Annotated in this window: 51 protein-coding genes (2 of these 51 only partly in view); 19 read left to right on the top strand and 32 right to left on the bottom strand. The window is 68.1% G+C overall.

Annotation, left to right across the window (positions count from 1 at the left end):
* Positions 1 to 294, top strand: the 3' end of a protein-coding gene (locus CYFUS_RS20785) for a cytochrome P450 (protein WP_095986811.1). Its footprint begins 966 nt before the window's first position; the window shows 294 of its 1,260 coding nt (coding positions 967-1,260); its start codon lies off the left edge, out of view; it ends in the stop codon at positions 292 to 294.
* 2 nt (positions 295 to 296) lie between these two features.
* On the opposite strand, the gene CYFUS_RS20780 is transcribed toward CYFUS_RS20785, so the two are convergent.
* On the bottom strand, positions 297 to 1,451 hold the full coding sequence (locus CYFUS_RS20780; protein WP_095986810.1) for a glycosyltransferase: 1,155 nt from the start codon (positions 1,449 to 1,451) through the stop codon (positions 297 to 299).
* A 147-nt stretch (positions 1,452 to 1,598) separates the two neighbouring features.
* On the opposite strand from CYFUS_RS20780, the gene CYFUS_RS20775 reads away from it, so the two are divergent.
* Complete coding sequence (locus CYFUS_RS20775; protein ID WP_420042699.1) at positions 1,599 to 2,903, top strand: PQQ-dependent sugar dehydrogenase; 1,305 nt, start codon at positions 1,599 to 1,601, stop codon at positions 2,901 to 2,903.
* A gap of 40 nt (positions 2,904 to 2,943) precedes the next feature.
* Here CYFUS_RS20775 and CYFUS_RS20770 read toward each other — a convergent pair whose 3' ends face one another.
* Together CYFUS_RS20770 and CYFUS_RS20765 are read right to left on the bottom strand one after the other, a co-directional pair.
* Positions 2,944 to 4,122: a serine hydrolase domain-containing protein gene (locus tag CYFUS_RS20770; RefSeq protein WP_095986808.1), complete on the bottom strand. Its 1,179-nt coding sequence runs from the start codon at positions 4,120 to 4,122 to the stop codon at positions 2,944 to 2,946.
* Between the two features lie 47 nt (positions 4,123 to 4,169).
* Positions 4,170 to 6,209, bottom strand: a complete 2,040-nt coding sequence (locus tag CYFUS_RS20765) for a secreted glycosyl hydrolase (RefSeq protein ID WP_095986807.1) — start codon at positions 6,207 to 6,209, stop codon at positions 4,170 to 4,172.
* Between the two features lie 147 nt (positions 6,210 to 6,356).
* Here CYFUS_RS20765 and CYFUS_RS20760 point away from each other — a divergent pair, with 147 nt between their 5' ends.
* Positions 6,357 to 7,754 carry an FAD-dependent oxidoreductase gene (locus tag CYFUS_RS20760; protein WP_095986806.1) on the top strand — a complete coding sequence of 466 codons (1,398 nt, stop codon included), beginning with the start codon at positions 6,357 to 6,359 and terminating at the stop codon, positions 7,752 to 7,754.
* Positions 7,755 to 7,758: 4 nt separating this feature from the next.
* Here the strand turns inward: CYFUS_RS20760 and CYFUS_RS20755 are convergent, their stop codons facing one another.
* Entirely contained in the window at positions 7,759 to 8,415 is a 657-nt protein-coding gene (locus CYFUS_RS20755; RefSeq protein WP_095992138.1) for a 2-hydroxychromene-2-carboxylate isomerase, read from the bottom strand.
* Between the two features lie 123 nt (positions 8,416 to 8,538).
* Between CYFUS_RS20755 and CYFUS_RS20750 the strand changes: the two genes are divergently transcribed.
* The gene (locus CYFUS_RS20750) at positions 8,539 to 9,249 is read left to right on the top strand and encodes a siderophore-interacting protein (RefSeq protein ID WP_095986805.1); all 711 of its coding nucleotides are present in this window, start codon (positions 8,539 to 8,541) and stop codon (positions 9,247 to 9,249) included.
* Positions 9,250 to 9,258: 9 nt separating this feature from the next.
* Here CYFUS_RS20750 and CYFUS_RS20745 read toward each other — a convergent pair whose 3' ends face one another.
* From CYFUS_RS20745 to CYFUS_RS20730, 4 genes are read right to left on the bottom strand one after another with little or no spacing between them, the layout of a single operon-like run.
* The gene (locus tag CYFUS_RS20745) at positions 9,259 to 10,209 is read right to left on the bottom strand and encodes a hypothetical protein (protein WP_095986804.1); all 951 of its coding nucleotides are present in this window, start codon (positions 10,207 to 10,209) and stop codon (positions 9,259 to 9,261) included.
* A gap of 14 nt (positions 10,210 to 10,223) precedes the next feature.
* Positions 10,224 to 11,843, bottom strand: coding sequence for a caspase family protein (locus CYFUS_RS20740; protein ID WP_095986803.1), 1,620 nt, complete (start codon positions 11,841 to 11,843; stop codon positions 10,224 to 10,226).
* Positions 11,822 to 12,574 carry a zf-HC2 domain-containing protein gene (locus CYFUS_RS20735; protein ID WP_095986802.1) on the bottom strand — a complete coding sequence of 251 codons (753 nt, stop codon included), beginning with the start codon at positions 12,572 to 12,574 and terminating at the stop codon, positions 11,822 to 11,824. The genes CYFUS_RS20740 and CYFUS_RS20735 overlap by 22 nt, the downstream gene beginning before the upstream one ends.
* Positions 12,571 to 13,086 carry an RNA polymerase sigma factor gene (locus CYFUS_RS20730; RefSeq protein WP_095986801.1) on the bottom strand — a complete coding sequence of 172 codons (516 nt, stop codon included), beginning with the start codon at positions 13,084 to 13,086 and terminating at the stop codon, positions 12,571 to 12,573. The genes CYFUS_RS20735 and CYFUS_RS20730 overlap by 4 nt, the downstream gene beginning before the upstream one ends.
* A gap of 343 nt (positions 13,087 to 13,429) precedes the next feature.
* Between CYFUS_RS20730 and CYFUS_RS20725 the strand changes: the two genes are divergently transcribed.
* The 3 genes from CYFUS_RS20725 to CYFUS_RS20715 are packed head-to-tail and all read left to right on the top strand — an operon-like array spanning position 13,430 to position 17,075.
* On the top strand, positions 13,430 to 14,851 hold the full coding sequence (locus tag CYFUS_RS20725) for a hypothetical protein (protein ID WP_232537683.1): 1,422 nt from the start codon (positions 13,430 to 13,432) through the stop codon (positions 14,849 to 14,851).
* Complete coding sequence (locus tag CYFUS_RS20720; protein WP_095986799.1) at positions 14,841 to 15,515, top strand: hypothetical protein; 675 nt, start codon at positions 14,841 to 14,843, stop codon at positions 15,513 to 15,515. The genes CYFUS_RS20725 and CYFUS_RS20720 overlap by 11 nt, the downstream gene beginning before the upstream one ends.
* Before the next feature lie 9 nt (positions 15,516 to 15,524).
* Positions 15,525 to 17,075, top strand: a complete 1,551-nt coding sequence (locus CYFUS_RS20715) for a hypothetical protein (RefSeq protein ID WP_095986798.1) — start codon at positions 15,525 to 15,527, stop codon at positions 17,073 to 17,075.
* A gap of 33 nt (positions 17,076 to 17,108) precedes the next feature.
* On the opposite strand, the gene CYFUS_RS20710 is transcribed toward CYFUS_RS20715, so the two are convergent.
* From CYFUS_RS20710 to CYFUS_RS53980, 3 genes are all read right to left on the bottom strand, one after another.
* Complete coding sequence (locus tag CYFUS_RS20710; RefSeq protein ID WP_332468404.1) at positions 17,109 to 17,690, bottom strand: imm11 family protein; 582 nt, start codon at positions 17,688 to 17,690, stop codon at positions 17,109 to 17,111.
* A gap of 85 nt (positions 17,691 to 17,775) precedes the next feature.
* Complete coding sequence (locus tag CYFUS_RS20705) at positions 17,776 to 18,357, bottom strand: imm11 family protein (protein ID WP_332468403.1); 582 nt, start codon at positions 18,355 to 18,357, stop codon at positions 17,776 to 17,778.
* Positions 18,354 to 19,601, bottom strand: a complete 1,248-nt coding sequence (locus tag CYFUS_RS53980; RefSeq protein WP_269770252.1) for an AHH domain-containing protein — start codon at positions 19,599 to 19,601, stop codon at positions 18,354 to 18,356. Before CYFUS_RS53980 ends, CYFUS_RS20705 begins: the two co-directional genes overlap by 4 nt.
* A 328-nt stretch (positions 19,602 to 19,929) precedes the next feature.
* On the opposite strand from CYFUS_RS53980, the gene CYFUS_RS20695 reads away from it, so the two are divergent.
* Entirely contained in the window at positions 19,930 to 21,345 is a 1,416-nt protein-coding gene (locus tag CYFUS_RS20695; protein WP_095986796.1) for a serine/threonine protein kinase, read from the top strand.
* 127 nt (positions 21,346 to 21,472) lie between these two features.
* Positions 21,473 to 22,144 (top strand): hypothetical protein, encoded by a 672-nt coding sequence (locus CYFUS_RS52805; RefSeq protein WP_232537682.1) that lies wholly within the window; start codon positions 21,473 to 21,475, stop codon positions 22,142 to 22,144.
* 18 nt (positions 22,145 to 22,162) lie between these two features.
* On the opposite strand, the gene CYFUS_RS20685 is transcribed toward CYFUS_RS52805, so the two are convergent.
* The 4 genes from CYFUS_RS20685 to CYFUS_RS20670 form a co-directional block, all read right to left on the bottom strand.
* A complete protein-coding gene (locus tag CYFUS_RS20685) occupies positions 22,163 to 22,513 on the bottom strand; it encodes a hypothetical protein (RefSeq protein ID WP_332468402.1) in 351 nt (116 codons plus the stop codon).
* Positions 22,514 to 22,718: 205 nt separating this feature from the next.
* Positions 22,719 to 23,645, bottom strand: coding sequence for a DUF2381 family protein (locus tag CYFUS_RS20680; RefSeq protein WP_095986794.1), 927 nt, complete (start codon positions 23,643 to 23,645; stop codon positions 22,719 to 22,721).
* Between the two features lie 105 nt (positions 23,646 to 23,750).
* Positions 23,751 to 24,350, bottom strand: coding sequence for a DUF4276 family protein (locus CYFUS_RS20675; RefSeq protein ID WP_095986793.1), 600 nt, complete (start codon positions 24,348 to 24,350; stop codon positions 23,751 to 23,753).
* A complete protein-coding gene (locus CYFUS_RS20670) occupies positions 24,347 to 25,585 on the bottom strand; it encodes an AAA family ATPase (RefSeq protein ID WP_095986792.1) in 1,239 nt (412 codons plus the stop codon). Before CYFUS_RS20670 ends, CYFUS_RS20675 begins: the two co-directional genes overlap by 4 nt.
* A 156-nt stretch (positions 25,586 to 25,741) precedes the next feature.
* Between CYFUS_RS20670 and CYFUS_RS20665 the strand changes: the two genes are divergently transcribed.
* Entirely contained in the window at positions 25,742 to 26,500 is a 759-nt protein-coding gene (locus tag CYFUS_RS20665) for a zf-TFIIB domain-containing protein (protein ID WP_095986791.1), read from the top strand.
* A gap of 10 nt (positions 26,501 to 26,510) precedes the next feature.
* Here the strand turns inward: CYFUS_RS20665 and cglE are convergent, their stop codons facing one another.
* The 14 genes from cglE to CYFUS_RS50725 form a co-directional block, all read right to left on the bottom strand.
* Entirely contained in the window at positions 26,511 to 27,107 is a 597-nt protein-coding gene (cglE, locus tag CYFUS_RS20660; RefSeq protein WP_095986790.1) for an adventurous gliding motility protein CglE, read from the bottom strand.
* 86 nt (positions 27,108 to 27,193) lie between these two features.
* Positions 27,194 to 29,095 carry an AgmX/PglI C-terminal domain-containing protein gene (locus CYFUS_RS20655; RefSeq protein WP_095986789.1) on the bottom strand — a complete coding sequence of 634 codons (1,902 nt, stop codon included), beginning with the start codon at positions 29,093 to 29,095 and terminating at the stop codon, positions 27,194 to 27,196.
* Between the two features lie 40 nt (positions 29,096 to 29,135).
* A complete protein-coding gene (locus CYFUS_RS20650; protein WP_095986788.1) occupies positions 29,136 to 29,417 on the bottom strand; it encodes a hypothetical protein in 282 nt (93 codons plus the stop codon).
* A gap of 181 nt (positions 29,418 to 29,598) precedes the next feature.
* Positions 29,599 to 31,017 carry a tetratricopeptide repeat protein gene (locus tag CYFUS_RS20645; protein ID WP_232537681.1) on the bottom strand — a complete coding sequence of 473 codons (1,419 nt, stop codon included), beginning with the start codon at positions 31,015 to 31,017 and terminating at the stop codon, positions 29,599 to 29,601.
* Positions 31,018 to 31,028: 11 nt separating this feature from the next.
* On the bottom strand, positions 31,029 to 34,691 hold the full coding sequence (locus CYFUS_RS20640; protein ID WP_095986786.1) for a tetratricopeptide repeat protein: 3,663 nt from the start codon (positions 34,689 to 34,691) through the stop codon (positions 31,029 to 31,031).
* 272 nt (positions 34,692 to 34,963) lie between these two features.
* Complete coding sequence (locus CYFUS_RS20635) at positions 34,964 to 36,436, bottom strand: tetratricopeptide repeat protein (RefSeq protein WP_095986785.1); 1,473 nt, start codon at positions 36,434 to 36,436, stop codon at positions 34,964 to 34,966.
* Between the two features lie 10 nt (positions 36,437 to 36,446).
* Positions 36,447 to 37,460, bottom strand: a complete 1,014-nt coding sequence (locus CYFUS_RS20630; RefSeq protein WP_095986784.1) for an outer membrane beta-barrel domain-containing protein — start codon at positions 37,458 to 37,460, stop codon at positions 36,447 to 36,449.
* 13 nt (positions 37,461 to 37,473) lie between these two features.
* Positions 37,474 to 38,289 (bottom strand): outer membrane beta-barrel domain-containing protein, encoded by an 816-nt coding sequence (locus tag CYFUS_RS20625; RefSeq protein ID WP_095986783.1) that lies wholly within the window; start codon positions 38,287 to 38,289, stop codon positions 37,474 to 37,476.
* A 279-nt stretch (positions 38,290 to 38,568) separates the two neighbouring features.
* Positions 38,569 to 39,216, bottom strand: coding sequence for a 50S ribosomal protein L3 (gene rplC / locus CYFUS_RS20620; protein WP_420042710.1), 648 nt, complete (start codon positions 39,214 to 39,216; stop codon positions 38,569 to 38,571).
* Between the two features lie 188 nt (positions 39,217 to 39,404).
* The gene (locus CYFUS_RS20615) at positions 39,405 to 40,178 is read right to left on the bottom strand and encodes a hypothetical protein (RefSeq protein ID WP_095986781.1); all 774 of its coding nucleotides are present in this window, start codon (positions 40,176 to 40,178) and stop codon (positions 39,405 to 39,407) included.
* A 46-nt stretch (positions 40,179 to 40,224) separates the two neighbouring features.
* On the bottom strand, positions 40,225 to 40,620 hold the full coding sequence (locus CYFUS_RS20610; protein ID WP_002627491.1) for a hypothetical protein: 396 nt from the start codon (positions 40,618 to 40,620) through the stop codon (positions 40,225 to 40,227).
* Between the two features lie 137 nt (positions 40,621 to 40,757).
* Positions 40,758 to 41,837, bottom strand: coding sequence for a HupE/UreJ family protein (locus CYFUS_RS20605; RefSeq protein WP_095986780.1), 1,080 nt, complete (start codon positions 41,835 to 41,837; stop codon positions 40,758 to 40,760).
* Between the two features lie 36 nt (positions 41,838 to 41,873).
* Positions 41,874 to 42,434, bottom strand: a complete 561-nt coding sequence (locus tag CYFUS_RS20600; RefSeq protein WP_095986779.1) for a hypothetical protein — start codon at positions 42,432 to 42,434, stop codon at positions 41,874 to 41,876.
* Between the two features lie 10 nt (positions 42,435 to 42,444).
* Positions 42,445 to 42,600, bottom strand: coding sequence for a lmo0937 family membrane protein (locus CYFUS_RS50725; RefSeq protein WP_002627494.1), 156 nt, complete (start codon positions 42,598 to 42,600; stop codon positions 42,445 to 42,447).
* A gap of 269 nt (positions 42,601 to 42,869) precedes the next feature.
* Between CYFUS_RS50725 and CYFUS_RS20595 the strand changes: the two genes are divergently transcribed.
* From CYFUS_RS20595 to CYFUS_RS20555, 9 genes are all read left to right on the top strand, one after another.
* Complete coding sequence (locus CYFUS_RS20595; RefSeq protein WP_095986778.1) at positions 42,870 to 43,583, top strand: lytic transglycosylase domain-containing protein; 714 nt, start codon at positions 42,870 to 42,872, stop codon at positions 43,581 to 43,583.
* 202 nt (positions 43,584 to 43,785) lie between these two features.
* Positions 43,786 to 44,112 (top strand): STAS domain-containing protein, encoded by a 327-nt coding sequence (locus CYFUS_RS20590; RefSeq protein ID WP_095986777.1) that lies wholly within the window; start codon positions 43,786 to 43,788, stop codon positions 44,110 to 44,112.
* 226 nt (positions 44,113 to 44,338) lie between these two features.
* Entirely contained in the window at positions 44,339 to 45,322 is a 984-nt protein-coding gene (locus tag CYFUS_RS20585) for an AAA family ATPase (protein ID WP_095986776.1), read from the top strand.
* Between the two features lie 32 nt (positions 45,323 to 45,354).
* Positions 45,355 to 46,284, top strand: coding sequence for a DUF58 domain-containing protein (locus CYFUS_RS20580; RefSeq protein WP_198316918.1), 930 nt, complete (start codon positions 45,355 to 45,357; stop codon positions 46,282 to 46,284).
* Positions 46,281 to 48,311 (top strand): transglutaminase TgpA family protein, encoded by a 2,031-nt coding sequence (locus CYFUS_RS20575; protein WP_095986774.1) that lies wholly within the window; start codon positions 46,281 to 46,283, stop codon positions 48,309 to 48,311. Before CYFUS_RS20580 ends, CYFUS_RS20575 begins: the two co-directional genes overlap by 4 nt.
* A 350-nt stretch (positions 48,312 to 48,661) precedes the next feature.
* The gene (locus tag CYFUS_RS20570) at positions 48,662 to 49,561 is read left to right on the top strand and encodes an RNA polymerase factor sigma-32 (protein ID WP_095986773.1); all 900 of its coding nucleotides are present in this window, start codon (positions 48,662 to 48,664) and stop codon (positions 49,559 to 49,561) included.
* A 173-nt stretch (positions 49,562 to 49,734) separates the two neighbouring features.
* Complete coding sequence (locus tag CYFUS_RS20565) at positions 49,735 to 51,498, top strand: HEAT repeat domain-containing protein (RefSeq protein ID WP_095986772.1); 1,764 nt, start codon at positions 49,735 to 49,737, stop codon at positions 51,496 to 51,498.
* A gap of 1 nt (position 51,499) precedes the next feature.
* Positions 51,500 to 52,819, top strand: coding sequence for an HD-GYP domain-containing protein (locus CYFUS_RS20560; protein ID WP_095986771.1), 1,320 nt, complete (start codon positions 51,500 to 51,502; stop codon positions 52,817 to 52,819).
* A gap of 92 nt (positions 52,820 to 52,911) precedes the next feature.
* A complete protein-coding gene (locus CYFUS_RS20555; RefSeq protein WP_095986770.1) occupies positions 52,912 to 54,762 on the top strand; it encodes a DUF885 domain-containing protein in 1,851 nt (616 codons plus the stop codon).
* Between the two features lie 3 nt (positions 54,763 to 54,765).
* Here CYFUS_RS20555 and CYFUS_RS20550 read toward each other — a convergent pair whose 3' ends face one another.
* The 3 genes in view from CYFUS_RS20550 to CYFUS_RS20540 are tightly spaced (at most 18 nt apart) and all read right to left on the bottom strand, a layout consistent with a single transcriptional unit that may run on beyond the window.
* Entirely contained in the window at positions 54,766 to 55,782 is a 1,017-nt protein-coding gene (locus CYFUS_RS20550; RefSeq protein WP_095986769.1) for an NAD(P)/FAD-dependent oxidoreductase, read from the bottom strand.
* A 10-nt stretch (positions 55,783 to 55,792) separates the two neighbouring features.
* On the bottom strand, positions 55,793 to 56,119 hold the full coding sequence (gene sugE / locus CYFUS_RS20545; protein ID WP_095986768.1) for a quaternary ammonium compound efflux SMR transporter SugE: 327 nt from the start codon (positions 56,117 to 56,119) through the stop codon (positions 55,793 to 55,795).
* Positions 56,120 to 56,137: 18 nt separating this feature from the next.
* Positions 56,138 to 56,695 carry the 3' portion of an RluA family pseudouridine synthase gene (locus CYFUS_RS20540; RefSeq protein ID WP_095986767.1) on the bottom strand. It continues 390 nt past the right edge of the window, so only the last 558 of its 948 coding nucleotides appear in the window; its start codon lies off the right edge, out of view; its stop codon occupies positions 56,138 to 56,140.

The raw sequence follows: 56,695 nt of genomic DNA, 5'->3' as shown, positions 1-56,695 counted from the left end.
AAGGGGCAGATGCTGGTGGTCCTGGTCGGCAGCGCGCTGCGCGACGAACGTGCGTTCGACAAGGCCGATGTCTTCGACGTCCAGCGCAACGCGAGCGCGGGCATCGCGTTCGGACACGGGGCGCACTACTGCCTCGGGGCGAACCTGGCTCGGCTCATGGGGCAGATCGCCATGGGGACCCTGGTGCGCCGGTTCCCGGAGCTTCGGCTCGTGAAGCAGCCCTCGTTCGGGCCGCACTCCCTCATGCGCAAGATGGAAGTGCTCGAGGTCGATCTGGGCTCGCCCTCGGCGTGAGGTCAGCGCCCCAGGCGCTGTCCGGCACGCACCACGGACGTCGGGTAGAACGTCCCTCGCCAGAAGACCCCCCCTCGCACGAGCGCCAGCACGGCCGAGCGGAGCGAGACCCAGGCGGTCGGCAGGACGCCCAGGAAGAGCAGGGGCGCGGGCCCTCGGGAAAAGCCCGCCCAGCCACTGAAAGCCCAGGCCATCCCGACGCCCAGTGCCCAGGTCGCTCCTCCCAGGAGCACGAGCGCCGGGCGTCCCGAGAGCACTCCCGCGAGGAACCCGCACTCGAGCACCACCAGCAGCAGGTTGCCCAGGATGAGCGCGGCGAAGGGAGAGGACGCGCCGCTCTTCTCCATGGCTCGGGAGAAGGCGCCGAGAGAGGGGTAGAACTCGAGGCTCACGCTGTTGCGGCCGTTGAGCACGGCCTGCTTCGCGCCAGAGCGCTTGAGCATCGTTCCGAACATGACGTCGTCGGCGATCTCCATCTTCAGCCACTCCAGCCCGGGGGTGCGCTCCAGGGCCGAGCGGCGCACGAGGTTGAAGGCTCCAATTCCCATGCTGGCCGACGAGCGCGGATCGGACACCTCCCACATCCGGGTTCTCACGCACACGAGCCGGAACAGGGCGCTGAACGTCAGCTGGAGCAGGAATCCGGAGCAGGTAATCTGGGGCAACACGGTGACATGGTCGAGCCCCTCGTGCTCCGCGTGGGCGATGATCTTCTCCAGGGCTCCCGGGGCCAGGTGGACATCCGCGTCGCTGAAGAGGACCCACTCGCCGCTCGCGCGTTCCAGCCCCCGTTGCAGGGCGTGCACCTTCCCGAGCCAGCCCTCCGGCAGGTGCTCGACGTGCACCACCTGGAGCCGGGGCTCGGTCCGGGCGAACTGGTCGGCGATGGCGCCCGTCGCATCCGTCGAGCGGTCATCCACCAGCACCATCTCGAGCTCCGGATAGGTGTTCCCCAGCTTGGAGCGCATGGCGGACTCCAACGTGCGCTCCTCGTCGCGCGCGGGCATGACCAGCGACACCCGAGGCCACCGCGCGGGCGGCGGCGCCTTCAACCGCTCGATCTGGGGCATGGCTCGCATGACCCGGCGCAGCTGAACGGCCATGTTGAGCGAATAGAGGGCACTGACCGCGGTGAGGAGGAGGAGAAGGAGGAACATGGTGTTTTCCCTGAGCCTGCCCCAGCACGGACCGGGCCCTCGCCGGGTAGTAACGCATGAACCCACGCTGCGTCGACTGTCCGTTTCTCAAAGCCCCGACGCACGTCACACGCCCCAGGCGCCTCTTCCAGGGAATGCTCCGCGCCCATGAATGCAATGCGTGTATTGGGAGTGGCGGGGCTGCTGGGCAGTGGACTCCTGGGATGCACCCACGCGGAGACCGCGCCCGCGACCCGGGTGACGACGGCCACGGGGACGGTGGAGTTGCCAGCACCGTACACCACGGACTCGGTGCGCCAGTTCAGCAAGGTCGTGGGCTGGCCCGAGGGTAAGGCTCCGGTGGCCGAGGGCTTCACGGTGAGCCGCTACGCCACCGGGCTGATCAGCCCGCGCAACCTCTACGTCACACCCAACGGGGACGTGCTGGTGGCCGAGGCCAACACCGAGCTGCGCGGCTTGATGAAGCTCGGCGCGAAGCTGGTGGGCTATTCCGCCTCCCAGCGGACCGGGCCCAGCGCCAATCGCATCACGCTGCTGCGCGACGCGGACCATGACGGCGTACCGGAGACGCGCACGGTGTTCCTGTCCGGCCTGAACCAGCCCTTCGGCATGTGGGTGCTGGGCGACTCCTTCTACGTGGCCAACACGGATGCGATCTGGCGCTACCCCTACCAGCCCGGGGACACCACCATCACCGGCGAGGGAAAGAAGATCCTCGACCTGCCCGCGGGCGGCTACAACAACCACTGGACGCGCAACCTCCTGGGCAACCCGGAGGGCACGAAGCTCTACGTGTCGGTGGGCTCGGGCAGCAACGTGGGGGAGCACGGCCTCGCCAACGAGGTCCGCCGCGCCAACGTGCTGGAGATCAATCCGGATGGCTCGGGCGAGCGCATCTACGCCAGTGGCCTGCGCAACCCCGTGGGCCTGAGCTTCGCACCGGGCACGCGCGTGCTGTGGACCGCGGTGAACGAGCGCGACGAGCTGGGCGACGAGCTGGTGCCCGACTACCTCACCCACGTGGAGGACGGGGGCTTCTACGGCTGGCCCTTCAGCTACTTCGGTGCCCACCCCGACCCGCGCGTGAAGGAGCAGGACCCAGAACTCGTGAAGCGCACGCTCGTGCCGGACGTGCCGATGGGCTCGCACACCGCCAGCCTGGGGCTCGCCTTCAACGAGGGAACGATGTTCCCCGAGCGCTTCCGCGGCGGAGCCTTCATCGGCCAGCACGGCTCGTGGAACCGCTCGAAGCTCTCCGGCTACCAGGTGGTCTTCGTCCCGTTCGCCAACGGCCAGCCCACCGGAGCGCCCGAGCCGTTCCTCACGGGCTTCATCCAGGACGTGGACAAGCGCGAGGTCCACGGCCGGCCCGTGGGCGTGACCTTCCTTCCGGATGGCTCGCTCCTGGTGGCGGACGATGCCGGCGACACCGTGTGGCGGGTGAGCCGGTAGCCAGCGCCTGCTGATAGGCGTGGAGGGCTCGCCGGAGGACTCACTCCACGGGCGGTGGATTGTAATCCCAGCGCCAGGGCATCCCCGTCTCGCCCAGGATGATGTCCACCAGCGACGGAAACACGGCGGGGCCCTTCACGCTGTTGGCCAACAACAGCACGCAGCGCCTCTCTCGTTCGAGGCAGAGGGCGAAGTTATCCGTCCAGTCGTCATGACCTCCCTTGAAGAAGGCGGGGCCGGCGCGCCCGTTGAACAACACCACGCCGAGCCCGGCCGACAAGGCAATGGCCTCGTTTCGCGCATCGGTCTCCGTCAGCAGCGTTGGAAACTGGTGGGCGGAGGAAATGGCGATCTGCGGCCGCAGCATCTCGGCCCGTGCCCTGGCGGACAGGCCCTCGCCCCGCATGAAGCCCGCCAGGAACTTCGCATAGTCCTCGACCGTCGTGTCCATGGAGCCCGCGGCACGCACGCTCTCGCGCTGGTCATGGGGCTCGACCTTGCCCGCCTCATCGTAGCCCTGGGAGACGTTGGCCGCGAAGTCGTCGCGCCAGACCATGCTGGTGCGCTTCATGTCGAAGCGGTCGAAGACGCGGCGCTGCATCTCCTGGCCGACCTCCAGTCCCAGGCCGGCTTCGAGCACGAACTGCAACAGGTTGATGCCCTCGCCGGAGTACGCGTAGCGCGTGCCGGGGTCGAACTTGAAGTCGAGCTTCCCGTCCGGATTGAGGAAGCGGAAGTTCGGAAAGCCGGGCGTGTGGCTCAGCAACATGCGTGGGGTCAGCCGCTTCCAGCGCGCGTCGGAGGCGAGATCGGCGTACTTCGAGTACTCCGGTAGGGGCTTGCGCAGGTAGCGCTCGATGGGGGTATCCAGGTCGACACGTCCTTCGTCGACCAGTTGCATGACCATGTACGCGAAGGCGGCCTTGGTCAGCGACGCGCCGTACATCACCGTGTCGGTCCGCAGCGGAGCCGCCTTCTCCACATCCCGGAGGCCGTAGGCCTTCACGTAGCTCACCTGCCCGTTCTCGATGATCGCCAGGGCCAGGCCCGGGAGCCCCGCCTCCTTCATCAGACGGAGCGCGGCGGCGTCCACCCCCTCTCCGCTCCACGCGGGTTCTTCGGGAGGCGGGGCGGCGGCCCCTCGGGAGGGGGCCGCGCACGCGGGGACGAGCATGGAAAGACAGAGGAGCGGCAAGAGGCCACGGTGGACGAGTCTCATGCCGCTACCATGCGAGGATGGGGCCGCCTTCGCAAGGCAACGCGAGTCTACCGATCGCCCGTCCAGCTATTCCCGCCGCCATCCTTGAACGAGAACGTCCCGGTCGAGACCTCGTCTTTCGAGAACTGGTTTCCGGAGTTTGCCCGGTGGCCGGTGATGCTCGAGTTCTTGAGGATGATCGAACCCGTGGTGGAGATCTTCCCACTGAGCGGGGCGGGCGGTGCCTTGTGCGAGTCGTCAGCCACCATGCCAACATCGCCTGATTGGTCCATGACGATATGGACGCCGTCGAACTCGGTGTTCTCGATCCGCTGCCCCTGCGTGGTCTGGACCAGGACTCCGTAATGAACGGGATCGATGATATCGATGTCCTTCAAACGGATGCCTTGAAAGCGGATGGGGGAATACGGCTCGGCGGGAGAGTACGGGTTGGCGGCGAACAACCAGACCGCGCCCCACTTGCGCCGCGTGGACTCATCTCCATGCACTCCGTCGTCGTCCCACCACATGCGGCCTCCGCAGCGCTCGACCGTGATGTTCTGGAGGGTGGTGAGCCCGGAGAACTCGTGCTGGGGCGCGAACTCGTTATCCAAGGTGATGCCCGGGTAGCGCAGGGTGTCATAGACCACCGAGTCCTTGATCACGTTGTCGTGGCCGCCGTAGACCGCGAAGCCGGCCGCCCGCCAGATCAGGCCCGCGGTGCAGCGCTCGATGACGTTGCCCTGATCGGGGCCCTCGGGCTGATGGACCCAGGGCGTGTCTCCAATGGGCGACTTGTCCCAGGTAATGGCGGACCACATGGCGAAGGCATCGTCGCCGTTGTTTCGCGCCGTGCAGTTCACGATCCTCGAGTTGGTGGTTCCGTTGCAGAGGTTGATGCCGTCCGCCATGGTGTTGCGGAACCGACTGTCCTCCCACAACAGGTTGTTGCCGCCCTCGACCCAGCCCCCCACGATCATCCGCTCGATCCACAGCCGCTTGAAGACCGCGTTGTTGTGCATGTAGCGGTCGAAGGCGCGCCCGATCCCGTCATAGCTGTCCCACGGCCAGTTGCCGAGATCGGCCGCGGCCTTGTTGTAGCGAGCCGTCCGGTTGCGCCAGGTGCCAAAGATGGCGAAGTCCTGGAAGGTGATGTTGTCGCCGTTCAGGCGGAACCCGAACTCGTAGTTGTAGCCCACCTGCTGCGGGGGAGGAGGTACGAAGCGCGTGTACCACATGCCAGCGCCCTGGACGGTCAGGCCGGCGGGAACGTAGACCTTGGGGACCGCCGGGTTCACGTGCGACATCACGTAATCGCCCGGCGGGAGGAAGATGCCGGGTTTGCCGCCATTCACGGCGTCTTGAAGAGCGCGCACCACCGCGGCTTCGGTGAATTCGCTCACGACGACGTAGTCCGCCGGGGCGGGGAGCGGCGCCGGCACGAGCTCGAGGTCCATGAAGTCGATGGTGACGGGGAGTTGCGCGGAGGCATCCGGCGAGACGATCTTCACCACATCGCCCGCGTTGATGGTCTCCCTGCCATCGGTCGCCAGCAGCACGTGCGCCTCGTCATAGATGTGGTGCGCGGAGTTCCAAGGCAGCTTCAGGCCAAAATTCTCGTCGCTGGTGCTCGGGTTCTGGGGGAGCTCGTCCACCTGCTGGCGCGGCAGGGCGTTGTGCGTCTCGGTGTTGTTCGGTCCGGTGTAGAGCCAGGCGAAATCCGAGTTCACCGTGAGCGTGGCGACCTTCGCGTCATTCACGTACACATCCAAGTGGGCCTCTTTCTCGTCCGGCACGCTGTAGCGCACCAGGACGGAGTTGGCCTTCACGCGGCTCGTCCACGCGACCGCATCGGTGGGGCCATGCAGCGTCACCGCCTTGCGGCCCGAGGCCTCGCCGGAGAGCGTGCCTTCCAGCCACGGGCCACTGGTGGTCTGCTCGAGCGTGGCGCCACCGGAGGAAGCGCCCACCTCGGCCTCGTACTCGTCCCAGGGAACGGTGGCGCCGCGGGGGACGGGGGAATTGTCGCCAGGGTCGTCGACAGGGTTGTCGCGGCAAGCAGCGAGCAGAAGGCACGCGCACATCGATACGAGGATCGGACGAATCATCGCTTGGGGCACCTCTTCGAGCGGAAGCTCATGGGAGGTGCGATGCTAGCGCTCCTTCACCGGGTAGGTGTCCAGAAAGCCTCGAGTCCACCACCTCGGTAGGCCACTTGAGGCGCCCCCTTGGGGAGATGGAGTAAACCTGGGAGCATGACGACAGCTCCCCATTCCCTCCAGGGCCGAGGCCACGCCGTGGTCATCGGCGCCAGCGTCACCGGACTGATCACCGCGCGAGTGCTCGCGGACCACTTCGAGCGGGTGACGGTGCTCGACCAGGACACGCTACCGGACAGCCCCGTGCCCCGGCGCGGCGTGCCCCAGGCCAGCCACGTGCACAACCTCATGGCGCGCGGGTGCCAGCTCTTCGAGCAGCTCTTCCCCGGGCTCATCGCCGAGCTGGAATCCCACGGCGCCCTCACCTTCGACTACGGCGAGAACACCCGCCTCCTCTTCCAGGGACGGTTGCTGCCGCGCTTCCGCTCCGGGGTGCGCTCGGTGGCGAGCAGCCGCGCCCTGCTGGAGTGGTGCATGCAAGGCCGGCTGCGCGCCCTGCCCCGGCTGAGCGTGCGCACGGGCACGTCCGTCACCCGGCTCCACGGGGAGAAGGGCGGCCGGGTACGAGGGGTGGTGCTGAAAGAAGGCGCATCCACGGACGCCGAGCAGATGCTGGAGGCGGACCTCGTGGTGGATGCCAGCGGGCGCGGCTCGCATGCCCCCCAGTGGCTGCAAGCGCTGGGGCGCGCGCTTCCGCCCGAGCAGCTCATCCGTCCCGGTCTGACCTACGCCACCCGCTGGTACCGCGTGCCCCGGAATCGCCAGGTGGAGCGGTTCGGAGACTGGGTCATCATCGGCACGTCGCCCGAGTTCCCCGGCACGCCCTACAGCGGCGCCGTGTGCCGGGTGGAGGGCGAGCAGATGATCGCCACCCTCCTGGGGTCCGGCAACCACCCGATGCCGACGGATGACGCGGGCTTCCTCGCGCTGGCCCGCGAGATCCCCCTGCCCGCCATCGCCGAGCTGATCCAGGACGCCGAGCCCCTCTCTCCCGTCCACACCTTCCGAGGGGCCATCAACCGGTGGCGCCACTACGAGCAGGTCGCCCACTGGCCCGAGGGCCTCGTGGTGCTGGGCGACGCGGCCTGTGTCTTCAACCCGGCCTATGGCCAGGGCATGACCGTGGCGGGCTTGAGCGCCCTGCTGCTGGATGAGAGCCTGCGGCAAGGCGATGCCGGGATGTGCCACACCTTCCAGAAGCGGCTGGCCGAGCTGCACCAGGTGCCCTGGGGCATGGTCCGCGGCGATGACACCTTGTGGGAGCTGGGCGACAAGGCCACGCGGGTGCAGCGGCTCACCAACCAGGTGCAGCGGCAGATCGTGGGCTCGCTCTTCTACTCCGACGCCGGAACCCGGCGCTTCCTCGAGGTCATGCACATGCTGCGCTCCCCCGAGTCGATGCTGGACAAGGAGGGGCTCGTGCAGGTGGGCCGCGGGGTGGTGAGCCGGCTCGCCCGGGAGCTGCCCCCGTCCCTGCGCCCGGCGTGGTTGTAAGCGCTCAGAGACGGGACGCGGCCATGGGGAGGGTCCGCAGGCGCTCGCGCTCCTCGGGGGAGAGCGGATCCTCCCCGCGCAGGAAGCGCTCCAGGTGACCCAGGGAGTCGACGCCGAAGAAGAGCTCCTCGTCCGCGAGGACGGTGGGAACGCCGAAGCCCCCCAGCGCGAGCAGTTCCTCCGTGTTCCGGCGCACCCGCTCCTTCACGTCCGGCGTCCCCGCGGCGGCGAGCAGGGCCTGGGCCTCCAGCCCCACCGAACTCACACAGGCGCCCACGCGCTCGGGTTCCACGAGCCCTCCCCCACCCGCCCACGCCGCCGAGAACAGCGCGGAGACGAGCCGCTTCCGGGCATCCGCCTCCCGCACCGCGGCCGTCACCCGGAGCGCGAGCAATGGATTGAAGGGATGCGCCGAGGGGAAGACGAAGGGCACGCCGAGGTCATGGGCGAGCCGGTGGGTGTGCTTGTAGATGTAGAACCGTTTGGTGGGCACCTCCGCGGGCCCCATGGTTCCGAGGGCGTTGAGCACACCGGCGAAGAGCACCGGCACGACCTCCAACGTGCGGCCATGACGCTCGGCCAGGGCGGGAAGCTGCGTCCAGGCGAGGTACGCGTACGGCGAGACGTAATCGAAGAAGAAGCGCAGGGGAGCGGGACTCATGAACACCGAATCTATCCCGAGACGCTTCACGAGAGGCAGGGCCCCGGGAGCCGGAGGGAGGAGCGCTCATGCCGAGCTGGAAACCGCGGGAGCGCATTGCTATCCAGGGGCCGGAGGAGAGCCATGGCATCCGCGAAGGAGTGGGTCGGCAGTGTCCTGGGACGGTTGTTCTTTCATGACGCCACGGTGACCCGGGTGAGGGAGGTCTCGCCCCGGTTCCGGGAGATCGAACTCGAAGGAGCGGCCCTGCGCGGCCTCTCGTGGCAGGCCGGCGACAAGGTCCAGGCCATGATGCCCGGAATGAACATGCGGACGTACACCCCTCTGCATTGGGACAGCGAGCGAGGCGCCACGGTGTTCCTCGTCTATCTTCATGGCTCGAGCCCCGGCGCCCAGTGGGGCCGGGAGGTGCGCGTGGGGGCGGGCGTCCAATTCATCGGGCCCCGGCGCTCCCTGTCGCTCGATGATCACCCCGGAGCCACGGTGTTCTTCGGCGACGAGACCTCGTTCGGGGTCGCCCACGCGTTCAAGAGGACGCGAGCCCCTCGCGACTTCACCAGTGTCTTCGAGGTGTCCAACCCGGAGGAATCCACGGCGGTGCTGGGGGAGCTGGGCCTGGAGGGCGCGGTGGCACGCACGGCGGACGACGCCCACCTCGTCGAGGTGCATGAGCGCCTGCGGGCGGCGCTCCAAGCGCATCCGGAGGCCTGTCTGGTGATGACGGGCAAGGCCCAGTCCATCCAGGCACTCCGAGGGCGGCTCAAGGCCGATGGGCTCAAGCCCGCCTCCCGGGTCAAGGCCTACTGGTCCGTGGGGAAGACGGGCCTGGATTAGCGGCGCGCCTCACTCCCCCAGCGCGGAGACGTCCGGGCAGGAGGAGGCATCGCCCTCCTCGTCCGTCCCCCTGCGTCCCTTCTCGTAGGTGGTAGCGAAACCAGCATCCCAACACTCGACAAGGGTGGCGGTGGAACCCGTGGGCACGTCTCCGCCCGTCGCCTCCACGATGGCCATGCCCCCCTGGTCTCGCGTCCAACGACTGAGGACAACCACGGTCTCCATCCGTTCGCCGGGGATGAGGTCGATCTCCTCGAGCGAGAACCTCATTTCCCCCGAGCCTCCAGGAAGCTCGTGGTAGGCGTAGTCCAGCGCGAACCCACTCACGGGAATGAAGTGCATCCGCACGCTGCTGGGCAACGCACTCGTCTGGTAGTCGATGTCCAATCGCTTCTGGTCCGACATCCAAGGCGCGTGGATGCCACGCTCCTTCACCTCCGCCATGAGGATGCTCAGCGTCCCCCTGCCCTTGCGCGGCCCACCTTCCGACTGGAAGCTCCCCACCAGGGCGGACCACCACGCCTCCTCGTCCGAGCCCATGGGGCGGAACTGGATCTGGTAGTCGAAGTGCTCGGCCTCGCGCGTCATCAGGAATCGCATCTCGTGGCCGGGATTGCGCGGGTCTTGCTTCGGCCCCCAGATGCGCAGCTCCGGCGCGCGTGTCGTCGGAGGACTCATTCGAGTCTCCTCCAAGACGGAGAGCACTCCATCGAGCCCTCCGTTGAACCTATCCGCCGCCTGGCGAGTGATGTCGTAGAGTTGAGAGTGTTCACCCAGCGCCAGCGAGTCCACGCGCTGACTCGAGCTGCCCTTTCCCTGGAAACCCGCCGCTCCGGGCAGCTTGGCGGACAGGTCCTCTCGCGTTGGCAGCGCGTTGAGGAACTGGAGATCGTCGTTGGAGATACTCCCACCGCACGCGGTGGCGAGGCAGCCCAGAAACAAGAGCCGGGTCCGCATCATGCCCTTCTTTCCTTTCAGAGACGGTACTTCACGAGCGCCAGGAACTCCCAGTACCCAAGGGAGCGCTGATAATCGACGTTGTAGAAGAAGTAGTGGAGGCGGAGGTTCCCGGTGAACTCGATACGCTCCAAGGGCCGCCAGCGCACGCCAGTCACGACTCCCGGGGTGATCATCCCATACCGTTGATCCGGGAGGTTCACATCCTCGAAGTCGCGCCGCATGCCGAGGTAGGCGAGCCGTGGTCCGACGAAGGGAGACACGCGACCCAGGGGCCACTCGACCAACAGCGAGGTGCCCGCGGTCAGCACCGAATAGCGGTAGCGCGTTCCCTCGAGGGAGGGGAGCTCCAGCGTGTCGTCTTTCATGCCCAGTGCCAGATCGAAGGTCCAGCTCCAGCCCTCGCGCAGGTAGTCGTGCAGGCCCAACTCCAGAGCCATCAGGGGCACGTAGGGGAAGAGGTTCTCGCGGGTGGAGGTATCGAAGAAGGAGTGATGTCCGAGGGCGACCCCCACCGTCCAATGCGCGAGGGGCTCGCGCACCCGGGAAGGCACGCCTTTCACCGGATCATCCGAGAAAGGCGCGTCGCGCAGTCGCGACTCGTCGAGCACCGTGGTGAGCCCGCGCTGGATCTCGGTCTCGCCCACGCGCAGCCGGTCCGTCAGTCTCCGCTTCACCGTATACGTGCCCGGGGCCAGGGCGAGCCTGCGCTCGGTGTCCACGGTCTTGTGCAGCTCCGCCACCACGAGGCCACGAGGGTTCACGAAGTAGTAGTCCCCCGCGGGCGCGGTGCGGGGCACCAGCAGGCCCTCGTTGCTCGCCCGCGGATTCGTCAACACCAGGTCGCCCTGGCCGGCCAGGTCGTAGCTGAAGGTCGGGTGCTGAGCCCCCGCGCTGCTGTCCGCGGTGTCCGCCACGGTGCGGGCATAGGCATGGGAGTAGGCCTCGAAGAGTGTCACCTGACCATCCGCGGAACGGTCCGCGTCCCCCATCAGCCCGCTGATCAGGTGATGGGAGAAATAGCTGCCACCCAGCAGATCCGACTCCTGCGAGTCCTCGTCCGCCGAGCTGGAGGTGAGGATGACGAGTCCCCGGCTTTCCTGCACCGTGTCCGTGTCGACGACGAAGGAGGGCGCGCGCCGGGCGCCCTTCCTCCGCGTGAGCGCCCCGGAGCGGCACGAGTCCAGGATGGCGATGCGGATGTCCACGGGCGTCGCCGCCAGCCGGTGCTTGAGCGCCTCCAGATTCAGCGCGCTGCCTCCCATCCGCAGCGAGCCGTCCTTCGCATGACCCGAGTAGTAGACGAGGAGCGAGGTGCGCTCGCCCCGAGCCCGTGCCCCTTGTACGCGCGCTTCCAGCCTGGCGAGCGCCTGGAGGAAGTCCTCCGCGGTCTCGTCCAGCAGCAGTCGCGCATCGCCGGGCTCCACGCCGCCCAGCCGCACCAGGAGGTCGTGCATCTTGCGCGCATCGTCCTTCGCGAACCGCAGGGGCCGGGTACCCGCACCGCCCTCGTCGTTGCCCGCCACCAGGGCGAAGCGGCGCAGCGGCTGCGCCTGCACGGCCGCTGCCAACAACACGCCCAGGACGAGCACCCGGGCAGGACCCGCCAGGCGCCTCAGGGCTTGAGCAGCAACCAATGGAGCTCCTCACCCTCCACGCCCAGCGTGGACATGGCCACCACCTTGCCTCCCGCGACCTCCCAGCCCCGCCGTGCAGCGGCCTGAACGGCCTCCACCCTCAACGGCTTCTCGGAGAGCACCAACACCACCCGCTCGTGGCCCGTGCCCGTGAACTGCACGCTCTCGGGCAGCCAGTGTCTCCCGGCCCCCGCTTCGACGGGGAGGCTCAGCCCCTGCTCGGAATAGAGCGCCGATACCTCGCCGGTATCGTCCACGGACACCGCCATCACGTACCGGTAGGCGCCCGCCACATAGCCCAGGCGTACCCGCTCGTCCGGGAGGAGTGCCTCGGTGTCGCCCGGCTGGAGCGCGCGCTGGGGCCCATCGCCGCCGATACGCAGCTCCGCGGAGGCTCCGCCCTTGAGCCGGTTGAGGGAAGGAGACGGCGAGAGCAGCGGACGGGCCACCACCACCAGCAGGACCGTGGCCACCACGGCGATCAGCACACCATTGAGCCGGGGCCGGGCAGGCGCCGGTGGCGGCTTGCGCAGGGCGCGCTCCACGTTGGCCGCGAAGCGGTCGAAGGGTACCTCCTGCTCGAAGCGGGCCTGGTCCGCCTCGAGGCCCTTCATCACCTCGTGACACTCCGCGCACGAGGACACATGCGCCTGGACCTGCTGGGTCTCCGGGCCGGGAAGCTCTCCGGCGTGCAGCCGCCGCAGCGTCCATTCCAAGGGGTGAGTGCTCATGAGACCTTCAGCTCCTCGTTCGTCAGGGCGGCGAACCGCTCCAGCCGCTTGCGCACCGTGGGCACCGAGCGCTCCAGGATCGCGGCCACCTCCTCCAGCGTCATTCCGTCCACCCAGTAGTGCACCACCGCCGCCTGCGTCTCCAGGTCCACCCGGGAGAGCAGCGACCGCACCAGCTCCCGCGCCTCCATCTTCTGCTCTCCCCCATCCGCCTTCGGACGGGCCAGGACGGTCAGCTCGAACCAGCGCCGCCAGGGGGCCTGCTCCGCGCGCAGCAGGTTGAGACAATGGTGGGTGGCGATCTTCAGCAACCACGCCAGGGGCGAGGAGCCCACGCGAAATTCGTCCGCGGAGTTGAGGGCGCGGGCGAACACCTCCTGCATCGCGTCCTCCGCGTTCGCGGGGTTCTTCAACAGAAAGAGGCAGCGCCCGTACACGCTGCCGCCATACGCGGTGTACAGCTCGCGCAGGAACTCGTTCCGGTCCTTCTTCCCTCCAGTGATGGCCTTCAATGCGGATGGGGTGGCTCCTGCCACGGACGTCCTCGCCTCGCTACGGGATGGAGAACCCAGAGCATACGATGGGGTGTCGCGCGGCGTGGCGGCGATACAGCGGTGGGCAGGCTGGCATCCCAGCGCCCGTGTCTCGCGCTGTTCCGGCCCAGGGACATCGATTTCGAGGGTGAGCGCCAGGTCGATCTTCCCGATGCGGGTTGTCACCCACAGAGACACCGCAGGGCCCGAAAGCAGAAAGGCCGATCCGCATGGGGCTTCCTGGAAGAAATCGTCTCGCGGTTTTTCTGCTGAATGCCGTTGGCGTGTTTCTGCACCGGACCCTTTTCACCGAGGAGCACTGGTGCTTCGACGACTCATACTGGCAGCCACCCTCTGCCTCGCGGGGGGCGCATTGGCCAAACCTCCCGCGGGAGGCGTGTTCTGCTCCACCTACCCTTCGGCGCCCGCGTGTACGGGACAGCAACCGTCCTGCAACTACTGCCACATCGCGCCCCCCCAACGAAACGTCTTCGGCGCCGGGCTGGAGCCCCACCTGGTGCCCGGAGCGGCGCGCCCCCTGTCCGACACGGACTTCGCGGCCGCGCTCCCCACGGCGCTGAAGGCCGCCGAGACGGAGGACGCCGACGGTGACGGGGTGTCCAACCTCGTGGAGATCCAGCGCGGCACCTCGCCGGCGGATGCCACCAGCGTGCCCGTGGACACCGGCCGCTGCCAGGAGGGTGACACCAATCCCCGCTACGACGTGTGCCGCTATGACGCGCGCTTCGCATACAAGCGCCTGCTGCTCGACGTGTGCGGCGTGCCGCCCACCTACGCACAGCTCGAGGAGTTCCGCGCGTTGAGCCGGAACGACCAGCTCGCCCGGCTGGATGCCGAACTGGACCGGTGCACCCAGAGCGAGTTCTGGCGCGGCAAGAACGGGCAGTTGTGGAAGCTGGCCCACCCGAAGATCCGCCCGGTGGGCACGTTCAAGGCAGGCCCGGAGGACACCGGGAGCAATCCCCTCGCGGACTATTACGACGACTACGCGCTCTACGCCTACACGCAGCTCGACGACCACGACGCGCGCGAGGTGATCACGGCGAAGTACTACGTGCGCCGGGAGAGCAACCCTACCCGCTACACGGCGGTGCCGTCGCTGCCGACGCAAGTCCTGGATGAGCAGTACCGCGCGGGCAACATCAACTCCCATTGGAGCATCCTCTACTTCGTGATGTTCAGCGCGATGCCACGCAATGCCGCGTCGCAGGCCTATCGGGCCTACCTGGGCCTCGACATCGCCAGACAGGAGGGCCTCTTCAGCATTCCCGGCGAGCCCCGCGACTACGATCACGCGGGCGTGACCGCGCCCGCCTGCGCGGCCTGCCACGCCACGCTCGACCCACTGACCTACCCCTTCCGCAACTTCCAGGGCATCTACATCTATGCGCCTCGCGGCACCTGGGGCACCTACGTGCCCAACCGCCTCGAGAAGCAATTCTCCTATGTCTCTCCGATCATCGGCCAGACACCGGAGACCGGCTACCTCTTCGGCCAGAAGGTGAACAACGTCGTCGAGTGGGCGGAGGTTGGCGCCAACAGCGATGCCTTCGCCATCGCCGCCGTCACCGACTACTGGAAGCTGCTCGTGGGCCATCCCCCCACCCCCGAGGAGAACGCCGAGTTCGTCGCCACCTGGAAGCGCTTCAAGGGCACGCACCAGTACCGCGTGCAGCGCATGCTTCATGACCTGATCCGCACGGAGGCCTACGGTGCGCCCTGATTTCCTTCGCGTGTTGTTGCTGTCCTCCGCCTGTGTCCTCTCCGCGTGCCCCGCCCCCTCGCCCTCACAGCCTGATCCCGGTACGCCACCACCCGCGGATGCTGGCACGGGTTCCACCGGTGACGTGACCCGCTCCTCGCGCAACAGCCTGCGCATCCTGAATCCGGAGCAACTCACGACCCACTTCGCCGCGGCGCTGTCCCTGCCGCCGGAGCAGGTGTGCAAAGAGCTGGGCAGGTACGCCTGCACCACGGACGTGCACAACGTGGTCCTCAACGGCGTCGATCCGTATGTCGTCGGCCTCTTCGAGCCGCTGAAGGTCACGGGCGCGACGACGCCCAACGTCATCGACCGCGTGGCGCTGGCGGCCTGCGCCCGGCGCGTCTCGCTCGACGTCACCACCCCCGGGGAGGCTGTCCTCTTCAAGGGCCTCGAACTCGATACGCAGGGGCGCCTGGCCCACCGGGAGGGCGCGCCCGTCCGCGACGCCATCACCTCGCTCTACCAGCGCACCCTGTTGCGAGATCCCTCGGAGGCCGAGGTGGGCACCCTGTCGCAACTGGCAACCCAGATCGAAGCCTCGGGCAGCCAGACGCCGGGCCGCGACTGGATGACCATGGCCTGCTTCGCCGTCCTCTCCTCCGCCGAATCCATCTTCTTCTAAGGGAACGTCATGTCACTGCGTAACAATGGACGGCTCTCGCGCCGGGAAATCTTGAAGGCGTTGTCGATGTGCGCCGCGGGCTCCGCGATGGGACCCCTGCTGACGAGCTGCCGGGAGGGGCTCAACACCCCGGCGGCACTCGAGCAACTCGGAGGCGTGCGCCAGGCGCGCCTGGATGGCAAGCCCCGCTTCCTCATCGTGGTGGGCGCCGTGGGTGGCGCCTCCATCGTCGACAGCATGCTGGCGGTGCGCACCTCGGAGACGACGGCGGCGGGCGGCAACGCCGCGAAGCTCAACACCTTCGCCGACGCGCAGGTGCAGAACGTGGACGGCTCTCCGTTCCGTGCCGTGAAGGTGGAAGCCGGTGTCCTGGGCAGCATCCCCATGGCGTTGAAGACGGACCAGTTGCCCTTCGTGAAGAAGTACAAGGACTCCATGCTGGTGGCCACCTCGACGGGCACGTCGGTGAACCACGTCATCGCGCAGAAGCGCAGCCTCACCGGCAGCTCCGCCTGGCGCGGCCGGACGTTGCAGGAGTGTGTGGCCCTCCAGTACGGCGCGGGTTTCCCCCTTCCCAACGTGAACATGGGCAACCAGGGTTTCTCCGAGCGCGGCTCCGACAACTCCCTGCCCGCCTACTGCTACGGCGAGGTGGTGGCCAAACCCTCGTTCTGGTCCCTGGGCCTGGATGGCATGAAGGGCATCAAGGACCTGCCTTCCCGCGACGTGGTGAACCTGACCCGGGTCGTGCGCAACTCGCTCGACTCCCAGTCGGTCTTCGGCAAGACCTTCGACGACGCGGCGGCGCTCGAGCTGTGGAACGCGCAGCGCACCTCGGGGCAGTCCGCGCTGGAGATGCAGGAGCTGATCAGCCGCCTCAACATGATGCCCGACAATCCGGAGACGCCGCTTTCGGAGTACGGCCTGTCGAGTTCCCCCGACGCGGAGCGACTGCGCGCGGTGTTCCCGAACTACTTGACGGATCCCGTGGAGGGGCAGGCGGCGCTGGCCTTCCTGCTGATCAAGAACCGGGTGTCGGTGACGGTGACCCTGGGTCCTACGTTCAACATCGCGATGGGTGCATCGAAGCAGTTCACCAACCCGCCGCTGGCCTTCGACTTCAGCCACAATGAGCACCGCACGGTCCAGGCCTTCATGTGGTCGCGCATGATGGAGACGATCGACAAGCTCATCGAGCTGCTCAAGTCGGAGCCCTTCGACTCGAGCGGCGAGAGCCTGTGGGACCGCTCGTTGATCTACATGGCGACCGAGTTCGGGCGCACGCGCACAAGACAAGAGGGGGCCAGTCAGTTCGGCACCGGGCATGATCTCAACAACGGGTTCATGATTCTGTCGCCGATGGTCCGTGGCAACACGTTACTGGGAGGCGTGGATCCGAAGACCACGCTGACCTATGGCTTCGACCCGCGCACCGGCGCGCCCCAGCCCGGCAAGTTGGAGGCGAATGAGGCGGACATCTACTCGGGCATCCTCACCGCGATGGGCGTCGACACGTCCGGCAGCGGGCTGCCAGACGTGAGCGCCTTCGTGCGCACCTGAGCCACGCGGGACCGGGGGGGGGAACTTGCCCCCTCAAACCTCGACGAAATAGGTGCCGGTGATGCCCTCTTCGTCCATGGCCAACTTGACGCGCTCGGAGACGATGAGGACCACCGTCCAGCCCCAAGGACGGAAGATGTTGGCGTCCCCTACTCTCGCCGGATCCACCTTCAGCCCTCGAACGTTCTTGTAGTGCCCCACCCTGTCCGGCTCACCATCCTCGGGCCCCCGATAGAACACCTCGTCGCACCGGGCATCGTCGATGCACCGAATGATGTGTAGGGCGTTGAGGAGGAAAAAGGGCTCCGACTGACCGTCTATCTCAACTGGGATGAATTGCACTTCCCGCTGAAGGCCCAGACGCTCGAAGAGCGCGACCACCCGGCGGTGGACGATGGGAATACCAAAGGCACGGGAGAACTCGAGCGCAGTTCCATTCGGCATCACGCGCATACGAATTGGATGCTCGATGGTCAGGTACCTTCCCTTGCTGAACCGCCAGACGTCGAACATCTCTCCCCGCCCCGCCTCATCGGTGCGAGGCATCCGCAGGTACCATCGCCCTGGAATGTACTTGTCGTCGTCTATCTCGTAATACTTCGTTCGCGCTGTCATTGTGTCCTCAAGGTGGGCAAGACCAGACCCGGCCAGACCACATGAGCGGAGGTCTCCCCATATCCAGCACCGGGATTGAGTCAACTCAAACCTCGACGAAATGGGTGCCGGTGATGCCATCTTCCATCATGGCCAACTTGACACGCTCGGAGACAATGAGGATTCCATCCCAACCCCAGGGACGGAAGATATTGGCATCCCCGATCTTCGCCGGGTCCACCTTCAGCCCTCGCACGTTCTTGTACTGCCCCACCCTATCGGGCTCGCCATCTTCGGGCCGCCAGTAGAACACCTCTTCACACCGGGCGTCGTCGATGCACCTGATGATTTGCAGCGCATTGAAGATGAAATAGGGCTCCGCTTGGCCCTCCACCTCGACCGGAATGAACTGTACTTCACTCAGAAGGTCCAGACGCTCGAAGAGCGAGACGACCCGACGGTGGACGATGGGAATCCCTAGGGCCTCGGAGAACTCAAGCGCAACCCCCGCCGGCTTCACGGATATGCGAATCGGATGCTCGATGTTCAGGCGCCTTCCGTCGTTGAATCGCCAGACGTCGAACATCTCTCCCCGACCCGCCTCATCGAACTGAGGCATCCAAAGGTACCATCGCCGTGGAATGTACTTGTCGTCATCAATTCTGTAGTACTTCATCTGCGCTGTCATTGTGTCCTCGTGACGAGCTTGTTGAGCTTGGAGCCAGGCGTACACACCTCCCCGGCGATCTCGTCGAGCATCCTCACGAGCCTGGCCCGACATGCCACCTGAGTCCTACAGCCCTTGAGTACATCCCTGAGCCGATCAGCGACGTCACGGTGGTACTCCATGGGATGAGGCCCCTTGTGGTCTCGCAGGAAGACGATGTTCGCTGGGTCATCGAGGCTCATCCCCGCCTGTCTGAAGAGTCCTTCGAACACAGGTGTCCAGGGGCCACCATTGCTCTCGGACTTGTCGTTCTTGTTGGTACACAGGTGATGGGCATGGTTGTCGTCCTTCTTCGATTCGGCGCAGGCCCCTGTCGTCCGTGCCGAGGACACCGCCGAGGCCGCAGCGGAGGCCGTCGTGTTCGCCGATACGCCCATGAGCACCACGGTCCCGTTCGCCACGCTCACCTGAGCACGGGCCCCTGTCCCCACCGAGAAACCGCTCCGTCCGCCCGCGAAAGCAAATCTCGGAGGTGAGAGCCTCCCCCATAGACCGCCCCGGGGCACCTCCGGCAGTCCCCTGGCCAACTTCGCCCCCGCCACCGTCACCAGCACGCGCAGCCCCACTCCCCCCAATGCCTTGCCGAAGCGCTCGGCCACCGCCTCCAGTTGCGCCTGCGTCCTCGCCGCTTCCGCCTCCCGGTACAGCGTCAGGCACGCCATCCCCACGTTGTAGAGCTCCGTCGCCGTGTACGTCATCAGGAGTCCCAGCGTCACCGCCGCCGCGAACGCCTTGGAGAACAGGGGCTCCGGCGCCGCCCACGCCACCATGTAGAGCATCATCGACATGCCGACCGAAAAAGCCACCGCCGGAGAGTTGAACATCTCCACCGCGGCCTCACGTACGCCCTCCCCCATGTAGCGCGGCGAGAGCTTCAGGGCCTGGAACCACCTGGCACTCTCCAGCGATGGCGGCAACGTCAGCAGGGCCGGTCCGTACAGCTCCTCATGTTCCTCTCGCACACGCCTCTCGAAGTCCGGCAGTCGCGTCCCAGGCGAGCCGCCCGCCATCCCCGCCGTCAGTGCGCCCATGGCAACCGCCGCCAGCGGACGAGGCCCCGGCTTCGCCTCCTTGAATCCCCCCTCCAATGCCGCCACCACCGCCCGCGCATCCTCCAGCGAGAACAGCGCCAGCGCCGGATTCGGCTTGAGTGAAGCGAAGATGAGCTTCAGCCCCTCCCCTGGCTCACCGTGATGGGGGCTCACCCGCACGGGCTCCAAGACCGAAAGCCGCGCTTCGACGTCGGACGGAGCTGCTTGGACGGCGAGCGGCACCAGCAAGAACAGACAGAGGACGGGGAGGATGCGCGAGCACATGACGCGCGATTGTGCTTTCCCGGCAAGGTGGGGAGGCCAGACCCGGCCAGACCACATGCGCGGAGGACTCTCCCTCCAGCACCGGGCACCTGCTTCGACCACGACCTGTGGTGTCACCTCACCTCGAGAACAGGACCCTCCGTCCGAGGTTACTTCCGCCATCACCTCGTAGTATGAGGCCGCGACCTGCCGGTCGGACGAGCGCGGAGGAGCGAGGGTGTCCACGAATCATGGCGAGGTAACAGTCTCCCCGGGCGGACTGGAGCCGGGAACCCGGGTGGGCCGCTGGCGTGTCATGGAGCAACTGGGCGTGGGCGGCCAGGGCGCTGTCTACCGCGTGGAGGACATGGAGCACCCTGGCAACTTCCATGCGCTCAAGCTCGCGCTGCATGCTCGTGACGGGCGGACTGAGCGCGAAGTGGCGCTGATGATGAGCCGGGCGGCACATCCCCACGTGGTGGGCTTCCACGGCTGTGCGCGCTGGCCCTCCCCTCGCGAAGGGTGCCTGGGCTTCGTCATGGACTGGGTGCCCGGCCTGGCCCTGGACGTGTGGGCGGAGACGGACGGCACCACCTTTCGTCAGCTCGCCACCGCGGGTGCCACGGTGGCGCGTACCCTGGGCGAGTTGCATGCCCGGGGAGTCCTGCACCGCGACCTCAAGCCCGAGCACATCGTCGTGCGCGAGTCGGATGGGCAACCCGTGCTGCTCGACTTCGGCGCGGGCTGGTACGAGGGCGCGCCCCCGCTCACCACGGGTCCCCTGCCCCCGACCACGCTATACCTCCTCAGCCCCGAGGCGGTGCGCTTCCTGTGGCACAGCCCCGAGCGCCCCGGCTCGCACTACACCTTCCAACCCACCGATGACCTGTACGCCCTGGGGGTGTGCCTGTATCGGGCCACCACCGGGCACTACCCCTTCTCCGAGTGGCTGCCGGCCGACGTGTTGCAGTCCGCCATCGTCCACGTGCGACCGCTGGCGCCCAGACTCGTCAATCCCCGGGTGCCGCGCGCCTTGAGTGACGTGATCGTCCGGCTGCTGGCGAAGAACCCCTCGGAGCGCTGCCCGAGTGGCGCGGCGCTCCACGCGGCGCTGGTCGCGGCGGCCTCCAGCAAGAAGTCAGCGTGGGACGCGAGCATCTTCGAGTGGGAAGAAGTGCCACCGGTACGGGAGGGAGGCACACCCGAGCGGCACATCCTCCGGCCTCCGAGGCCCAGGCCCGCATTGACCTCTCGGCCTCCCGATCCCTCGCGCATGGCTCGGCGGAGCCACTGGCCCAGGAGGCTCACGCTCGCCGCATCGGTGCTGCTAACCCTGGTGCCCGTGACGCGAGTTCCACCCGAGAAGCCAGGCCTCCGTGCTCCAGACGAAGAGTGGGCCACGGATGCGCGGGTCGACCCGGCACCTGCCCAGTATGAACAGGCGCCGCTCCCGGTAAGAAATCAGAAGCTGGCTCCCTGTACGGAAGAGCTTGAACTGGAGCTGTCCGGCGCGTGCTGGTACTCGCTCGTCAAGCGACGGCCTCCGAATTGCCCACCCCAGACAATCTCGTACAAAGGCGAGTGCCTCCGCCCAGTGCCAAAATCGCGCCCAGTTCCGACCAGCGTGGATGGCGGTGGACCGGAAGCTCAGTGAACCAATCAGCTCGAGAGAACAGGCCAAACAACTGCCGAGGAACTCAAGGCGTTCTTGCGCCAGCTCTACAACCGACCCGAAATGCGCGCGAGGTTTCCCCTTGGATTCTGACCCTTCCTCTCAGAACATGCGTTTCTACGTCCTGGAGAAGCTGCGCGAAGGCCATCACGACACTGAATTCAACAGGCTCAGTTCGAACCTCGGCCCCGCACTGCGCTGCCCTCAATGTGGCGACACCATCGGAGGGCTGAGCTGGCTCCCTCCCTATCAAGGCGAACTGGAGCTCCACGGCAAGGACTTTGGAGATCTCATCACAGGTCCTTGTGGTGGCTTGCTGATCACCGAGCGCTTCGCCGAAGACTTCAAGGCAGAGGGGTTGACGGGTCTCAGCGGCCTCCATCCCGTCGAAGTGATGCGAGTACGCCGCAAACACCGTGGCCCCAAGGCTGGTCCACCGCCGAGCTATCTTTTCGTCACCCCGGCCTACGGGCATCCGGCTCTGGACATGGAGCGCAGCCGCATCCGAAGCAAAAAAACCATGACATGCACCTGGTGTCGCTACGTCGGCGCTGACGCCATTGACGGACTCACTTTGGAGGCCGGAACATGGAACGGTGAGGATGTGTTCCGGCCACGAGGCCTCTGGGGGGTTCTCATCGTATCCGAACGCTTCACGCGCATTGCCGAGAGACATTCCACGAGCCACATGACACTGGTGCCGATCGAGAAATATGTCTGGGACCCTCTGGGTCTTTACCATCCCCGACCGACCCAACAGAAACCGCCGAGCAAGAGCTAACACGGCGGCAGCGATGCATCAGCGGAAGGAATCGACTATCCACATGGCCGCACCGGAGTTGGTGAGCAGAGCCACTCCCGGAGGAGAGTCTGGACGCTTCTTCAAGCCGCCCCGGTCATCCCGTGCAACCCCACAGATGGCAATGGGCTCCCCATCCGGGGGACGCGCTTCGTAGTAGCGGATGACGACATTGGGTCCGGTCGTCCAGACCCGGCCATACAGGCGCGTCATCGAAGGCAGTGTGCCGAGCCGCTCGGTCGTGTAACTCTCGATGGGCCCGTCCGTGAGCGAGATGGGACTCTGATCGACCTGGTTGGCGTCGATCTCCATGAAGGCGGCCTCGCCAGGGCGCAGCCGCAGGATCTTCATCGTTTCCAGCGCCTTCTCCGAGCACTCCTGTGGGCCAGGACTCCCGTCGGGGCGCAGGGACCCCCCCGAAGCCGAGCAGGCCAGACCCGAGGACGACAGCAGGACAAGAAGCCGGAGGCGCTTTGTTTTCGTCGAGATCATGATGGGGCTCTTTTATCGTAAGCGTTCATCCCCGCGCAGCAGGCACGGAGCCGCGTGTCGAAGCTCAGCGCCGATGCCGGGGTGCTGGCTCCATGTAGACGCAAGCCTGTCGAAGTCCCCCATCCCTGAAGATTTCGAGCACGAGCTGGTCCCTGCCCTTGTTCGAGAAGAGCGAGTCCGCATCCGTGACGATGGCAATGCGCCCGGTCTTTCCTGGGGAGATGACGGCCGACGACATGCGGAGGGCAAAAGGCTTCTCCTCCGACGTCAATAAACTGGTGAGGCTCGCTTCCTGAAGCGCCCAGGGCTTCTGCTCATCCAGGTTCTGGAGCGTGAAGACGACAGCGACCCGCTTCAACTCATCGTCATCGAAGATAACGACTTCCGCTTTGATACCGTTCTCATTGAGGCGCCACTTCCTCCACAGCTTGAACGGGGTCAGTTCCACACGGTTGGCCGCCAGAAGCGCCGCCAGCGCGTGGTTCACCGAGGTCTCCTCCTCGTGGTAGCGCCGGACCTTGGCATGCAGTGACCTGTTCTCCTCCTGCATCTCCTCCAGCCTGGATCGGATGGCGGCTGGAGACTCCGACTCGGCGAAGACATTGACCTGACCGTCCACTCCGCGTTCTCCAGCTCTCACGATGAATGGGAGTGAGGTGCCATCCACGAACGTCACCAGCAGCATGAAGCGGTCGTCCGGGGCCAGTTTCTGGAAGGGAACGAGGACCACGGACTTCCCGCCGACCAACGGTGGCTCGAAGCGAGCCTCCCACCCCAGGAGCTTCGTCTGCGCCGGGTCACAGGGGCGCTCGAAACGGAGTGTGGTCACGTTCTGCACGGCAACAAACACCTCCGTCACTTCATCCTTGGGGCTCTTCGTGAGGTAAACGCTCCGCTGCCGGACAGGCACATCCTGGGCCGCGCCGACTTGGGACAACAGGACGAGGAGGCAGAACAGCACGTACATGAATCCGCGGAAGGATCGTTCCATGGAGCGCCACCTTACCTTGGAGGTCGCTCTCGCGTCTACCTTGGAGGTCAGCAGTGAATGCTGAGCTGAGGGGCAGTCCCCTGGCCAACTTCGCGCAAGACGGCATCAGAGAGTCGGGCGAGGCGGCACAGGAATATCGAAGAGACGTCCCAATTCACGGACGAGCTTGTCGAAGGAGTCCGTGCGTCGCGCAGCCTCCAGGTCGAAGCGGTTCGTGAAGGCAGGCTGGTCGATGGTCTCCTGATATCCCGTTGGCATGTGATTGCCCAGCCATCCCTTGGCGTTGCGGACAGTCTCGGGGGCAGGAGGTGCGACGAGGTCAGCGGGAAGCCCTCGATAACCCTGGAGGGACTCAGCAGAGGCCAGGAACCATGCCTCATATTCGCGCTTCGCGATGACGATGGATACGGCACGATCAGGACGTTGCTTCCGCGCCCAATCCAGGAGTCGTGGCCCCAATTGGCAAGGGAGGTCATCATCAGCATCGAGCAGAACGAGGATTCGTCCCCCGTCACCCACCTTTCGCGCCATGAGCTCGATGGCCCGCCGGAGTTCATCCTCCTTGACAAGCTGCCCTCGCGAAACACGATGCGGAGGAAGGAGCGTGGGATGCAGTTCGGGAGCCAGATCCTTCAACAACCTGCGCACGAGCAGAGGAACAGCCTGCACTTCTCCGTGGCCCTCAACGATGAGACCCAGTTTCATCGAGACTCCAGGTCGAAGAGCTGCAGCTGCGCCGGCTCGGGAACTGACTCCGCATCAGGTGCGAGCTGGTTTGCCTTCAACAGCTCTCCCGCCGTGTAGAGCCGATCCCGAAGCGTGTCACGTGTGGCCTGGTCAAGTGCTCCGATGATGGTCTTCCCCTGCTCGGCCATGACGGGGATGATCTCGTCAGCAGAGACCTCTGGTGCATCAAGAAGTTCTGGACTGTGACTGGTGACGAGCACCTGGGCATGCCGCGAGCCATCGCGGAGTGCATCACGCAGGATGCCCGCTGCCGCGGGATGTAGAGCGACCTCGGGCTCTTCGATGCCGATGAGGTGCACGCGCTCCTCTTCCCGGGCCTGGAGAAGGGCAGCAAGAATGCCCAAGGCTCGCAAGGTCCCATCGGACATGTTGATCGCTGGAAAGCGCCAGGGTTCCTTGGAGCCTTCGACATTCTGGCGGAACTCCAATGTCTCCATGTGTCCGACGCGCTTCGGGTCCACCCCCTCCAAACCAGGCACGATACGGCTCAGATACTCCTCGATACGCAGCTTGGTGCTTCCACCATGCATTTTCTCGAGACGCTCCAAAACACTGGAAAGATTGGAGCCGTCGCGCGCGAGTAGCTCGCCTTTGTCAGGGTATTGAAGGTCTCGGATTCTGTCTGGGTTCAGATTGTAGAACCCCATGTTCGAGAGCACGTCGAAGAGAGGCCGGAACTCCGGGAGCCCCGCGGCGTTGACGAGGTACAGGCGGTCTTTCGCCGCGGGCGGGGCAACAGCCATGCCCTTGGATGCAACCACCTGGCCCTCTTTGACGAGGTAGGAGGCATCACCCACGACGCACTCTTCTCTCTGGACAGCGTAGTCACCGTGCGAGCGTGCTCCCACTTCGAAGGAGAAATGTCCCTGCGAGCCATCGGGGAGTTGTAGATCAAGGCGGATGCCAAAGTGGGTCGGGTGCCCACTCGATCTCCTTCGTACTTGATGGACTCCTCCACGGTCTCGGAGTGCGTGCTCGAGCGATGTTCGCAGTGCATCCGTGATGAGCCGCAGAGCATCCAGGAAATTGCTCTTTCCCGAGCCATTGGGTCCCACGAGAAAGGTGAGGGGTCCGAGTCGCACGTCACACGCGGCGATGCTTCGGTAATCAAGAAGCCGCACGCGGGTCAAGAAAGGGATTCGCTTGACGGGTAGTTGAAGCGTGTTCTGCTTGATGGACTCAGGCGATGGCATCAAAGGTCTCACAGGTGACATCGCTCCTCGTCACCACGTTGCGGACGCAGCGTAGACGAACGGAGGTGTGCCGCAAGCTCACAGTACTCTCCTGGCGGCATTCCCCCGGCCCATGGGAATCCGGTTGGACTACACTGCGCCCCATCGGAGGTCCCGATGAAATGTCCGGAGTGCAAGCAGCCCATGCTCGAGCGCGCCTTCGAGGGCCGCAACGGCACGCGCGTCACGATCGACGTCTGCCAGGAGTGCGGGGGACTGTGGTTCGACACCCACGAGAGCCTGCGGCTCTCCCCCACGGGCACCCTCCAGCTCTTCCGCGCCGTGTACGGCCAGCGGGGCTCCTACCACCCGAGGCGCTCGGGCACCCTCTCCTGCCCTCGCGGTGACGAGAAGCTCGCACTCGTCCATGACATGGCGCACAACCACCGCTTCCAGTACTCGCGCTGCCCACAGCAGCACGGCCACTTCATCACCTTCTTCCAGTTCCTCCGGGAGAAGGGCCTCGCCCGCGAGCTCAACCCCAAGGAGCAAGCGGAGCTGCGCAAACACGTGGACACCCTGCTGTGCTCCGACTGCGGCGAGCCCGTGCGCCTGGCCAACATGACCGCCTGTGCGCGCTGCCGTGCCCCCTTGAGCCTCCTCGACCCGGCCTGTGTGGAGACCACCATCCGTGGGGCCCAGAAGCCGGGCGACTCGCGCCGGGACGTGGCCCCCGAGGTCGCCGCGCGGCTCCTGATGGCGAACCAGGGAACGAAGCAGTTCCGCCCGAGCGCCCCAGCCCGCTCCCAGGCCACGGCCCCGGTCGTCATCCTCCCCTCCGAACAGACATCGGCCTCGAGCGAGGGCCTCGATCTCATCGCGGCCGGCGGAGAACTCCTGTTCGATGCCCTGGATCTGCTGGACATCTTCTCCTAGGGACGCCCGCTCAGAAGGTGTACTTCACCCGCGGGAAGACGGCGAAGGTCGGGATGTTGGGCCCGATGAGGTAGCGGGCCATCACGTCCGCGCCCACGGAGAAGTGGTCCAGGGGCGTCGCGTACTCCACCCCAATCCCCACGCCCGCGTTGGGCACCGTCCGCGGCGCCGCCGGATCCCCCGTGCCCGTGGGCGACAGGTCCAACCGCGACAGCCCCGCCGCCAGCCTCGGCACCAGGTAGAAGCGCGTGGCCAGCGGCACCAGGTAGCCCGCCGTCACGTCGGCGAACACCACCGAGAAGTTGTCGCTCCGGGCGCACGCGTTCGTCCCCGGCAGGTAGCTGGCGAAGCAGTTCGCCGCCGACGCTCCCATGCCAAAGTGCAACCCCAACGTCACCCGATCCGAAATGTCATACCCCACGCCCAATTGCAGGTACGTCTGCGCGTTGGAGTAGCGGTTGAGCCCTCCCACGGTGAAGAACACCCCGATATCGGCCTCGGTGAAGAAGCCCCGGCGCACCTCGAGCGGCACTCCCTCGGGGGCGGTGGCCGACAGGGCGGCGGTGGGCAGCAGCGCGAGCACGGCGGTCAACAACGGCGTCTTCATCTCCACGAACCCTCTCGTAAAAACTCGCCCCCCTCCCAGGCCGGGAGAGGGGCGTGCACGTCATGAGCGCTTCAGCCTGACAGGGACTACTCGCCCGCGGGCGAGAACAGCCAGGGATACGTCACCGCCACGACACCGCCCCCCTTGGGCTCGGGGAACTTCCAGCGGCGGATGCGCGAGAGCATGCAGGCCTCGGCCGCGGAGCTGTTCAGTGTCGTCTCCGTCACGTTCGCCTCGGCCACCCCACCCGCCGGATCAATCGTGAAGGCCACCGCCACCTTGCCCGCCAGACTCGGGTTCTTGTTCAGCTCCGTCTCGTAGCAGTATTTGATTTCATTCTGGTGGCTGCGGATGATCTTCGCGATGACGTCCTTGTCCAGACCGCCAATCACCGTGGTCTTCCCAGGGACGATCTTCGTCACCGTCTTGCCGCGGCCGGACAGGTCGATGCCGCCACCGCCCATGCCCCGACCGTTGCCCCTGGTGCCCAGGCCACCCATGCCGAGCCCGGCGCCACCACCGCCCGTGCCCTGACCGCGCGAGCCCAGCCCGCCCACGCCCTGCGCGTCACCCAGGCCCGCGCCGCTCTTGAGGCCACCCAGCGCGGAGTTGATGCCCGTGCCCAGGCCACCGGGGCCGAACACGTCCGAGGCGCCGCCCTTGAGGCCCTTCATCGCGCCGAGCAGACCCACCTGGGCGATCGTCTTGCGGTCCTGCTCCTTCTTGTTCTTGTTGACGATGGGCGTGCCCGCCTTGGACGGATCCGCCTCGGCCTTCTTCGCCTCCTCCTTGCCGAACTTGCCCTCCTCGTCCTTGGCCTTGGCCCCCTCGTCCGCGCTCTTCTTGTTGAAGCGCTTCATGTCGATGGGCTTGCTCGGCTTGACGAGGAACTTGGCCACGCGCTGCTGCGCCTGGAACACGTCGTCCGCGTTGGGCGTGTCCGAGCGGGGCGTCAGCAGCATCGCCGCCACCACGGCCGCCGCCGCCAGCAGGCTGACGCTGAGGATCTTGAACCAGGTGAAGTCCGCCGGCTTCAGGTCGTTCACCGGAAGCGCCGGCGAGGGCTTCACGTAGCGCACCACGAAGGTGAGCGTGCCGAGCGACACCTCGGCGCGCTCGTGCAGCCCCAGCGAGTACGCGTGCTCTCCGTCCGTGGCCTTGAGCCGCCCCTGCGAGCGCAGCAGCTCCTTGGTGCGCACGTCCCCGTTGTCGGTGACGATGACGCCCGCGCCCGCCGGCACGCGCAGCTCGAACTGCTCCCCCCTGGCCACCGCCAGCACGTGCCGCGCTCCCACCTCGGGCTCGTACACGTGGAAGAAGTCGCGCTTGCCCTCGCCGATGGTCACGGGCACCCCGTCACGGAAGTGCTCCACCGCCAGCATCTGATCGCCCCAGAGCTGACGCACCTGGAGGACCTTGGCGTCCTTCGTCGGCAGCGCCTCGGGCGGCAGCGGCTCCTGCAGATACGCCGCGGCCGGAGTCCTCGGCTTGCGCGCCACGGGAGCCGGCGCGACCGTCGCAATCCCCGTGCGGCTGCGCATCCCCGGCGGCACCGCCCGGGGCGCCTGCTCCACAGCCCGGGCGGGAGCCCTCGGCGCCGGTGCGATCACCTGCGTGGCCGGCAGCAGCACCGAGCCCTGCATGGAGCCGCCGTTGACCTGCGCGCCCGCGTGCGACTCGTCCCCGAAGAAGACCTCCACCTGCGAGCCGCCCACCAGCAGCACATCGCCCGGAGCGAGCGTCTTCGGGCCGATCACCCGCTGGCCGCCCACCTGCGTGCCCGCCTCGCTGCCCAGATCGATCGCCGTCACCGAGCCGCGCTCCACCTTCAACATCACGTGGAGGTTCGAGACCCGTGGATCCAGGATCTTCACCGCCGCCTGCGCGCCCGAGCCGACGATGACGCTCTCGGCGTCCGAAACGGCCTCGTGCACGGAGCCGTCCGGACCGGTGATTCGCAGCATCAACCCATTCTTCTTCCCCACCATCCCCGCCTCCTCCCTTCCGTCCCGCGTTCCCTATCCACCCCTAGAGGTTGTCGACCGACTTCTGCAGCTCCGGATTGAAGTTGTCCCGGACCCGGATGAGGCTCTGGAAGTCCGTCTTCTTCCGGTTGAGGACGTACGAGCCCTCCGGCTTGGTGAGCTCGCCCTCCACCGCCATGTCGGTGAAGTCGATGGTCGTCTTCTTGCGCACGACGACCTTGTCCTCCTCCTGGATGACCTTGACCTGGGTCTGCGACTCACCCTGGGCGAGCACCGGGGCTGCCCACATCGCGACTGCCAGTACCGCCGCCGTCCATCGTCTCATCTCGGTTCTCCTCGTCCCTGCCGCTGGACCGCACGGGGTGGATGAAGCTCCTCCTCGTGCTCTTGCATGACCTGCACCAACCGTGAGGCACTGGAAGTCCGCGAAACTCCAAGCGCGCTTCCCAGCGCATTCCCCACGAAGCCCACCCGGAGGAAAAAATTTCCTCCGGGCGGGGTGCAGCTTATTCGGCCTTCGGCGCCTCGGCCGGAGGCTCGGAGCCCTCGAGCTGCCCGGCGGGCGCGGCGTCCTGGGTGGCCTCCGTCGCGGGCGCGGTGTCCTGCGCGGGGGTGCCCTCCGGGGCGGCCTGCTCCCCGGGCGAGCCGCCCTGCATCGCGCCGCTGCCGCCCACGGCGCTCGAGGCCCCGTCCTCGGCCGGAGCCGCGGGCGCGCCACTCTTGCGCATGGCGGCGATGCCCTGGAGCTTCGCGGCGATCATCTGCTTGTCCTGGGCGCTCGTGGTCGCCGCCGCCTGGCAGCGCTGGAGGAAGCCCTCGGCCTTGTCCCAGCCGGCGCGATCCACCGCGTAGGCCCAGCCCGCGCCGCACACGGCCTCGGGCGAGTCGGCGCGCAGCGCGAGCACCTTCTCGAAGGCCTCGCCCGCCTGGAGGCCCTTCTTCGCGTCCCGGCCCTTCTGTCCGTCCAGCGCGTAGGCATAGGACAGCCACGCCTCGTGCGACTGGGGCTCCAGTTCCACCGCCTTGGAGAAGGCGCGCTCGGCGCCCGCGTAGTCGCGCCAGGCGAGCGCCAGGGCGCCCAGGTTCACGTAGCCCGGGGCGAAGCGCTCGTCGAGCGACACCGCCTTCTGGAACTGGGCGAGCGCGCGGGGCCGGTCCTCGAGCTTGAGGTAGACCATGCCGAGGTTGTTGGAGATGCCGGGATCCTTCTCGGCGAGCTTGCGCGCGTTGACGAGCACCGTCTCGGCGAGCCGGTAGCGGCCCTGCTCGTAGTAGACGAGCGCGAGGTTCTTGTAGGCCTCGGCGTCGTCCGGGTGACGGGAGAGCACGCGGCGCGCGGTGGCCTCGGCCTGGGGCAGCTTGCCCGCGAGCCGGTAGGCGACCGAGAGGTTGTTGAGCAGCGCGGGCTCCGTGTCACGGCCCGGCGTCTTCAACCCGGCCTCGTAGAGGGCGATGGCCTCGGCGAACTTGCCCTGCATGCGGTAGAGGCGGCCCAGGTTGAGCAGCGTGGGCACGTGGCCCTGATCGAGGAAGCGCACCTTCTCGTAGGCGGCCTGGGCGTCGGCGAGCCGGCCCTGGCGCTCGGCGATGACGCCCAGGTTGAACTGGGCGTTGAGGCTCTGCGGAGCGCGGTGGAGCACCTCCTGGAAGCCCTCCTCGGCGCGGGCGTAGTCCCCCGCGTCGAAGGCGGCCACGGCCTCGGCGAAGCGCTCGCGGGCCCTGGCGGCCGGAGTGTCCGCGGGGGCCGGAGCCGGCGCGGGTGGGGCCTCGACCTGGACGGGAACCGGGGCCTCGGCGGTGGCGGCCACCGGCGTGGACTTCACCGACGAGGTGGTGGCACACGCGGCGGTGAAGGCCAGCGTGGTGGCGGCCAGACCGCGGCCGAGCGACAGGAGCGTCCTGCCCAGGGAGTGGAGTGGATGCATGGTGGTCACCTTCACGGCTGGACCTCTCGCGAAGCGGTGGACGGCTTGGGCGTCTCCTCGGCCCGGGGGGATTCACCCTCCTTGGGCTCGTCGGCGACGCCGGACTCCTTGGCCACGTCGGCGGTGGCGAAGAACTCGCTGCCGCGGAAGGGCACCTGACGCACCTGGGCGTAGGTGCCCGGGTGGTAGCGGTTGACCTGCTCCTGGGCCGCGAGCGTCCACTCGTTGTACAGGGACAACTCGTAGGCCTTGCCCAGCGCCTTGTCGAGGGCCTCGCTCGCCTTGTCCTCCAGCGGCAGCGCGAGGTTCTCCAGCTCGCCGCGGTACATGGCGAGCTGCTCCTCGTCGAGCCCCGGCGGGTTGGGCGATTCCTGGATGTTGCGCGCGAAGTCCGCGTAGGCCATGCCGATGCGGGTGAGCGCCGCGATGCCCCACTCGCCCGAGCCGCTGGAGAGCACGTCGACGTAGGACTTCTCCAGCTTCTGGATGGCGCGCTGCTTGGCGACCAGGTCCGCGCGCACGGTGGACACGCGCTTGAAGCGGATGGCCACGTACTGGTTCCAGTCGTCCTCCACGGAGAGGAAGCGCGCGTGGCCGTAGGCGTCGACGAGCTCCGGCTTCTGCTTGTCCTCGGGGCTCAGGCGGTTCCAGAGGTAGACGAGATCCTTGCGCAGGCGCTCGGCGTTGGAGGTGTCCTTGAGCTTGCGGTAGCCGATGAACTGCTTGTAGCGCGCGAGGTAGACCTGAGCGGCGGAGGTGCGCGAGTCGCGGGCATACGTCTCGGCGAAGGAGGTGAAGGCGCGCACGGCGTCGCCCCACTTGCCGTCCTTCTCGTGCACCAGGCCCACGTTGAAGGCGATGCGCGGCACGTCCGGCAGATCCTTGAAGCGCGCGAGGTAGGCGCGGTAGGCGGTGAGCGCCTTGTCGGACTCACCGAGGCTCTCCCACCACAGGCCCGCGTTGAAGAGCGCGTCGGACACCCACTTGCTGGCCTCGGCGATGAGCGCGCGGCGCTCCTCTTCCCGGGAGCTCGCCGTCTCGTCGGCGGGGGCATCGACCGGAGGCGGCGTGGCGGCGGCGGGGGGCGTCTTCTTGCCCTTGTTCTTGCGCGCGGCGGCGCGGGCGGCGGCCTGCTTCGCCTTGGCGTCGACGATGTCGCCGCTGGCGGCGTCATAGGTGGCCACGAACGAGGAGTACATGGCGGCGGCCTTGGCGAACTCGGCCGTCTTCTCGTAGAGGTGCGCGAGCGTGTAGCGCACCTTGGGCTCGAAGATGCTGCGCGGGTAGTCGGCGAGGACGCGCTCTCCGGCGCTCACGCCCCGGTCGATCTGCCCGGCCTCCTGGAAGAAGACCATGGCGGAGGTGAGCGCCCGGTCCGCGTTGCTCGAGCGCGGGAACTCCTTCACGTAGTCCAGGAAGAGGCTGGCCGCCTTCTCCGGGTTCTTCTCCTTCTGGTAGACGACCTCGTGGATCCACTTGTACTGCGCGCCCTCGGCGACGCGGGCCACGCGCGCGGCGAACTCGGGATTGGGCTTGATGAGCTTGTCGTTGGCGAGGAACAGCCGCGCCTGCTTGCTCAGCTCCGCCCATTCCCCGCGCGACTCGAGGATGAACAGGGTGAGGTCGGCCGCGTCGCGGCTGCGGCGCTCGGCGGGGAACTTCTGGATGATGTCGCCGAAGCGGCGCGCCGCGTCCACGTAGTGGTGGCGGTCGTAGACGGTGAGGGCCGCCTGGTAGCGCAGATCGATCTCGTCCGGGTTGTCCGGGAAGAGGCGGTTGTACGTGTCGCACGCCGCGACGAGCTTCTCCTCGAAGCGCGTGAGGGGCTCCTCGGCCAGGTTCGTGTCCTTCTTGGTGATGCGGCCCTTCTTCTCCACCTGGCCCTTGGACTTGTTCTCGTCGACCTTCTGGCCGTCCTTGAGGTCGCTCTGGGCGAGCTGGCCGCGCTCGATCTTCACGAGCTTGTCGTAGGCCATGATGGCGGCGAACGAGGCGCTCTTGCGGTAGCTCTCGTTGGAGACCTCGCGAGCGGAGTCCCGGTCGGGCACCTGGAAGGAGGCCACGAGGTCGTACTGGGCGGCGGCGGCCTCCCACTCCTCGAGCGCCCAGAGGATCTCCGCGTAGAAGAAGCGCATGTTGAACGCGGAGTCGGAGAGGAACTCGGGATCCTCGCTGGAGGCGAAGGTGTCCACGTACTCCTTGTAGATGTCGCGGGCGAGCCGGTACGTCTCCACCTGGCGCGTCTTCTGCGCCTCCTGGTGGTAGTCCGTCACCATCACGCGCATGGCCTCCTCGGTGACGCTGAAGGCGTTGCGAAGCACGGGCGTGTTGCCCTCGTTGGCCTTCCACCAGTCGCCGCCGGGCCGGTACCCGGCCACCATGAGCTTCATCTCCGAGCGCACCTTGTCGCGCTGGCGCAGCCCCTCGTAGGAGCGGACGATGGCCTGCTGGTACTCGGGAGCGCTGGCGCCCAGGGGCTGGTCCTGGATGAGGACGCGGTAGGTCTCGATGGCGCTGTCGTACAGACCCACGTCCATGAGCTGCGCGGCCATCTTGGAGATGAGCCGCTCCTGGCGCTTCTGTGGGGCCTTCTGCTTGAAGAAGGCGATGCCCTCCTTCGCCTTGTCGAGCTTCACGTAGAAGACGATGAGATCGTTGAGCGCCTCGGTGCGCAGGTCGCCCAGCTCCTCGCCGCGGGCGCTCGCGAAGTCGACGACCTCGTGCATCCGGGCCAGGCCCTCGTCGTAGCCACCGGCGTTGTAGTCACACCAGGCGAGCTTGTAGACGGCGTAGGCGTAGATCTTCGGCACCTTGGAGGCGAGCGCCTTCTCGTAGTAGCCGCGCGCCTCCTTGAGCTTGTTGTTGTCGAAGAAGTGGTTGCCGAGCTGGATGTACGTGTCCGGCACGAACTGGGACTGGGGGTACTTCTCCACCAGCTCCAGGTAGTTCTTCACCGCCTCGTCGCGCTGGTTGAGCTCCTGATGGTTGTAGCCGAGGTAGAAGAGCGCCTCGTCGCGCTGCGGCCACTCCGGGTAGTCGCGCAAGAGCTCCTTGTAGATGCGCATCGTCTCGGCGCGGTAGCGCTCGCTCTCGGCATGCTCCTGCTTGGGCTGTTCGATCTGCTCGCCCCGGGCAATGGCCGCGTCGTAGGCCTTCTCCGCGGCGAGGAAGCGGTTCATCTCGAGCTGGTAGAGGTACTTGGACTTCTCCCAGTACAGCTCGCCCATGCGGTAGAGCATGTCCGCCTTGCGGTGCGAGCCCTCCTGCAGCTTGGGAATCAGGCGCTTGAAGCCCTCCAGGGCCTCGTCGCGCTTGGCGTCGGCCAGGGCGTCCTTCTTCTCGTCCGCGATGCGTGGAGCGCTGGCCATGGCCGCCGGGCTCATGCGCGCGGGGCCCACCCGCGTGGGCACGTCGTCCTCGGCCGCGGTGGCCGTCTGGGACCGGGCCTCCTCCGCGGTGGCGCGGCCCGCCGCGTCCTTCTTGGAGGAGGGCTTGGCTGCCCCCGGCTTGCGGGCTGCCTGCTTGCGCGGGCCCGCCTTGGATTTGGAGGTTGTGCCCTTGCGCGACTCCACCGTCTGGGAGGACTTGGAGGACGGCTGGGCCGCCTCCCCTGCTCCGCCCGCGGTCAGCGCCACACCCATCGCCAGCGCACCGAAACGAAGGACCGACTTCATGCGAGCTCCTGTGGTGGGGCCAGGAAATAGAGGGCACCTTGGCGGCCCCCGGGGCTCCGATCTCCGGAGTCACCCTTGTCCGCCCCCATCGCCTCCGTCACCACCCACCGAAAGGTACGGGCCAAAGTAGAAACGGGGAGTTGGAATGAGAAGTGCTCTACCCACGGAGATCCGCTCGCTTCACAACACCGTGGGAAACACCGAGGGGCGGCGCCCCGCGATCATCCGCGTGGGCCCGCCCCTCGTGTGCAATTCCAGACGTTGTACGCGCGCTATTGGGGTTTGGCCGGGCAGCCGCGCTTGAGCGTGTACTGGTAATAGCCAATCTCGTCGCGCCAGAACTCGCCCTCGAACTTCCAGTAGTTCCACGCGGCGCCCGGCATCTTCGGCCGGTAGATGGATTGGGTCTTGAGCAGTGCCTTCTGATCCACACCCGCGAGCAGCAGATCCTTCTCGTCCAGGGCCGTCTGCACGCGGATGATCTCCGCCTGATCCGCGAAGGTGCGCAGGTTCTGGGCGGCCTCGAGCAGGCGGCTGTGGGCGAAGCGGCCGCCGATCTGCGTGAGCGTGGCGCGCACCTCCTCCAGTCCGGACACCGCCTCCTGGACGAGCCCCGTGCCCCGCCAGGCCGCCCGCTCGCTGATCCGCCGGCGCTCGGCGTCCACCTGGGTCACCATCCGCATCACGTCCTGGATGCGCTCGTTGCCGTGGATCCACAGGTAGACGGGCCCGGGCAGCCGCCGGTTCTCCGCCGACACCAGGTTGTAGGCGCTCAGCGGATCCTCGTCGCGGGTGAAGGGCTCGAGCTGTTTCGCCATGGGCTCGTAGAGGGCCTCGTAGGCGGCGAGCGTGGTCTTCACCTCGTCGAACAGACAGCTGTAGTAGTAGACGGTGGCCTTGAGGATCCACGACTCGGGCTGGAAGGCACCCTCGAACTGGGGGGCATGCAGGGCCTGGAGGCTGCCGAGCGCCCCGCCGAAGTCCTCGTCCTGGAAGCGGGCGAAGCCGTTCTCGAACAGGGCCTGATCCCAGAAGCGGCCGTAGCGTGGCACGGCCTCATAGGCGGTGATGGCCTGGGGGTACTCGTGCCGGCCGTAGTGCAGGCGGCCGAGCCCCAGCAGGGCGAGCTGCTTCACCTCGTCGAGGCCGAGCTGATTGCCCTTGGCGTCGCGCGCGGCCTGGAAGGCGGCGAGGGCGGCGGTGTCCAGCGCATCCCCCTCTCCGGGGCGGCCGGGGAACTTGGGATCCGCGAGCACCACGCCCAGCAGGTAGCGCGAGCGGGCGTACACGCGGCTGTCGGCGGGCACGGCCTCCAGCAGGGCACGGGCCTCCTCGAGGCGGCCGCGGCGGTGGTGGATGGTGCCGAGCTGATAGTTCACGCGGGCGAGCACCTCGCGAGGCAGCTTCGTCCAGGTGTCGCGCGCCTCCGGGGTGTAGGCCTTGTCGAGCAGGTTGGGCACGAGGTTCTGCTCGTTGAGCCGCTCCTGCATGTCCACGAGCCCCTCGAGGGCCTGGAGATAGGCGGGGTGCTGGGGTCCGGCGGCGACGATGCGCGCGTAGGCGACGAGCGCGCTGACGGGCAGGTCCTCGCTGGCGAAGGTCTGGGCGAGCGACAGCTCGGCGCGGCCACGCTCCTCGGCGTTGGTGGAGCGGGTGGCCTGCTCCTGGAAGCGCAGCGCCGCGTCCTGCGCGGAGGCGGCCAGGGGAGCGAGAAGCAGCCAGGAAGAGAGAAACAGGCGGTGCATGGCTCGGTCCTCAGAAGAGGTAGGAGAAGCCGGCGTAGAAGCCGAGGTTGTTGAGCACGTCCGACGAGGGGTTTCCGACGAGGTCCTTGCCCAGGACGATGTCCTCGCGCAGTTTCTTGCCCGTCTTGGGATCCACGCCGTCGAAGCGGGAGTACTGGCAGCCACCGCTCAGGGGCAGCGCGCTGAAGGGCTCGCCGGTGCCGAGCGCCTTTTCGAGCAGCGCGAAGTCCTGCTGGTTGCACCCATCCACGCGATCCACGCGCGCGGTGTAGACCAGGTCTCGCAGCTCCAGGCGCAGCGCCATGGAGTCGCCGAACTGCACGCGCAGGCCGCCGCCCACCGAGCCGACGAACCTGGTGCCCGTGTCGCCCAGGCGCGCCGGGACGACGGTGCCCACCCCGTCCACCTGGTTGGTGACCTGGGGACGCACGAGCACGCGCGAGGCGCCCACCCCCGCCCCGCCGTTGATCACCACGCTGAACTGCAAGAGGTGGTTGTCGTAGAAGGCGAACTTGCCGTAGAGCGGCGTGACTTCCACGCCCGCCTGCGCGCCCCACTGGAGCAGGAGCGCCGTGGCCGCCTGGGCCTGCTCGCGCACCTTGTCGATGAGCTCCAGGTTGAAGGCGCTCTCGTTGGCGTACCAGTTGTACTGGCCGGTGAGCTGCAGGGCGAAGTTCTCCTGCAGGTGGTAGGTGTAGCCCAGCGCGCTGCCGGCGTGCTCGGTGAAGCGGCCATTCACCTGGGGGATGGCCGGGTAGAGGGTGAACTCGTGGCGGCCCGCGTCCGCGAAGCGCTTCTTCTGCACCACGTGCACGGCCACGTTCGGATTGTGCAGGGGCGCGCCATTCACCAGGCGCTGCGCCTCGGGGTCCGCCACCGGGAGCGGCGCGTCCGGGCTGGCGGTGGAGGCCAGCGGGGCATCCGCGGCCTTCACCGGAATGGGCGCCTGCTCGACGGGAGCCTGGGCCAGGGCCGGCGCGCAGACCGTGGCCAGGAGGAAGGAGAGGAACGAGGTGGGTCGCATGGGACGCGGAGCCTCAGAAGAGGAAGGTGTAACCGAGGTCGAACTGCACCAGGTGCGTGAAGCCGGGGTTGGGCGCGGGCTCGCCACTCTCGCGCCCCGCCTCCCAGTCCTCGCGCACCACGTTCACGCGGTACCGGTCCGCGAAGATCCAGTCGCGCAGCTCCAGGCGCAGCGCGTGCCGGGGGCCCAGGAAGAAGCGCAGGCCCACCGCGCCGGAGACCACCGGCGCCGCGCGCGTCTCCACGCGCCAGTAGGACTCGGTGGCGGTGGAGCGATCGGCCACGTCCGTGCGGTTGTCACACACGCCCTGAGCGCGGTCGATCACCTGGCCACACTGGATGATGGACTGGCGCCGCAGCGAGGCGAGCCCGCCTCCGGCCCACAGGTAGGCCTGGAAGTGCGCCGTCGCGTCGGCCAGCAGGGACAGCTTGCCGTAGATGGGAGCCCAGCGCGCGCCCACCACGCCGTGCGCGCCCATCTGCCACATGTCCGCCAGCTCGTCGGTGAGCTGCTTGTCCTCGCGGGCGAGGAAGCTCTCGGAGATGGAGCGGGCCAGCCCCGTCTGCCGGCTGAGCGCGTAGCCGGCGCGCGCCTCGAGGGCGAACGACTCGACGAAGTTGTAGGCGAGCGCGACGTTCAGGTTGTAGTGCGCCGTGAGGTACTCCCGCGCCGGCAGGCCCACCGCGAGCGACAGCTCCAGGTGTTGCTGGGGCGAGTAGAGGCGATGGCGCACGGCGGCGGGATCCAACACCTGCTGCTGCGCCGACGCGCTCAGGGCCATGAGCACCAGGGCCAGCGAGACGAAACGAAGAGGAATGCGTGGATTCATATGTCCGGATGGCGAACCATGTGGGCATGGCTTCTCTTGAGGGCAAGAGAGTCAATCGCGTGGGGAGGTGCTTTCACACACCCAGCATGCGCACCGCTCGCTGGCCAACGTTTGGAGGCCACTTCCGGGGGCCGGAAACACGAACGCCCCGCCCGGTGGGAAGACCGGAGCGGGGCGTCGAGGAAGGCCCTGTGGCGGTGCCTGGAGGCTCGGTAGGACGAGTGACCCGGCCCTCCCCGCTTGACGGAGAGGGAGCACACACAGGGCGGTACGGCGGGACTACTTGCCGGCGCGGGCGGCCTTGTGCTTCTCGCGCAGCGCGAGCTTGATGCTCGGGCGCACGACGATGAGGCCGTCGTTGTGGCCGGGGACGGCGCCCTTGACGAGCAGCAGGCCCTTCTCCACGTCCACGTCCACCACGGTCAGGTTCTGGGTGGTGACCTGCTCCACGCCGTAGTGACCGGGCAGCTTCTTGTTGGGGTACACGCGGCCAGGCGTCTTACGCTGACCGATGGCGCCCGGGTGCCGGCGGTACTCGTGGGTGCCGCGCGTGGCCGTCTGCGAGCCCTTGAACTTCCAGCGCTTCATGACGCCCTGGAAGCCACGGCCCTTGGTGATGCCCGTGACGTCCACGAGCTGGCCCTTGGTGAACAGGTCCGCCTTCACGGCGTCGCCCACGTTGTAGCCCGCGGCCTCCTCCGCGCTCACCCGGAACTCCTTCAGGTGGCGGCGCAGCGGAGCGTTCGCCTTCTTGAAGAAGCCCAGCTGCGGCTTGTTCAGGCTCGTCTCGCGCAGCTCGCCGAAGCCCAGCGTCACCGCCGAGTACTGATCCTTCTCGGGGGTGCGCTTGCCCACGACCGTACAGGTGTTGACGTCGATCACCGTCACCGGAACGAGGTTTCCCTCCTCGTTCCACACCTGGGTCATCCCAATCTTCTTGCCAATCAGACCCTTCACGTCGTCCTCACAGCTCGCGCGTCCTCGCGCGAAAACATCAATGATTTCAGCAGGTTGCGTCCGAATTCCCATTCCCCGGACGCCAGGAAGCGGCGCAATGTAGCAGCTTGCCCCCCCTGGTCAAGCACGGCGGCAAGCACGGTGGGAGGGCGTGGCCTTCACCGGGCGCGATCCAACCGGGGATAGAAGGCGGAGAGCTGCGCGTCGGCGATGCGCTGGGCGTACACGTCCTCGCCGAGCAGGAACAGCGCCTGATCCAGGTAATCTTCCGCGGCCTGCACCTCGCCCTCCTTCTGGGCGATCTGCTGATCCACGTCGGCCAGGGAGGCATCGACGCTCTCCTTGCGGGCGAGCATCTCGTCCTCGAGGGCGAGCACGCGCTTGTGGGCGATGATGCCGGGGGCGCCGGGCTGCCCGGGCTTGGGCGTGAGGGCCAGCTCCACGTCGCGCTCCAGGGTCTCCACCTCGCGCGACAGGCGCATGGCCTGCAGGCGGTTCTTCTTGATGTTGTCGCGCGAGAGGGAGAGCTTGGACTCGTCCCGGGTGGTGAGCTCCAGGTCGGCGTGCTTCTTCTCCATCTTCTTGAGCGCGTCCTGGGCGTAGCGCAGATCGGCGCGGCGGCTGGACAGCGTCTTGCGGAGGGTCTTGGTCTCCCCCTCCACGGCGTCCACGGCCTTCTTCCACTTCTGGACGATCTCCCCCTGGGCGGCGCGCAGGCGCTCGTACTCGGCGAGGTAGTCCTGCCAGGCGGCGTCCTCGTCGTTGAGCTGCGCTTCGAGCGCGGCCAGTTCATCGCGCCGGGCCACCAGCGCCTGCTCGGCGCGGTAGACCCGATCCATGGTGCGCGGACAGTTGGGCTTGCCCGCGAGCCGGTCCCTCGCGAGGTCCCCCAACTGGAAGATCAAATCGTCATAGCTGTCGGCCTTGGCCATGCCCGCCGTTTTACGCCCAAGGCGAGCAGGCTGTCAGCAGGCTCGGTTACTCGGCGGGAGCGGCGGCCGCCATCTGGGACTCGCTCACGGCGGCCAGGGCGGCGCCCTCGGCGAGCGCGAGCAGCTCCCGGGAGCGGTCCTGCTCCTCGGTGCGGTTGAGCTCGCAAACCCAGGCGCTGGACAGGTCGGCGTGCTGGCGGGCCAGCTCGGCGGTGGCCTCGTAACGGGCGGCGGAGGCACGGGCGAAGGCGCCCTCGCGGCGCAGCTCGCGCACCGTATCCTCGTCGAGCGTGATGTCCTCGGGAGGCACGGGCAGCGGACCCCGGCCGAGCGCGGCCAGGCGGGCCAGCAGCCGCGAGGCATGCGCCCGGCAGAACGCGGCCAGCACCATCAGGCGGGCCCGGCCCCTGCTGTCGCCCAGTCGCTCGGCGAGCATCGTCATGCGCCGTGCGGATACCACTTCGGATTCCCATGCCGCGGCCAGTGCTGCTGCCAGACGGGTGTGCCTCGCGCCCATAAATCCCTCCCCATGAACCAGCCCCTACCCGGTTTCGAAGCTATGAACGGGTTCCCCAGGATTCAACCGATCGGCGCCAAACCTCGCTCCAGCAACCAATAGAGCGCCGTCAGCCCGAGCAGGACTGACAGGAAGCGGACGGTGCGCCGGTGCAGCACGGGCCGGCGCTGGAGCATGCGCAGCAGCGGCAGCAGCACGGCGACGACGGCCGCCTGGCCCAGCTCCACGCCGAGATTGAAACCGAACAGCCCGCTCACCACCGAGTCGCCCAGGCCATAGCCCGTCAACACGCTGGCGAAGCCCAGGCCGTGCACCAGACCGAACAGGAAGGTGACGGCCACGCGGTGGCGGGGCGCGCGCCGCACGAGGTTCTCCACCGCCACCCAGAGAATGGAGGCGGCGATGGCGGCCTCCACCCAGCGCGTGCGCACCTCGTCCAGGGGGAGCCAGCCCAGCGCGGTGGTCCCCAGCGTGAGGGAATGGGCCACGGTGAAGGCCGTCACCAACAGCAGCACCCGCCGCGTGCTCCCTCCCACGAGCAGCACCGCCAGCAGGAAGGCCAGATGATCCGGCCCGCCGAGGATGTGCGTGACCCCGAGCCCCACCCAGCCGGCGAGCCCCGTGGACGCCTCCCCGGCGGAGCCCTCCGTGGACACCACGAGCGTGGGCTGGGCGGCGTCGGCGAAGCGCTGTCCCCGCTCACCCTGGACGAGGCTGCCGAGCACCACCCGGTAGCCCGCCGGCAGTACGGCGAGCAGCGTGAAGCGCTGGCGCAACTCCCCCGGCGCGCACGAGAAGGTGGCCCCGAGTTCCACATAGGACTCGCGCACCCAGGCCCGCTGGGCGGTGCGAGCGCAGGGCTGGCCGCCAGCGCTCAGGGGAATGGCGTCCCAGAAGCCCACGGCCAGGGCCCGCTCGCGCGCGTCGAGATCCGCCTGGCTCAGCACGCCGTCTCCGTCCGCGTCCGCGGGCAGCAGGCGCGCGAGCGTGTCCGCCGTGAGGGTGATGCGCTCGCGCACCTCGGCCCCCCCGGCTTCGGGACGCCAGAGCTGCGCATAGAGAATGTCCGCGTCGTGCGCGCCCGCTCCACCCGCGAGCAGACACAGGACGAGGGCCGCCACCCACCGGGCCGTCCACCACATGGGCCCGGCAGCCTGCCCGCGCGGGGCCGGGGCCGTCTACTCCTCGATGAACTCCAGGTGGAACTGCTGCCGGCCGCTCGACCCTCCGTGGCGGGTGCCACAGCGCGGGCAGAACAAGGGCCCGTCCCAGTCCCAGTGCGCCTTGACCTCCTCGCCACAGCACACGAGCGGCACCGGCCGCAAGTCATCCACGTCCGGGGCCATGGGACCCGGCAGGGCGCGCGGCTTGACGCTCACGAAGGTGGGCCGCGGGTTGTCCGCGAGCGTGCGCGACACGTGCGCGAGCTGCTCGTAGCGCACGTGATTGGCCCAGGCGCGCGCCACGCTCTCCACGTGGGCCTGCTGCGCGGCGGTGAGCCACTCGTCCCCCGCGGCCCGGTGGCCGCAATAGAGACACCACGCATCGGGCACCTCGTCGAAGCTCTCGTGCGCGTTCTCGAACGGAAAGAGCGACGCGAGCCGCCTCTGGAGGATGCTCCCGTCGTGCGCGCACGGCCGCGTCTTGAAGTCACGCTGGCAGCGCGGACACGCCCTGCGCACGAAGCCGCCCACGTCCCGGGGCAGCTCCACCAGGCAGATGTCGGGCGCATCCCTCATACCGCCTCCTCTAGGCCATCGATCCACGGCCCCGCTGCGCCACCGCCAGCAGCAGCGCCACCATGGAGAAGAGGAGCAACAGATGCACCCAGGCTCCCTCGGTGGAACCACTGATGGATCCGACGATCCACAGCACGAACAGGATGGCACTCATCGTCCAGTACACGCCGCCCACTCCTCTCCACGGTTCACACGACTGCGCGCAAAGCTGGGGTGCCGCGGCGATGGGGGCAACCCCTCCTTTCAACAGCCCTTCCAGGGGTCAACGGACCGCGCCGGTAGACCTTTTTTCAGGAGGGGAATCTCCCACCCCGGCCCCACTCCGAGTGATTCCGCGGGCTTGGTGGATGGCACGGTGACTGCTTCGAGCGCCGGGCATCTGCCACATGGGACACGTGGCCGGGGGTGGCACGTGTGGGGAAGAGGGTTGACGATATGAAGGGTTGGGCGGCGGCGCTGGTGGTGGTGGGGTCGATGGTGGGTCCGGTCGCGGGGGCGTTCCAGCCCTACTTCCCGGGAGAGAAGAGCCCGGAGATGGTGGAGCTGAGAGCGCAACTGGCCGAGCGCGCGGTTCAGCTCGAGCAGATGGAGGAGGAGGCGGTGCTCTTCGCCGAGGCGGAGGCGCTGGGCATCACCACCGCGGTGCAGGCCTCGCAGCTGCCCGAGCGTCAGCAGCGGCGCCTGGCGATGGCGATCGTCCGCGAGGCGCGCGCCAACGGGTTGGATCCGCTCCTGGTGGTGGCGGTCATCCACTGCGAGAGCTCCTTCAACAACTACGCGGTGTCCCACGTGGGCGCCATGGGGCTCATGCAGGTGATGCCGGACACGGGCAGCTATCTGGCGGACAAGGCGGGCTTCAAGCTGCAGCGCCATTCCAATCTGTTCGATTCGGAATTGAACATCGAGCTGGGAACGGCCTACCTGGCCAACCTCATCGAGCGCTTCGGCACGCCGGAGCGCGCCCTGGTCGCCTACAACGCGGGCCCCACCCAGGCGCGGAAGATCCTCGCCCAGAGCGGCGCGCGCGAGCGATTCCTCGCGGGCTACCCCGCCAAGGTGATGCGCGAGTTCCGCAACCTGAAGGCCCAGCGCTCGCGCGAGCTGACCCGGCGCGAGGCCCAGAAGAAGCCCGTGAACGGGCCGGGGTGATGGGTAGCCAACAGTGCGTGCGCTCGGTGCAGGACACTGATTCCGAATTCCATCCGGCTGACTGCCCTTTCCAGGAGTTCAGATGCACTCTCCGCGGTGACTCTTGTGCGCCGGGGTGGGCGGTTCCACTCCGGGCCGGGCGTACCCGACACGCGCCGGTTTCCCAGGGAAACGCACGCGGCATCGATGGAGAGACACACTCATGGTGGGACTGGAAATTCACCAGGAAGAACGCGCAGGCCGTCTGACGCTGCGTCTGACCGGAACGCTGGACAACCAGACCGCCCTGCTCCTGCGCCAGTCGCTGGACACGCTGGGATCGAGGGAAGTGGAGTTGGATTTCACGCACCTGCGCGAGTTCCGTGACTCGGCGGTGGGAGTGCTGACGAACGGACTGGTGGACCGCAAGGTGCGCCTGCGGGGCCTGGCCGGGCATCACCAGCGCATGTTCCGCTACTTCGGGTTGAGCATGGGCGAGACCTCCTCGGCGTCGCGCGCCTACTACACCCCGGAGGAAGTGCTCGCCTGAAGTCCTGTCGTCGGGAAGGAGCCGCGAGATGAGAGGGGAGCAAATCCCCTCCCGCGCCCGCCTCCCCGCCCTTCCGGCAACCCCCCCGGAAGCACCACCGGAAGCACCACCGCCGTGGGCAACACCTCGTCTCCTCCCCTCTGCGTCCAGGCGGACACGCCCGAGGCCCGGGGTTGTCGAGACAGACGTTCAGGAGTCGTCGGACTGGGGTAGAGTGGCTCCCCCGATGAACTCCCCAGCCCGAGCAACCCCTGCCCTTTCCTCTCCGGCGGCCGCGAGATCCGCGCTGGAGCAGGTGGCCGCGAATCTGTCCCTGGCCGTGCGGGGCAAGGAGAAGGAAGTCCGCCTCGCCGTCACCTGCGTGGCCGCGGGGGGCCACCTGCTGCTGGAGGACGTGCCCGGGGTGGGAAAGACCACGCTGGTGGAGGCCCTCGCCCGCTCCTTCGCCCTGTCGCTGTCGCGCGTGCAGTTCACCGCGGACCTGATGCCGGCCGACATCCTCGGCGCGCAGATCTTCCACGCCGCCACGGCCTCGTTCTCCTTCCGCCCCGGCCCCATCTTCCGCCAGCTCGTGCTGGCCGATGAGCTCAACCGCGCGCCGCCGCGCACCCAGTCCGCGCTGCTGGAGGCCATGGCCCAGGGCCAGGTCTCCCTGGACGGCGTCACCCACCCGCTGCCCCGCCCCTTCACGGTGGTGGCCACGCAGAACCCGGTGGACTTCTCCGGCACCTATCCCCTGCCCGACTCGCAACTGGACCGCTTCCTCATGCGCCTGTCGCTGGGCCACCCGGCGCCCGAGGTGGAAGCGCGCCTGCTGGTGCTCGCGCGCGACGCCGCCACGGCCGGCGCGGTGGTGGATCCGGTGAGCACGCCCGAGGCGCTCAACGGGCTGCGCGCCCAGGTGGCCGCCCAGCGCCTGGATGACACCGTGGCCGACTACGTGGTGCGCCTGGCGCACGCCACGCGCTCGCACGGCGACATCGAGCGCGGCGCCTCCACGCGCGCCGTGCTGGCGCTGGGCATGGCCGCCCGGGCCTACGCCCTGTGGGAGGCGCGTGACTTCGTGACGCCCGGAGACGTGCGCGCGGTGCTCGGGCCGTGCCTGGCCCACCGGCTGCTCCTGCGCAGCGCCAACCAGGGAACCTATACGCGCGACGAGGCGCTCCACCTCATCGAGGAGATCGCCCGGAAGGTGCCGGCCCCCCGGTGAGCCCGTCCCGTCCTCCCTCGCCGTGGCGGCGGTTGCGCGCCAGGCTCCGGCCACCGCGCACCCTCAAGGTGACGGGCATGGGCCGCACCTACCTCGTGGTGACGTTCGGCGTGGGCCTGGGCGCGCTCAACACCGGCAACAACCTGCTCTACCTGGTGCTGGGACTGCTGCTGAGCGTCATCATCCTCTCCGGCGTGCTGTCCGAGCGCTGTCTGCGCGACCTGTCCGTGCGGCGCGTGGGCAACGAGGGCGCCTTCGCGGGCGAGCCCTTCGCCTTCCGCTGGGCGCTCACCCGCCGCCAGGGACATGCCTTCGCCCTCACCCTGTCCGAGGTGGACGTGCCCCTCACCGGCGAGGGCGGCGTGGGCCACCTGCCCGCGGGCGCCGAGCACGTGGTGCGCGCGGACCTCACCGCGCCCCGGCGCGGGCCGGTGAAGCTCGTGGGCGTGCGCGTCACCACCACCTGGCCGCTGGGCCTGTTCGCCAAGACGCGCGTCTTCCCGCTGCCGGGCACGCTGCTCGTCTTCCCCCGGCGGGGCTTCGCCTGTGCCACCCCCGAGGACGCGGCGACGGGCCACGTGGGCGAGGCGCACCACCCCCACCGGCTGGATGGCACGGGAGACCTGGCGGGCCTGCGCGAGCTGGGCGAGGGCGAGGATGCCCGGCGCGTGCACTGGCTCAAGAGCGCCTCGGCGGGCAAGCTGCTCAAGGTGGAGCGCGAGCGCGAGGAGCGGCGCACCTACGTGCTCGAGGTGCGCGCCGGGCTGGCCGACGAGGCGCTGGAGCGGCGGTGCGAGGAGGTGGCCGAGCAGGCCCACCGGCTGCTCGAGGCTGGCCACGAGGTGGGGCTGGAGCTGCCCGGCCAGCGGCTGCGGCCGGGCGCGGGCAGTGGTCAGGAGCGCCTGCTCTTGCGCGCCCTCGCGTGGGTGGGCTTCGAGGAGCAGCGCGAGGAGGCGGCATGAGGCAACCCCTGCGGCTGCGGCTCGTACTGAGGGACCTGAGCACGGCGGCGGCCTTCGCCTCCATGGCCATCTCCAGCCAGGTGCCCGTGTGGGCCCTGGTCCTCTTCGCGCTGGCGCTGATCGTCGCGCTGACGGGCCGGCGCCCCCTGGCGCGCGCTCCCCGGCTCACGGCGCTGCTGCTCCTGCCCGTGGCGGGCCTGCTCTACCTCGCGGTCGCCTCGGGGCAGATGGACCTGGTGGTGGCCGCCTGCTCCTTCGCGGGCATCGTCGCCGCCCAGCGGCTGCTCTCCGAGAGCACCGCCGCCACGGATGGCCAGGTGCTGCTCGTCGGCCTGTTGATGATCGCCGGCGGCGCGGCGCTCTCCGGTGAGCTCGTCTTCGCGCTGTGCCTGCTCGCCTTCGCGGTGCTCGCGAGCCTGTCGCTGGGCCTGGCCGTGGTGGAGGCGGCGGTGCCCCCGGGCGAGCCGGTGCCGGTGCGCGCGGTGATGCGTCCGCTCGCGCGCGGTACCTTCGTGGCCGTGGTGGGCGCGGCGCTCTTCTTCATCCTCATTCCGCGCCTCAGCTGGAACATGGGCGTGCGCCGCGCCTCGCCGGGACTCGGCACCGCCACCAGCGGCTTCTCCGACACGGTGCGCCTGGGCGGCTCGGGCACCCTCAAGAGCAATCCCCGCGTCGTGCTGCGCGCCCGGCTGACACCGGATCCGGTGGACACCGAGCACCTGTCGGCCTACTGGGTGGGCCGCACCTACGACACCTTCGATGGCCAGGAGTGGTCGACGATCGGCGCGGCCAAGCAGCGCCACCGCACGCGCGTGACGCTGCGTCCGGGCGCGGACAAGCAGGTGTACCAGCGCATCGAGCTGCTGCCCGCCTACGGCAGCCGCACGCTCATCGCCCTGGAGACTCCCGCCAAGCTGGGCAATGCCCTGACGCACACGCCCACGGGCGACCGGCGCACCCGGCTGCAGGAGCTGGGCGGAGACGAGCTGCGCTTCGTGGATGACGGGCTCGGCTACTCCTACGAGGTATACAGCCTGCCGCCCGGCACGGACACGGACCCCGGCCGGATGAACCAGACGGAGGCGGATCAGCTCCTGGCGCTGCCGGAGAACCTGGATCCCCGGGTGGAGCAGCTGGCGCGTCGGGTGGTGGGCGACGAGAAGGATCCCCTCGCGGCGGCCCAGAAGCTGTCCGCCTGGCTGCAGCGCGAGTACCAGTACACGCTGGAGCTGAGCGGGGACCTGGCGGACCCGCTGGAGGACTTCCTCTTCGTGCGCAAGGCGGGCCACTGCGAGCACTTCGCCACGGCGCTCACGTTGATGCTGCGCACCCTGGGCTTCGAGTCCCGGCTCGCCACGGGCTTCTTCGGCGGCGAGCGCGTGGGGGAGGAATACATCGTCCGCGCGGGCGACGCCCACGCCTGGACGCACGTGCTGGTGCCCGGGCGCGGCTTCATCACCGTGGATGCCACGCCGCCCGCGTTCCGCACCAACCAGTCCATTCAAATCCTCGAGTCGCTCGTCTCGCTCTACGAGGCCATCGAGGGCGTCTGGCGTACGTCCGTGGTGGACTACTCGTTCCGGGATCAGCTCGACTTCATGCGTGGCCTGTCCCGGCCCCCGCGGGATCCCTCCTCCGACGAGCAGCGGCCCTCGGGCCCACCGGCCCGTGCCTGGTGGACGGCGGGGCTGGTGGCGCTGGGCGTCTACGGCCTCGTGCGCTACCTGTCGCGGCGTCCCCGGCGCTCGCCCCTGGGAGAGGCCACGCGCCTGGTGGACGCCGTGGAGCGCCAGCTCACGCGCGCCGGCCTGCCTCCCCGCGAGGGCGAGACGCTCGAGGACGTGTCCGCGCGCTTCACCCGCGACGCGCACCCGCTGGGCCCCACCCTCGCGCCACTCACGCGCCGCTACCTGGAGGCCCGCTTCGGCCAGCGCCCGCTCGAGTCCGGTGAACGCGCCCGGATGCTCGAGGACCTGCGGCGCGCGCTCGACACCTGGCGTCAGGGCTCACGCTCCAACGCCCCCTGAAGCACCGCCACACCCGGCTCGCCCTCCTCCGCCCGCCCGCCCTCCGACGGGGCGGGTGTGACGGGGGCGCTGGCCGCGCGTGCCGCCTTTATTACCCCTCTGGGGAAACACGATGCGACATGTGGCGGCATCGCTTGCCAGGAGGGATGGGCCCGGACCTGTAACGCTTACGGACTGCCTCCCGGGGCGGGTCGGGGGGCTCGGCCAAGTATCCGTTGTGACTGATGAATTCTCGCGTGGAGGTGTGGCACGCACGTTGCTCTACGTCCTTCACGTCCGGTTGTCGTTTGACAGGAAAACCTACCTCTTTTCACCGGCCTCCCAGCGAGGAGGCCCCTCGGAGACACACCATGCAGCTCTCCACGGAACAATCGTCCAACTCCGGCTCGCTGGCGATGTACCTCTCGGAGATCAACCAGTACGCGCTGCTCAAGGTCGAGGAGGAGCAGGCGCTGGCGCGCGGCTTCCTCCAGGGAGATTTCGCCGCGGGCCACAAGCTGGTGACGAGCAACCTGCGCTTCGTGGTGAAGGTCGCCTACGAGTACCGCTCCTACGGCATCAAGATGTCCGACCTCATCCAGGAGGGGAACATCGGCCTGATGAAGGCGGTGCAGAAGTTCGATCCCGACAAGGGCATCCGCCTCATCTCGTACGCGGTGTGGTGGATCCGCGCCTACATCCAGAACTACATCCTCAAGAGCTGGAGCCTGGTGAAGCTCGGCACCACGCAGGCCCAGCGCAAGCTCTTCTTCTCGCTCGCGCGCACGCGCCGGGAGCTGGAGAAGTTCGGCACGCTGGACGGCTCGGTGGTGAACGTGGAGGAGATCGCCCGCAAGCTCAACGTGAAGGCCACCGAGGTGCGCGAGATGGAGCAGCGCATGGGCGGCCGGGACTTGTCGCTGGACGCGCCCATGGGCGAGGAGGGCGGCAACAGCCACGTGGACTTCGTGGCGAGCGACTCCACGTCCCAGGATGACGAGTTCGCGGACCGCGAGGAAGCGGGCCTCATCAACACGCGCGTGCGCACGGCGCTCATGCGCCTGGATCCGCGCGAGCGCTTCATCATCGAGCAGCGCGTGATGAACGAGCGCCCGATGACGCTCAAGGAGCTGGGCGAGCACTTCGGCTTCTCGCGCGAGCGCGCGCGCCAGCTGGAGATCCGCGCCAAGGACAAGCTCAAGGCGGAGCTGGCGGCGCTGATGGCCGAGGTGGATCCGGACTCGACCGAGGCGTCCGCGCAGCAGCAGTAGGCCAGGAGCACGATCTGTAGGCAAAGGTATGCCTCAGAGGGGCACCTCGGGCCTCGGGCGAGCGCCCTTTCCAAATGGAAAGGAGTGCGGGAATTACTGGGAGTACGGAGGATCGGGGGAGAGAATGGGGGTAGACTGCAAGCCCCTGCTCACCCACCCGCCTCAAGGACTTCATGGATCAGGTACAGCCCGGTAACAGCCCGTCCACGGAACCCGTGATGGATCCCTCCGTCCAGGACAAGGTGGAGTCCGCGCGCGCCGTGGCCGCCCAGCTGCTCAAGGGCATCAAGCAGATTGGCATGTACCGGCACAACGAGGCGAAGTTCCCCGAGTTCCTCGCCCGGACACACGAGGCGCTCACCGCGCACACCGAGAAGCACGGCGCGCTGCTCATCAAGGTGGAGCAGCAGAACTTCATGACGTACGGCGAGCCGCTGTTCGCCGAGGACACGCCGCTGCCCTACAAGTTCTTCCGCGACGGCATCCGCCAGCTCATCCTCCGGCCGGGCTTGAGCATCGAGGAGCTGGTGACGTTCACGCTCATCGCCCTGTCCGAGCCCGAGCGGGGCGCCGAGGACGTGCTCGCGCAGCTGTGGCGCTCGGGCCTGGAGCACCTCGAGTACGTGGTGGTCGAGGGCTTCCGGATGGACGAGGTGAGCGACGAGGAGGTCGAGGTCGAGGTCGACCGGGTCGTGGGCTATCTCTACTCGCGCCTCAAGACGAGCTCGGACGACTACCTGCGCTTCGCGCGCGTGAACGCGGAGGACCTCGACTCCAAGATGGACGGCGTGGAGCAGATGCGCGGCCTGGTGGTGGCGGGCAACTACGCCTCGGATGACCTCAAGGCCCGGCTGCAGCGGGAGATCTCCGAGGAGGAGGGCGCCCGGCTGTTCCCCAAGCTGGTGAGCGCCATCTTCCTCGTCATCGAGGGAGGCGTGGAGGACCGGGAGCTGCTCGAGGAGATCTTCGTGCAGCTCCTGGACGCCATGCTCATCCAGGACGACTACGGCACCATCAACCAGATGCTGCTCAAGATGCGCGCCCTGGCGCAGCGCGCGCCCGGAGGAGAGATCGAACGGCTGGTGGGCTACTTCACCCAGAAGATGGGGGACGAGCAGCGGGTGATGCGGCTGGCGGAGATGCTCAAGGCGACGCGCCCGCGCAACCCGGTGGACATCAACCGCTATGTCCAGGCGCTGGACAGCTCGGCGGTGTTCGCGCTGCTCAACGCGCTGGAGACGATCGACATCCCGGAGAACCGGCTGCTCATGTGCGACGCGCTGGCCCGATTCGCCCAGGACAACCCCCACCCCTTCGTGCAGCGCCTGGAGTCCGAGCGGCCCCAGACGGTGCGGGACATGGTCTACATCCTGGAGAAGAGCGACCACCCGGAGCGGGTGAGGATGTTCGGCCTGGTGATGCTCAACAAGAACCTCGCGGTGAAGCTGGAGGTGATGAACATCATCGCCCGGGGCCGCACCACCGAGGCGCGCAAGCTCATCATCGACGCGCTCAACGACCCGGCCACCCAGGTGCGCATGCTGGCCGCCCGGCTGCTGCCCGAGTTCGATCGGGACCGCGCCTACACGGACTTGATGCGGCTGATGCGCGAGGCGAGCTTCGACAAGAAGAGCCTCGAGGAGCGCACGGCCTACTACTCCGCGCTGGGTTCCACGGCGCTGCCGGGCGCCATCTCGCTGATGTTGCAGACGTTGTCGGTGAAGCCCACGCTGCTCAACAAGAAGAAGGTGCTGGAGGACAAGCTCCTGGCGGTGGCGGGGCTGGCCGCCGCCTGCTCCATCCCCGGGTACAAGGCCCTGCAGGGCGTGGTGGAGGACAAGACCCAGCCGCTCGAGGTCCTCACCGCCGCGCGCAAGGCGATGTACCAGACGAAGAAGACGTTGTTCGGCGAGACGACCGCGTCCGAGGAGGCGTGAGATGGCGGAGAACCTGAAGGTCACGCATGGAGCCCAGGGCCAGGCCGAGAACCTCAGCGAGGTGGGCCGCGCCTACTCGGAGAAGCTGCAGACGCTCGCGCGCGGTCTCATCTCGGGCCTGTACATGCTCATCCGCTCGGTGAAGATGTACGATCCGGAGAACTCGGTCTTCGAGAAGCCGCTGTTGCAGCTCCAGGACATCATCAACCAGATCATCTCCAAGGAAGGCCGGCTGGAGCTGGTGGGCGTCAAGGAGTCGTACTACCTCAACAACATGCTGGTGAAGGTGGACCTCAACTCCATCGACAACCAGCGCTACCTGCTCGCGGAGATGCGCTCCAAGGACGTGGGCGGCATCTCGCTCACCAAGGTCATCACGGTGCAGGAGCTGAAGAACTTCATCTGGATCTTCAGCAAGGAGCAGCTCGCGTCGGCCGACGAGGATGGGCTGGCGGACCGCAAGCTGCTCAACATGAAGGTGGCCAAGTTCTCGCGGCTCCGGGAGAAGCTCAGCCGGGAGGAGGACGGGAAGCAGGACCAGAAGGTGGACCGCAAGAAGTACGCGATGACGGTCTACGCGCGCGCGGTGTTCTTCCTCACGCGCTACCTGGAGTCGGTGCAGGCGGGCAAGCCGCTGAACACCTCGCGGGCGCTGCGGCTGGTGCAGGACTTCGTGGACATCTCGTTCGAGCAGCGCACGCACTTCCTGGGCATGACGACGATGAAGCGCGAGATGGACTATCTCGTGTACCACCAGGTGAACGTGTGCCTGATGAGCATCGTGTTCGGGCAGGAGCTGGGCCTGACCAAGCCCCAGCTCAGGGACCTGGGCTACATCGCGCTCTTCCACGACGCGGGCATGGCGACCATCCCCGAGGAGCTGGCCACCAAGCGCGGCGCGCTGAGCGCGGAGGAGAAGGCCATCATCCAGAAGGCGCCCCTCATCTCCATCCGCAACATCCTGATGGAGAAGGGCTTCTCGCGCTCGACGCTCCTGCGCGTGGTGACCACGTTCGAGCACAAGGCGGACTTCGGCACCGCGGTGCGCGACGCGCGGGGCGACATCCAGATGATCATCCCCAAGACGAACCTGGGGACATACGCGAAGATCATCGCCATCTGCGCGGCGTATGACGCGCTCACCTCCAAGCGGCCCTACCGCGATGCGTACGGTCCGGAGGTGGCGCTGATGCTCATGTGGACGGAGATGCGCAACAAGTTCGATCCGGAGCTGCTCCAGGTCTTCATGCGGGTGATGGCCATCCAGCCGGTGAAGGTCCTCAGCCGCCGCCAGCAATCGATGACGCTCGGCGGGCTCTGAGCGCCATCCGACGATGAGCGGACGCGAGGTTCCGCGCGCCGCGCACCGCGCGCTATAGACACGGGCCCTTCCCTCCTCGCAAAGGAATGCCCGTGCCGTCCTCTCGATTCCTCGCGCCGCTGCTGCTCGTGCTGTCGCTCGGCGCGTGCGCGACCCCTTCCGCCACGCTCTCGTCCCCACCCCCCTCGGCGGACGCGAAGACCGGTGGCGACGCCGATCAGCGCCTGCTCACCTTCCTGGACGCGGCCTACGAGGAGCGCCTCGCGCTCAGCCCCGAGGGGCTCACCTACCAGGGCTCGAAGCAGTCCTACGATCGGCTCGACGACCACACCGAGGCGGGGGCGCGCAAGCAGCAGGAGCTCGCCGAGCAGCAGCTCGCCCGGATGAAGCGGGAGTTCGATGAACGCGCCTTGAGCCCCGCCTCGCGCCTGTCCTACCGGCTCTTCGAGGACCTGGTCGTCCGGGGCCGGGAGCGGCTGCGGTGGTACTCGCACGGCTTCCCCGTCACCAACAGCTCGAACCCGACCAGCAACATCCCGGTGTTCCTCATCAACGCGCACCGGGTGGGCTCGGTGAGCGACGCGCGGGCGTACGTGTCGCGTCTGCGCGAGGTGCCGCGGGTGATGAAGGAGATCTCCGAGCGGATGCGGGCGCAGGCGGCCCGGGGAATCGTCCCGCCGAGGTTCGTCTTCGCGCCGGTCGAGGCCGATGCCCGCCGGGTGCTCTCCGGCGCGCCGTTCGACACGGGCGCGGACAGCGCGGTGTGGGCGGACTTCCAGAAGAAGGTGGGCGCGCTCGAGGCCCCCGCGGACGAGAAGGCCCGGCTGCTCGACGAGGCGCGCGAGGCCCTGAAGGGCCCGTTCAAGAGTGGCTACGAGATGCTCCTCGCGACGCTCGCCGAGGTGGAACGGCAGGCGAAGGGCAATGACGGCGCGTGGAGCCTGCCCGACGGCGCGGCCTACTACGCCGACCAGCTTCGCTTCTTCACGACCACGGAGATGACACCGGAGGAGATCCACGCGGCGGGACTGGCGGAGGTGGAGCGCATCCACCGCGAGATGGAGGTCATCCAGAAGCAGGTGGGCTTCCAGGGCTCGCTCCAGGACTTCTTCGCCCACGTGAAGGCGGATGCACGCTCGCACCATCCCAACACCGAGGAGGGCAAGCAGGCCTACCTGGCGGACGCGCGGCGATTCATCGCCCAGGCCATGAAGGAGGCGCCCCGCCTGTTCCATCGCCTGCCCCGGGCGGCGCTCGAGGTGCGCGCGGTCGAGTCCTGGCGGCAGGAGACGGCACCGGTGGCCTTCTACAACCTGCCGGCTCCGGATGGCTCCCGGCCCGGCATCTACTACGTCAACCTCGCGGACATGAACCAGGTGCTCAAGCCGCAGATCGAGGGCATCACCTACCACGAGGGAGCACCCGGCCATCACTTCCAGATCGCCTTCGCGCAGGAGCTCGAGGGTCTGCCGAAGTTCCGGCGCTTCGGCTACCACGGCGCCTACACCGAGGGGTGGGGCCTGTACGCCGAGAAGCTCGGGCAGGAGCTGGGCTTCTACGCGGATCCCTACTCGCGCTTCGGCCAGCTGTCGCTGGAGCTGTGGCGCGCGGTCCGGCTCGTCACGGACTCCGGCATGCACGCGAAGCGCTGGTCGCGCGAGCAGGCCATCGAGTACTTCAAGAAGAACACGCTGCTGAGCGACCGGGACATCGTCAAGGAAGTGGAGCGCTACCTCGTGTGGCCCGGACAGGCGACGAGCTACAAGGTGGGCGAGCTGCGCCTCCTGGCGTTGCGCGCCCGGGCCCAGGAGGCGCTCGGGCCGGGCTTCGACGTGCGGGACTTCCACCAGGTCGTCCTCGGCAACGGCTCACTGCCGCTCGACGTCCTGGGCGAGCAGGTGGAGGCGTACATCGCGGCGAAGCGCGCGCCCGCGGCCCGCTGAGCCTCACGGCCGCCAGAACACGATGCGCCGGGAGAGCGCCATGGCGCTCAGGTAGGCCCCCTCGACCCGGGAGCCCGCGCACCAGTCGCCACACGCCCCGAGTCCCCGCTTGTCGTCGAAGAGGGCTCCCTCGGTGAGAGGGGATTCGGCCTGGGCGTAGCGCCAACGGTGGGCCACGGTCCGCACCGGGCGGACGTCCACCCCCGCGGCGCGGGAAAACGCCTCGACGAGCAGGGGCGCCACGGCCTCGGGGGAGTCCTCCAGGTGCTCGCGGGAGAAGTCCGGGGTGGCGTGCAGCACCCACCGCTCACCCTCGGGCCGGCCCGGCTTGCTGTTGTCCCGGGAGGCCCAGGACAGGGGCGAGCCATGGATGAAGGCCCCATCCACGGGCAGCGGCACGGGAGCGGCGAAGCCCGCCATCACCGACCAGCATGGCTCCATGCGCACGCCCGCCACGCGTGCGGAGAGCTCGGGCGAGCCGGCCAGCAGGGGCACCGCCTGGGGCGCGGGGACGGCGGCCACCACGGCGTGGAAGGCGCCCAGGGCCTCGCCCGTGTCGGACGTGAGCGCCCACGCCTCGTGCTCGCGCCGGACGTGCTCCACGCGCACGCCACAGCGCACGTCCACGCGCGAGGCGAAGGCCTGGGCCAGGGCGCTCATGCCGGGAACGCCCACGTAGCGCACCGGGCCCTCGTCCTTGGGCGTGAGCGTGCCGTTCTCCAGGGTGCCGAAGCGCCCGCGCCACTCGGCGGCGATCCCCTGCTCCACCCACGTCTCCACCTGACGCTGGAAGCCCTCGTCGCGCGCGGTGAAGTACTGGGCGCCATGGTCGAAGCTGCCCCCGGCCTCGTGGCGGGTGGACATCCGGCCCGCGGGGCTCCGGCCCTTGTCGAAAACATTCACCGAGAGGCCCATCTCCGTGAGGATCCGGGCGAGCGTGAGGCCCGCGAGTCCCGCGCCGATGACGGCCACACGGGGAAAGCGCGAGGTGGACAGGTCCGAGGAGCTCGAGGAGGCCATGACGTGGCTTCTAATGCCCCGCCCCGCCGGTGATCTTCAATCCGATGATGGCCACGAGGAGCAGTGCGAGGAAGAAGACACGCGCGGGCGTCACCGGCTCGTGGAACAGGAGGATGCCCAGCACGGCGGCGCCCAGGGCACCGATGCCCACCCAGACGGCATAGGCGGTGCCGATGGGCAGCGTGCGCGCCGCGAGCGACAACAACACCATGCTGGCGGCGAGGGCCACGAGCGTCAGCAGCGTGGGCGTCAGCCGGGTGAAGCCCTCGGTGTACTTGAGGCCGATCGACCAGCCCACCTCGAACAATCCCGCGATGACGAGCATCACCCACGCCATGACACGCCCTCCCGGGGGCTAACGGCCGCGCAGCACCTCGAGCGCGGCGGTGAAGTCCGGAGGCAGGGGCGCCTCCACGCGCAGCACCTTGCCCGTCCGGGGGTGGGGAAACGACAGCTTCCAGGCATGCAGGGCCTGACGGCCAACGACGTCCTGCGCCGCCCCGGCCAGGCCCTTGGGCTTGCGGCCCGCGCCGTACAGGGCATCGCCCAGCAGGGGGTGACCGAGCTCGGCCAGGTGCACGCGAATCTGGTGCGTGCGGCCGGTGAGCAGATCCACCTCCACCAGCGCGGCCCCCTCGAAGGACTCGAGCACCCGGTACACGGTGAGGGCGGGCTTGCCCTCCTTCACCTTGCCGGTGAAGCGCTGGCGGTGCACGGGGTGACGGCCGTAGAGCGTTTCGATCCGGCCCTCGGCGGCCTTGGGCGAGCCGTGCACGAGCGCCAGGTACGTCTTCTCCACGGTGCGTGTCTTGAAGGCCTTCTGCAGCGCCACCAGGGCGGTCTCGTGCTTGGCCACGACCAGGCAGCCCGTGGTGTCCTTGTCGAGCCGGTGGACGATGCCGGGGCGCAGCTC

Origin of the sequence: Cystobacter fuscus, assembly GCF_002305875.1 — a bacterium.
GTDB classification, from domain to species: domain Bacteria; phylum Myxococcota; class Myxococcia; order Myxococcales; family Myxococcaceae; genus Cystobacter; species Cystobacter fuscus_A.
This window is presented reverse-complemented; position numbering and strand designations above follow the sequence as displayed.

Coding starts and splice junctions, on each gene's coding strand:
- CYFUS_RS20745 (WP_095986804.1), bottom strand. CDS start 10,209: ATGATGCGGACCCGGCTCTTGTTTCTGGGCTGCCTCGCCACCGCGTGC.
- CYFUS_RS20675 (WP_095986793.1), bottom strand. CDS start 24,350: ATGAAACTGGGTCTCATCGTTGAGGGCCACGGAGAAGTGCAGGCTGTT.
- CYFUS_RS20760 (WP_095986806.1), top strand. CDS start 6,357: ATGACGACAGCTCCCCATTCCCTCCAGGGCCGAGGCCACGCCGTGGTC.
- CYFUS_RS20615 (WP_095986781.1), bottom strand. CDS start 40,178: ATGGCCAAGGCCGACAGCTATGACGATTTGATCTTCCAGTTGGGGGAC.
- CYFUS_RS20645 (WP_232537681.1), bottom strand. CDS start 31,017: ATGCATCCACTCCACTCCCTGGGCAGGACGCTCCTGTCGCTCGGCCGC.
- CYFUS_RS20705 (WP_332468403.1), bottom strand. CDS start 18,357: ATGACAGCGCAGATGAAGTACTACAGAATTGATGACGACAAGTACATT.
- CYFUS_RS20680 (WP_095986794.1), bottom strand. CDS start 23,645: ATGGAACGATCCTTCCGCGGATTCATGTACGTGCTGTTCTGCCTCCTC.
- CYFUS_RS20575 (WP_095986774.1), top strand. CDS start 46,281: ATGAGGCAACCCCTGCGGCTGCGGCTCGTACTGAGGGACCTGAGCACG.
- CYFUS_RS20670 (WP_095986792.1), bottom strand. CDS start 25,585: ATGCCATCGCCTGAGTCCATCAAGCAGAACACGCTTCAACTACCCGTC.
- CYFUS_RS20565 (WP_095986772.1), top strand. CDS start 49,735: ATGGATCAGGTACAGCCCGGTAACAGCCCGTCCACGGAACCCGTGATG.
- CYFUS_RS20710 (WP_332468404.1), bottom strand. CDS start 17,690: ATGACAGCGCGAACGAAGTATTACGAGATAGACGACGACAAGTACATT.
- CYFUS_RS20665 (WP_095986791.1), top strand. CDS start 25,742: ATGAAATGTCCGGAGTGCAAGCAGCCCATGCTCGAGCGCGCCTTCGAG.
- CYFUS_RS20750 (WP_095986805.1), top strand. CDS start 8,539: ATGGCATCCGCGAAGGAGTGGGTCGGCAGTGTCCTGGGACGGTTGTTC.
- CYFUS_RS20605 (WP_095986780.1), bottom strand. CDS start 41,837: ATGTGGTGGACGGCCCGGTGGGTGGCGGCCCTCGTCCTGTGTCTGCTC.
- CYFUS_RS20585 (WP_095986776.1), top strand. CDS start 44,339: ATGAACTCCCCAGCCCGAGCAACCCCTGCCCTTTCCTCTCCGGCGGCC.
- CYFUS_RS20775 (WP_420042699.1), top strand. CDS start 1,599: ATGAATGCAATGCGTGTATTGGGAGTGGCGGGGCTGCTGGGCAGTGGA.
- CYFUS_RS20685 (WP_332468402.1), bottom strand. CDS start 22,513: ATGAAGATCCTGCGGCTGCGCCCTGGCGAGGCCGCCTTCATGGAGATC.
- CYFUS_RS20635 (WP_095986785.1), bottom strand. CDS start 36,436: ATGCACCGCCTGTTTCTCTCTTCCTGGCTGCTTCTCGCTCCCCTGGCC.
- CYFUS_RS20590 (WP_095986777.1), top strand. CDS start 43,786: ATGGTGGGACTGGAAATTCACCAGGAAGAACGCGCAGGCCGTCTGACG.
- CYFUS_RS52805 (WP_232537682.1), top strand. CDS start 21,473: ATGCGTTTCTACGTCCTGGAGAAGCTGCGCGAAGGCCATCACGACACT.
- rplC (WP_420042710.1), bottom strand. CDS start 39,216: ATGACCCAGGTGTGGAACGAGGAGGGAAACCTCGTTCCGGTGACGGTG.
- CYFUS_RS20600 (WP_095986779.1), bottom strand. CDS start 42,434: ATGAGGGATGCGCCCGACATCTGCCTGGTGGAGCTGCCCCGGGACGTG.
- CYFUS_RS20715 (WP_095986798.1), top strand. CDS start 15,525: ATGTCACTGCGTAACAATGGACGGCTCTCGCGCCGGGAAATCTTGAAG.
- CYFUS_RS20655 (WP_095986789.1), bottom strand. CDS start 29,095: ATGGTGGGGAAGAAGAATGGGTTGATGCTGCGAATCACCGGTCCGGAC.
- CYFUS_RS20640 (WP_095986786.1), bottom strand. CDS start 34,691: ATGAAGTCGGTCCTTCGTTTCGGTGCGCTGGCGATGGGTGTGGCGCTG.
- cglE (WP_095986790.1), bottom strand. CDS start 27,107: ATGAAGACGCCGTTGTTGACCGCCGTGCTCGCGCTGCTGCCCACCGCC.
- CYFUS_RS20625 (WP_095986783.1), bottom strand. CDS start 38,289: ATGAATCCACGCATTCCTCTTCGTTTCGTCTCGCTGGCCCTGGTGCTC.
- CYFUS_RS20630 (WP_095986784.1), bottom strand. CDS start 37,460: ATGCGACCCACCTCGTTCCTCTCCTTCCTCCTGGCCACGGTCTGCGCG.
- CYFUS_RS20765 (WP_095986807.1), bottom strand. CDS start 6,209: ATGATTCGTCCGATCCTCGTATCGATGTGCGCGTGCCTTCTGCTCGCT.
- sugE (WP_095986768.1), bottom strand. CDS start 56,119: ATGGCGTGGGTGATGCTCGTCATCGCGGGATTGTTCGAGGTGGGCTGG.
- CYFUS_RS20780 (WP_095986810.1), bottom strand. CDS start 1,451: ATGTTCCTCCTTCTCCTCCTCCTCACCGCGGTCAGTGCCCTCTATTCG.
- CYFUS_RS20570 (WP_095986773.1), top strand. CDS start 48,662: ATGCAGCTCTCCACGGAACAATCGTCCAACTCCGGCTCGCTGGCGATG.
- CYFUS_RS20610 (WP_002627491.1), bottom strand. CDS start 40,620: ATGACGATGCTCGCCGAGCGACTGGGCGACAGCAGGGGCCGGGCCCGC.
- CYFUS_RS20755 (WP_095992138.1), bottom strand. CDS start 8,415: ATGAGTCCCGCTCCCCTGCGCTTCTTCTTCGATTACGTCTCGCCGTAC.
- CYFUS_RS20560 (WP_095986771.1), top strand. CDS start 51,500: ATGGCGGAGAACCTGAAGGTCACGCATGGAGCCCAGGGCCAGGCCGAG.
- CYFUS_RS20595 (WP_095986778.1), top strand. CDS start 42,870: ATGAAGGGTTGGGCGGCGGCGCTGGTGGTGGTGGGGTCGATGGTGGGT.
- CYFUS_RS20735 (WP_095986802.1), bottom strand. CDS start 12,574: ATGAGCACTCACCCCTTGGAATGGACGCTGCGGCGGCTGCACGCCGGA.
- CYFUS_RS20770 (WP_095986808.1), bottom strand. CDS start 4,122: ATGAGACTCGTCCACCGTGGCCTCTTGCCGCTCCTCTGTCTTTCCATG.
- CYFUS_RS20550 (WP_095986769.1), bottom strand. CDS start 55,782: ATGGCCTCCTCGAGCTCCTCGGACCTGTCCACCTCGCGCTTTCCCCGT.
- CYFUS_RS20650 (WP_095986788.1), bottom strand. CDS start 29,417: ATGAGACGATGGACGGCGGCGGTACTGGCAGTCGCGATGTGGGCAGCC.